This window comes from Thermostichus sp. MS-CIW-37 (genome assembly GCF_054060065.1).
In genome coordinates this window covers 1-55,232 of record NZ_JBSSCV010000022.1, presented here as the reverse complement: position 1 = coordinate 55,232, position 55,232 = coordinate 1, and the positions used below count along the sequence as shown (strand labels likewise).

Annotated in this window: 46 protein-coding genes, 1 tRNA gene and 1 pseudogene; 23 read left to right on the top strand and 25 right to left on the bottom strand. The window is 57.2% G+C overall.

Going from position 1 to position 55,232, the window contains the following annotated elements; translation table 11 throughout:
- Positions 1-75 precede the first annotated feature (75 nt).
- Together miaE and ACVWYZ_RS10585 are read left to right on the top strand one after the other, a co-directional pair.
- Positions 76-606 carry a tRNA isopentenyl-2-thiomethyl-A-37 hydroxylase MiaE gene (gene miaE, locus ACVWYZ_RS10590; RefSeq protein WP_457467021.1) on the top strand — a complete coding sequence of 177 codons (531 nt, stop codon included), beginning with the start codon at positions 76-78 and terminating at the stop codon, positions 604-606.
- Between the two features lie 34 nt (positions 607-640).
- On the top strand, positions 641-1,990 hold the full coding sequence (locus ACVWYZ_RS10585) for a sensor histidine kinase (protein WP_457467020.1): 1,350 nt from the start codon (positions 641-643) through the stop codon (positions 1,988-1,990).
- Between the two features lie 55 nt (positions 1,991-2,045).
- Here the strand turns inward: ACVWYZ_RS10585 and ACVWYZ_RS10580 are convergent.
- From ACVWYZ_RS10580 to ACVWYZ_RS10570, 3 genes are all read right to left on the bottom strand, one after another.
- Positions 2,046-2,788 (bottom strand): IS5 family transposase gene (locus ACVWYZ_RS10580; protein WP_457467019.1). Its coding sequence is split into 2 segments (ribosomal slippage): positions 2,046-2,470 and positions 2,470-2,788, totalling 744 coding nucleotides; the frame shifts between segments, so codons are not numbered across the junction.
- A 182-nt stretch (positions 2,789-2,970) separates the two neighbouring features.
- A tRNA-Thr gene (locus ACVWYZ_RS10575) sits at positions 2,971-3,043 on the bottom strand.
- An 82-nt stretch (positions 3,044-3,125) separates the two neighbouring features.
- The gene (locus tag ACVWYZ_RS10570) at positions 3,126-4,736 is read right to left on the bottom strand and encodes an apolipoprotein N-acyltransferase (RefSeq protein WP_457467018.1); all 1,611 of its coding nucleotides are present in this window, start codon (positions 4,734-4,736) and stop codon (positions 3,126-3,128) included.
- Positions 4,737-4,959: 223 nt separating this feature from the next.
- Between ACVWYZ_RS10570 and ACVWYZ_RS10565 the strand changes: the two genes are divergently transcribed.
- Positions 4,960-5,496: an HNH endonuclease gene (locus tag ACVWYZ_RS10565; protein ID WP_414409530.1), complete on the top strand. Its 537-nt coding sequence runs from the start codon at positions 4,960-4,962 to the stop codon at positions 5,494-5,496.
- Positions 5,497-5,505: 9 nt separating this feature from the next.
- Here the strand turns inward: ACVWYZ_RS10565 and ACVWYZ_RS10560 are convergent, their stop codons facing one another.
- Positions 5,506-6,441: an alpha/beta fold hydrolase gene (locus ACVWYZ_RS10560; protein ID WP_457467017.1), complete on the bottom strand. Its 936-nt coding sequence runs from the start codon at positions 6,439-6,441 to the stop codon at positions 5,506-5,508.
- Between the two features lie 96 nt (positions 6,442-6,537).
- Positions 6,538-7,065: an adenylyl-sulfate kinase gene (gene cysC, locus ACVWYZ_RS10555; RefSeq protein WP_457467016.1), complete on the bottom strand. Its 528-nt coding sequence runs from the start codon at positions 7,063-7,065 to the stop codon at positions 6,538-6,540.
- A 135-nt stretch (positions 7,066-7,200) separates the two neighbouring features.
- Between cysC and ACVWYZ_RS10550 the strand changes: the two genes are divergently transcribed.
- On the top strand, positions 7,201-8,466 hold the full coding sequence (locus ACVWYZ_RS10550; protein WP_457467015.1) for an acetylornithine/succinylornithine family transaminase: 1,266 nt from the start codon (positions 7,201-7,203) through the stop codon (positions 8,464-8,466).
- Here ACVWYZ_RS10550 and ACVWYZ_RS10545 read toward each other — a convergent pair.
- Positions 8,463-8,879, bottom strand: a complete 417-nt coding sequence (locus tag ACVWYZ_RS10545; protein ID WP_457467014.1) for a hypothetical protein — start codon at positions 8,877-8,879, stop codon at positions 8,463-8,465. The two genes, ACVWYZ_RS10550 and ACVWYZ_RS10545, sit on opposite strands and share 4 nt — an antisense overlap.
- Before the next feature lie 174 nt (positions 8,880-9,053).
- On the opposite strand from ACVWYZ_RS10545, the gene ACVWYZ_RS10540 reads away from it, so the two are divergent.
- From ACVWYZ_RS10540 to ACVWYZ_RS10525, 4 genes are all read left to right on the top strand, one after another.
- The gene (locus ACVWYZ_RS10540) at positions 9,054-9,878 is read left to right on the top strand and encodes a creatininase family protein (protein WP_414409532.1); all 825 of its coding nucleotides are present in this window, start codon (positions 9,054-9,056) and stop codon (positions 9,876-9,878) included.
- Between the two features lie 174 nt (positions 9,879-10,052).
- Positions 10,053-10,715, top strand: a complete 663-nt coding sequence (locus tag ACVWYZ_RS10535) for a Uma2 family endonuclease (protein ID WP_457467013.1) — start codon at positions 10,053-10,055, stop codon at positions 10,713-10,715.
- A gap of 14 nt (positions 10,716-10,729) precedes the next feature.
- Positions 10,730-11,395: a Uma2 family endonuclease gene (locus ACVWYZ_RS10530; protein WP_457467012.1), complete on the top strand. Its 666-nt coding sequence runs from the start codon at positions 10,730-10,732 to the stop codon at positions 11,393-11,395.
- A 161-nt stretch (positions 11,396-11,556) separates the two neighbouring features.
- The gene (locus ACVWYZ_RS10525; protein WP_457467011.1) at positions 11,557-12,849 is read left to right on the top strand and encodes an RNA-guided endonuclease InsQ/TnpB family protein; all 1,293 of its coding nucleotides are present in this window, start codon (positions 11,557-11,559) and stop codon (positions 12,847-12,849) included.
- A gap of 401 nt (positions 12,850-13,250) precedes the next feature.
- Here the strand turns inward: ACVWYZ_RS10525 and ACVWYZ_RS10520 are convergent, their stop codons facing one another.
- Positions 13,251-13,889 (bottom strand): Crp/Fnr family transcriptional regulator, encoded by a 639-nt coding sequence (locus tag ACVWYZ_RS10520; RefSeq protein ID WP_414355850.1) that lies wholly within the window; start codon positions 13,887-13,889, stop codon positions 13,251-13,253.
- Between the two features lie 306 nt (positions 13,890-14,195).
- Here ACVWYZ_RS10520 and atpC point away from each other — a divergent pair, with 306 nt between their 5' ends.
- Together atpC and ACVWYZ_RS10510 are read left to right on the top strand one after the other, a co-directional pair.
- A complete protein-coding gene (gene atpC / locus ACVWYZ_RS10515; protein WP_414355851.1) occupies positions 14,196-14,603 on the top strand; it encodes an ATP synthase F1 subunit epsilon in 408 nt (135 codons plus the stop codon).
- Between the two features lie 160 nt (positions 14,604-14,763).
- Positions 14,764-15,270 carry a heavy metal-responsive transcriptional regulator gene (locus tag ACVWYZ_RS10510; RefSeq protein WP_414421864.1) on the top strand — a complete coding sequence of 169 codons (507 nt, stop codon included), beginning with the start codon at positions 14,764-14,766 and terminating at the stop codon, positions 15,268-15,270.
- Here ACVWYZ_RS10510 and glmS read toward each other — a convergent pair.
- From glmS to rplI, 8 genes are all read right to left on the bottom strand, one after another.
- The gene (glmS, locus tag ACVWYZ_RS10505; RefSeq protein ID WP_457467010.1) at positions 15,231-17,078 is read right to left on the bottom strand and encodes a glutamine--fructose-6-phosphate transaminase (isomerizing); all 1,848 of its coding nucleotides are present in this window, start codon (positions 17,076-17,078) and stop codon (positions 15,231-15,233) included. The two genes, ACVWYZ_RS10510 and glmS, sit on opposite strands and share 40 nt — an antisense overlap.
- A gap of 188 nt (positions 17,079-17,266) precedes the next feature.
- The gene (locus tag ACVWYZ_RS10500) at positions 17,267-18,490 is read right to left on the bottom strand and encodes an MlaD family protein (protein WP_457467023.1); all 1,224 of its coding nucleotides are present in this window, start codon (positions 18,488-18,490) and stop codon (positions 17,267-17,269) included.
- A gap of 4 nt (positions 18,491-18,494) precedes the next feature.
- Positions 18,495-19,373 (bottom strand): ABC transporter ATP-binding protein, encoded by an 879-nt coding sequence (locus ACVWYZ_RS10495; protein ID WP_457467009.1) that lies wholly within the window; start codon positions 19,371-19,373, stop codon positions 18,495-18,497.
- Between the two features lie 132 nt (positions 19,374-19,505).
- Positions 19,506-20,393: a TerC family protein gene (locus ACVWYZ_RS10490; protein ID WP_457411245.1), complete on the bottom strand. Its 888-nt coding sequence runs from the start codon at positions 20,391-20,393 to the stop codon at positions 19,506-19,508.
- Between the two features lie 260 nt (positions 20,394-20,653).
- On the bottom strand, positions 20,654-21,487 hold the full coding sequence (larB, locus tag ACVWYZ_RS10485; RefSeq protein ID WP_457467008.1) for a nickel pincer cofactor biosynthesis protein LarB: 834 nt from the start codon (positions 21,485-21,487) through the stop codon (positions 20,654-20,656).
- A gap of 47 nt (positions 21,488-21,534) precedes the next feature.
- Complete coding sequence (locus tag ACVWYZ_RS10480) at positions 21,535-22,431, bottom strand: universal stress protein (protein WP_457467007.1); 897 nt, start codon at positions 22,429-22,431, stop codon at positions 21,535-21,537.
- Positions 22,432-22,562: 131 nt separating this feature from the next.
- Positions 22,563-24,338 (bottom strand): replicative DNA helicase, encoded by a 1,776-nt coding sequence (gene dnaB / locus ACVWYZ_RS10475; protein WP_457467006.1) that lies wholly within the window; start codon positions 24,336-24,338, stop codon positions 22,563-22,565.
- A gap of 179 nt (positions 24,339-24,517) precedes the next feature.
- A complete protein-coding gene (rplI, locus tag ACVWYZ_RS10470) occupies positions 24,518-24,982 on the bottom strand; it encodes a 50S ribosomal protein L9 (protein WP_457467005.1) in 465 nt (154 codons plus the stop codon).
- A gap of 784 nt (positions 24,983-25,766) precedes the next feature.
- Here rplI and pstS point away from each other — a divergent pair.
- From pstS to ACVWYZ_RS10430, 8 genes and pseudogenes are all read left to right on the top strand, one after another.
- Entirely contained in the window at positions 25,767-26,843 is a 1,077-nt protein-coding gene (gene pstS / locus ACVWYZ_RS10465) for a phosphate ABC transporter substrate-binding protein PstS (RefSeq protein ID WP_457467004.1), read from the top strand.
- Between the two features lie 86 nt (positions 26,844-26,929).
- Positions 26,930-27,898, top strand: coding sequence for a phosphate ABC transporter permease subunit PstC (gene pstC / locus ACVWYZ_RS10460; RefSeq protein ID WP_457467003.1), 969 nt, complete (start codon positions 26,930-26,932; stop codon positions 27,896-27,898).
- Between the two features lie 6 nt (positions 27,899-27,904).
- Complete coding sequence (pstA, locus tag ACVWYZ_RS10455) at positions 27,905-28,795, top strand: phosphate ABC transporter permease PstA (RefSeq protein WP_457467002.1); 891 nt, start codon at positions 27,905-27,907, stop codon at positions 28,793-28,795.
- Positions 28,796-28,877: 82 nt separating this feature from the next.
- Positions 28,878-29,705 (top strand): phosphate ABC transporter ATP-binding protein PstB, encoded by an 828-nt coding sequence (gene pstB, locus ACVWYZ_RS10450; protein WP_457467001.1) that lies wholly within the window; start codon positions 28,878-28,880, stop codon positions 29,703-29,705.
- A 95-nt stretch (positions 29,706-29,800) separates the two neighbouring features.
- Positions 29,801-30,628 carry a TlyA family RNA methyltransferase gene (locus tag ACVWYZ_RS10445; RefSeq protein ID WP_457467000.1) on the top strand — a complete coding sequence of 276 codons (828 nt, stop codon included), beginning with the start codon at positions 29,801-29,803 and terminating at the stop codon, positions 30,626-30,628.
- A gap of 43 nt (positions 30,629-30,671) precedes the next feature.
- Entirely contained in the window at positions 30,672-31,097 is a 426-nt protein-coding gene (locus ACVWYZ_RS10440) for a hypothetical protein (protein WP_011432703.1), read from the top strand.
- Between the two features lie 366 nt (positions 31,098-31,463).
- Positions 31,464-31,640 carry a hypothetical protein gene (locus ACVWYZ_RS10435; RefSeq protein WP_414332524.1) on the top strand — a complete coding sequence of 59 codons (177 nt, stop codon included), beginning with the start codon at positions 31,464-31,466 and terminating at the stop codon, positions 31,638-31,640.
- Positions 31,641-31,752: 112 nt separating this feature from the next.
- Positions 31,753-31,854: pseudogene (locus tag ACVWYZ_RS10430) on the top strand (copper amine oxidase); the annotation flags it as partial.
- Positions 31,855-31,872: 18 nt separating this feature from the next.
- Here the strand turns inward: ACVWYZ_RS10430 and ACVWYZ_RS10425 are convergent.
- The 4 genes from ACVWYZ_RS10425 to ACVWYZ_RS10410 all read right to left on the bottom strand — a co-directional run bounded on the left by ACVWYZ_RS10425 (position 31,873) and on the right by ACVWYZ_RS10410 (position 35,903).
- Entirely contained in the window at positions 31,873-33,066 is a 1,194-nt protein-coding gene (locus ACVWYZ_RS10425) for an RNA-guided endonuclease InsQ/TnpB family protein (protein ID WP_457466999.1), read from the bottom strand.
- Positions 33,067-33,258: 192 nt separating this feature from the next.
- Entirely contained in the window at positions 33,259-34,449 is a 1,191-nt protein-coding gene (gene sat / locus ACVWYZ_RS10420) for a sulfate adenylyltransferase (RefSeq protein WP_414423984.1), read from the bottom strand.
- A 165-nt stretch (positions 34,450-34,614) separates the two neighbouring features.
- The gene (locus ACVWYZ_RS10415) at positions 34,615-34,980 is read right to left on the bottom strand and encodes a hypothetical protein (RefSeq protein WP_457384418.1); all 366 of its coding nucleotides are present in this window, start codon (positions 34,978-34,980) and stop codon (positions 34,615-34,617) included.
- A gap of 140 nt (positions 34,981-35,120) precedes the next feature.
- Entirely contained in the window at positions 35,121-35,903 is a 783-nt protein-coding gene (locus ACVWYZ_RS10410; protein ID WP_457466998.1) for a ParA family protein, read from the bottom strand.
- A 131-nt stretch (positions 35,904-36,034) separates the two neighbouring features.
- On the opposite strand from ACVWYZ_RS10410, the gene ACVWYZ_RS10405 reads away from it, so the two are divergent.
- From ACVWYZ_RS10405 to ACVWYZ_RS10385, 5 genes are all read left to right on the top strand, one after another.
- Positions 36,035-37,321 carry a glucose-1-phosphate adenylyltransferase gene (locus ACVWYZ_RS10405; protein ID WP_457466997.1) on the top strand — a complete coding sequence of 429 codons (1,287 nt, stop codon included), beginning with the start codon at positions 36,035-36,037 and terminating at the stop codon, positions 37,319-37,321.
- A 135-nt stretch (positions 37,322-37,456) separates the two neighbouring features.
- A complete protein-coding gene (locus tag ACVWYZ_RS10400) occupies positions 37,457-39,229 on the top strand; it encodes an ABC1 kinase family protein (protein ID WP_457466996.1) in 1,773 nt (590 codons plus the stop codon).
- Positions 39,230-39,277: 48 nt separating this feature from the next.
- A complete protein-coding gene (locus ACVWYZ_RS10395; protein ID WP_414355872.1) occupies positions 39,278-39,646 on the top strand; it encodes a hypothetical protein in 369 nt (122 codons plus the stop codon).
- Between the two features lie 178 nt (positions 39,647-39,824).
- Positions 39,825-40,154, top strand: a complete 330-nt coding sequence (locus ACVWYZ_RS10390) for a YggT family protein (RefSeq protein ID WP_414355873.1) — start codon at positions 39,825-39,827, stop codon at positions 40,152-40,154.
- A gap of 75 nt (positions 40,155-40,229) precedes the next feature.
- Positions 40,230-41,594: a cytosine deaminase gene (locus ACVWYZ_RS10385; RefSeq protein ID WP_457467022.1), complete on the top strand. Its 1,365-nt coding sequence runs from the start codon at positions 40,230-40,232 to the stop codon at positions 41,592-41,594.
- A 422-nt stretch (positions 41,595-42,016) separates the two neighbouring features.
- On the opposite strand, the gene ACVWYZ_RS10380 is transcribed toward ACVWYZ_RS10385, so the two are convergent.
- The 6 genes from ACVWYZ_RS10380 to ACVWYZ_RS10355 form a co-directional block, all read right to left on the bottom strand.
- On the bottom strand, positions 42,017-45,379 hold the full coding sequence (locus ACVWYZ_RS10380; protein WP_457466995.1) for a Swt1 family HEPN domain-containing protein: 3,363 nt from the start codon (positions 45,377-45,379) through the stop codon (positions 42,017-42,019).
- Positions 45,380-45,417: 38 nt separating this feature from the next.
- Positions 45,418-45,990 (bottom strand): Uma2 family endonuclease, encoded by a 573-nt coding sequence (locus ACVWYZ_RS10375; protein WP_414329670.1) that lies wholly within the window; start codon positions 45,988-45,990, stop codon positions 45,418-45,420.
- Positions 45,991-46,027: 37 nt separating this feature from the next.
- Positions 46,028-46,600, bottom strand: a complete 573-nt coding sequence (locus ACVWYZ_RS10370; RefSeq protein ID WP_414329684.1) for a Uma2 family endonuclease — start codon at positions 46,598-46,600, stop codon at positions 46,028-46,030.
- Between the two features lie 47 nt (positions 46,601-46,647).
- On the bottom strand, positions 46,648-47,295 hold the full coding sequence (locus ACVWYZ_RS10365; RefSeq protein ID WP_414329080.1) for a Uma2 family endonuclease: 648 nt from the start codon (positions 47,293-47,295) through the stop codon (positions 46,648-46,650).
- A 302-nt stretch (positions 47,296-47,597) separates the two neighbouring features.
- Entirely contained in the window at positions 47,598-50,672 is a 3,075-nt protein-coding gene (locus ACVWYZ_RS10360) for a DUF1156 domain-containing protein (protein ID WP_457466994.1), read from the bottom strand.
- 698 nt (positions 50,673-51,370) lie between these two features.
- Positions 51,371-54,970 (bottom strand): helicase-related protein, encoded by a 3,600-nt coding sequence (locus ACVWYZ_RS10355; protein WP_414328702.1) that lies wholly within the window; start codon positions 54,968-54,970, stop codon positions 51,371-51,373.
- Between the last annotated feature and the right edge of the window lie 262 nt (positions 54,971-55,232).

Sequence of the window (55,232 nt, the reverse complement as noted above, 5' to 3'; positions counted from 1 at the left end):
ATGTTCTCGTTTTGACAAATTGGCCAGGAACTTCTTGAGTTTTCTCTATCTCGTCAGTGCTCTCTTTTGGCTCAAATGAAAGATCAACACAACCTGGTCTTGCTAGACCACGCCAATTGTGAGAAAAAAGCAGCGGGCAACGCCCTCAGCTTGCTGTTTCGCTACCCGGCTAATGGGCGTTTGGTGGAAACCCTCTCGCCGCTGGCGCGGGAGGAGCTGCAGCATTTTGAGCGGGTGCATCGCCACCTGCAACGGTTGGGGATCCCCATCAAGCCCTTGTCGGCTGCGCCCTATGCCGGTCGTCTGAACCAACACCTGCGCCGCTCCGAGCCGGAGCATCTGTTGGATACCCTGCTGGTGGCAGCCATCATTGAGGCCCGCAGCCACGAGCGCTTGGGCCTGCTCGGGATCCACGCGCCTGACCTGGAGTTGCGGCAGTTTTACCTGTGGCTGGCGGCTGCGGAGGAGCGCCATTGGCAGCTTTATTTGGATTTGGCCTTGGATCAGTTCCCTGCCGATCAGGTGCAGGAGCGTCTCGATACTCTACTCCAGGTGGAAGCCGAGATCTTATCCACCCTTCACCCCGACCCCCGTGTTCACAGCTAGCCCCACTCCGTTCTCCCCCCGCGGTGCAGCTCCCATGTTCCAAGCGACGCGGCAGTGGTTGGCCTTTTGGTATACAGCGGTCACAGCGGTGTTGCTGCTGTTGTTTGCCGGCAGCTTCTATTGGTACGTGCAGTCAACCCTGATCGAGCGGGTGGACGATACCCTTGGCCATGTGGTGGAGATTGTCGAGCGGTCTTTGGTGGTGGATGAGAGCCTCTTGGATCCGCAGCAGGCCCGCCGCAGCTTAGAGGCCAGCTTTCGGGATGATCCCAGCACCCTAGAGGACGATCACATCGACTTGGAGTGGTTCGGCCCTCAGGGAACGCTCATCTGGTCCACGGTACCCGGCGGGATCCCTGCCCCCCTATTGACCGAGGGATCCCTGCACACTGCCCGTATCGCCCCTGGGTATTGGCTGCGCCAGTTCACCGAGCCGATTGTGGCCGGTGGGAAGCTGCTGGGCTATCTGCGGGTCAGCCATCCCTGGTTTGAGGTGAGCAAGCCAACGCGACAGTTGATCCGGGATCTTTCCCTCTGGGTGGTGGCCGGTTTGACGGGTGTGGGGGCCATTGGCTGGATGCTCTCCGGCCTGGCCATGCAGCCCATCCGGCAGTCTTATCAGCAGCTCAAGCAATTTACCGCCGATGCCTCCCACGAGCTGCGCAGCCCCTTGGCCAGCATCCAAACCGCGGTACAGGTGGCTTTGGCAGATTCCCAATTGGATGCCGACACCCGTCAGCGCTGGCAGATGGTGGAGCGGCTGTGTTTGCGGCTGGGTCGCCTGGTGGATGACCTGCTGTTTCTGGCCCGCCACGACAGCGGTATGGTGCCTTTCCAACCCCGTTGCTGTGCGCTGGATGCTCTGCTGCTGCAGGTGGTGGAAGAGCTGCAGGGCCTGGCCAACCAAAAACAGATCCGCTTGAAGCTGGAGATTGCTGCCCCTGAGAGCGGGACGGAACCTTCTCCCGCCCAAGTGGATCCCTTCGGTTTTTGGGGAGATGAAGATCAATTGGCCCGCCTGTTCACCAACCTGATTGAAAACGCCCTTCTCCACACTCCCCCGCAAGGAGAGGTGCAGGTGAGGCTGGAACAACGGCTGCGCTCCGGATCCCCAGAGCTGGTGGTGCGGGTACAAGATACCGGGCCAGGGATCCCCCCCCAGGCTCTGCCCCATGTGTTCGATCGCTTTTATCGGGTAGATCCGGCTCGCAGCGGGGATCCCGGTCGCCTCTCAGGGTCAGGTTTGGGGCTGGCAATTGTCAGAAGCATTGCCCAGCAGCATCAAGGTCAAGTGCAGGTGGAGAGCGAGCTGGGCCAGGGATCCAGCTTTGAGGTCATTTTGCCGCAGCGACAGTTGGAAATCTGTACCCCAGAGAGGGTCTGAAAGTGCTCTGGAAAACAGACAGCCCTCGGTCAATATGCTAGGTTGTGTTGATCTTTCATTTGAGCCAAAAGAGAGCACTGACGAGATAGAGAAAACTCAAGAAGTTCCTGGCCAATTTGTCAAAACGAGAACATAGATGCCGGTACTGCTTTAACTTATGAAAAAAGCATTCGATTAAATGCCTCTCTTGATACAGATGCTTGTCATAATGCCGCTGCGTCTTTCTATTCCTTTTAGGCGGAATAACCGCTTGAGCTTCCCCTATCTTCTCAATCAACTTATCCGCATCATATCCTTTATCCCCAATTACTTTGGTATCCTTTCTCTGCCAGCCCTCTATCAATTCTTCCCCTTGAGTAATATCGCTCTTTTCTCCGCCAGTTATTCTCAATTCCAGCGGATTTCCCAACCCATCTACACTCACATGAATCTTGGTGCTGTATCCGCCTCGGCTTCTCCCCAAAGCTTGCTCCCCTTTTTTCCGACAGCATAGGAGTGCGCTCGAACCATGGTTGAATCAATAATGAGATGCTCTAAATCAGGGTCGTCAATAAAATACTTGAACATCCGTTCCCACACTCCAAAACGACTCCACCGGTGGAATCTTTGATAGATGGTGTACCATTTGCCATATCCTTCTGGGAGGTAGCGCCAAGGAGCACCGGAACGTGCTATCCAAAGAACTGCTTCAATAAACTGTTTGCAGTTTGCTTCTTTCCCAATGTTAACTCTCTCTTCTGTCTGTAAAAAAGCCAATATCTTCTGCCATTTGTTTTCATCTGAAAAAACCAACTTCATCCTCTTTCCTCTATAAATTATTCTCTCTATCCTAACATAAGATCAACACGACCTAGGCTAAAACGGCTATAACTGCTGCTATAGCAATCAAGAGTTAATCAGTGAAAACAAAATCAACAATAGTGGGCGAGCAATGAATTAGAGCAGGAGTGTGAGGGACTCCAAGGTGTTCAATTCCAGAAAGCTGATGATCGGACTCGAACCGACGACCTGCTCATTACGAGTGAGCTGCTCTACCAACTGAGCTACATCAGCAACGGTTGATTCGATAGGGGAACCCGCCGCTCCGGAGCAAGCAATCCCAATCTTGATCCTGGGCAGGTTTACTGATCCTAACTCATCCTTGCCTCACTCGGGATCCCCAACGCCATAGCCCCAAAGACAGCCCCAACGTTAGCCACGCCAGCCAATCCCCTGCGCGATTGTAGAAAGTTGTCTCAGAGCGCCGCCTCACCTCTCCCGTGATCACCCCCCGCTGAAAGATGGGGCCGACCTGCTGGAGCCGACCTGAGGGATCCACCACCAAATTGCCGCCGGTGTTGTTGACAAACACCACGCTACGCCGATTTTCCACAGCCCGAAAAACCGAGAGTTTGCCATGCAGCATCGGCCAGTGGCTATTGCCAAACCAGCTATCATCCGAAATTACGATCAAAGACTCGGCGCCGCGACGGGTTAAAGTTCGGCTGGGCGCAGGCAAGACGCTCTCCAAGCAGATCATCACCCCCAAAGGCCCGAAAAGCTCCCCTCCGGCCAAAGGTCGGTAGCCATCCGGCGAGGGCACATAGCGCCCCGACTCGAAATAGGGAAAGATCCACTGCTTGCCAAACCCATCCAGCAAGTTGCCCTGGGCGTCAAACAACAGGGCCGTATTAAAAAATCGCTGCTCTGGCTCCGGCAAATGGGCTGTGCGGGGATCCGGCTCTGTTGCCCCCGTAATCAAAGCGCCTTCCGGTGGCAGAATCGCTTGCATCGGCTCGATCACGTAAGGCTCTAGGCCGGTATTCAGCAGCCGTGCCCGCAGCGCCCCCTCCGGCCAAATCACCAACTGCGCCCCGGCAGCCACCCCCTGGGCAGAAAGCTGATGCAGCTCCCGGTAGCGCTCCATGCGGTAGTCCCAACTGCGATCGGCTTCCAGCCAAGCCACCTGCTGCACTGCCCCCACCCGAAAGCCGGGATCCCTGTTTTCAACGGCCAAGGCATCGAAGTAAGCCAGGCGCACGCTTCCATAAGCCAAGACCAGCCCTGTCAGCCCCAGGCCCCAGGCAAGCGTACTCCAGAAATCTCTGTTCTTGAGCATCTCACCCAAAGCGTTTCTCAGGGATCCCCTAGCCGTCTGCCACCGGCTGGAAATCTGCCTGGCCATCTGCCAAAGAACCCCATTGACGAACACGGCAAAAAAGGTAACCCCCCAGATCCCGGTGACATCGGCCACCTGGATCCCGAGAGGCCAGTCGAACAGCAAGGATCCCCAGTGGAAAGGGATGGGCCACCAGAGCAAGCCCAACAGCCCATCCAAGCCTGTCCAGACCGTGGCCAAGCCCAGCGGACGTGCCCAAGCCGGCAGGGGGCGGCTCAGTTGCAAACTGAGGAGCGTAGCGGTGGTGAAAAAGAGGGGGATCAGGGGAGCCACCACCACGCCCCCCAGGATCTCCCAGGCGCTCAACACCTTAACCGAGAAGGGATCCACCCAGAAGGCATACAGGCACACCCAAAACCAGAGGCCATAGGCCAAACGCCACCGCGCCCACCCTTGCCGTTGTTCGCACAGGTCAAACAGCGGGGCTAGGCCCAGCAGCGCCCCCGGAAACCAGTGCCACCAGCGGTTGGGGGACCCCAGACAGAGCAGCAGGATGGCTAGACCCATTAGCCAGCGGGATCCCTCGCCTGGGTTTCTCTTTTGGGGCAGATCCTGCCGTTGAGTTGAAGATTTCAGTTCCAGCTTCATCACCTCAATAAAATTCAGCCTCTTCGGGAAACCCCACGGGGATTGAACACGCCCCTGCCGACGGATCCTCTCCAGAGTAGCGCCCTTGCAGCAGCCGCAACTATCTCCTGGAGCACAGGGCTCCTACTGCCCGAATCTGAAGCTGTGTTAACATTTTGCATAACTTCAGGGGGCTGGTGCCTCCCGGCTTGGGTTAGGGATCCCGTCAGCGGTGCGTAGCACTATGGGCAAAGTTTTGGTTTTGAATGCCTCCTACGAGCCGCTCAACATCACCAGTTGGCGCAGGGCGGTCGTTCTTTTGCTCAAGGGCAAGGCCGAGCAAATTGAGCACAATGGCCGAGTGGTGTACGGCAACATTCCTTTGCCCACCGTCATTCGCCTGCGCCACTATGTCCACGTTCCCCATAAGGAGATCCCGCTCACGCGCCGCAACGTCCTCTACCGGGATGGGCACCGTTGTCAGTACTGCGGCTGCTTCGGCGAAGATCTCACCCTGGATCACGTGATCCCTCGCTCCCGTGGCGGCGGAGATACTTGGGAAAATGTGGTCAGTGCCTGTGTGCGCTGCAACGTGAAAAAAGGGAACCGCACCCCCCGCGAAGCCGGTATGCCCCTGTTGCGCCAACCCCGCCGTCCCCACAGCACCCTCTACTTTGAAATCTCCAAAGCCGTCGGCAGTGGTTCCCACCGAGAATGGTCTAAGTACACCATCGGCCTAGAAGGGGATCCCCAGGGGGAATCGTTGGACAACCCAAGCTAGACTGGCCGCCTAAGGATGGAGTTCTGATGCAGGGGCAGCTTTGGAAATGGGGGGAGAAGTGGTGGCCGGGATTCCTGTCTCGATCCACTGGTGGATCAGGGCATTGACCTGTTCTGGACGCTCATCGTGGGGGCAGTGGCCAGCCTCCAGGAAGTATTCCATCGCTTGAGGGTAGTGGGCCCGGTAGAGCTTAGAGCGTTCCCGCGCCCGCATCCAGGGATCCCGCTCTCCCCAGATCAACAACAGCGGGCGCACCAGGCTGCGCAGCAGCTCATCTACATAGCGTCCCTTCTGGCCGCCTCGCATCAAGGCCACAAACACATCGGCAGCACCCGGATCCTGGGTGGGGCGATGAATGTCCTCGACCAGTTGATCGGTCACGGCTGCTGGGTCGTAGTAAACCTGCTTCAGCTTGGCTCGAATCACGTGCGGCTGCCGCAAATACTGAAACAGCAGGTAAGACACCAGGCGCTGGCGCAGGCTCCAGCCCACCAGCCCGCCTATCCATTGCCGCCATCCGGTCGGGGATCCTTTGAGCGTGGAAAACCCACCTGCCCCATTCAAGAGCACCACGCCCCGCACCCACTCCGGCCACTCCGCCGCAAAACTGAGCACCACGTAGCCGCCTAGGGAGTTGCCGATCCCTACTACGGGGCGACGGATCACCTGTTGGCAAAAGTCCCGCAGTTGATCCCGCCAGATTTCGGTGCGGTAGTCCCAGTTGGGCTTGGCAGAGCGACCGAAACCCAGCAAATCAATGGCATACACCTGATAATGTTGAGCCAATTCGGGAATGTTCTTGCGCCAGTGGTCGGTAGAGGCCCCAAAGCCGTGTACCAGAAGCAGAGGCTGCCCCTGCTCACCCTGTTTGACGTAATGAACTGACTGCCCTCGCCAGATCCACCGCGCCGAAATGGGAGTGGCCGATACCGATGTCGAAGCCATAAGAGTTGCTTGTAAGCCTTTCTTAATTCTAGGTTCTTTGCAGCTACTCCGGGGGGAAGCCCACCCTCTACGGGCAACGTAAGAGCAGTGGGCCTGTTAGACATAACCTCTGCTTTTTAGGCTTTGTATCACCAGGTCAATACATTCGGAGATGCTTTGCTCGGCAGTTTTGCACACCACCTCCGGCTGTTCCGGCGGCTCGTAGGGATCGTCAATACCGGTAAAGTGCTGGATTAAGCCTGCCCGCGCCTTTCGATAGAGGCCCTTCACATCCCGACGTTCGCACACCTCCAAAGGGGCATCCACAAAGACCTCGATGAAGCTGCCAATATATCGCCGTACCTCCTGCCGCACCGCCCGATAAGGGGAAATAGCCGACACCAGCACAATCACCCCGTGCCGAGTCAGCATCTCCGCCACAAAGCCGATGCGGCGAATGTTCTCATCCCGATCCGCTTTGCTGAAGCCGAGCCCTTTGGTGAGATGTTGCCGCACCACATCTCCGTCGAGCACCTCCACCGGCAGCCCCCAAGCGCGCAACTGCTGGGCCACGCCGCAGCTTAGGGTGGTTTTGCCCGCCCCGCTCAACCCTGTAAACCAGACCGTTACCCCCCGCCGCGACATCGGTTCGTAGGGATCCCTGAATCTTGGGCCCTGCCAGGATATCATCTCCAAAAGCAGGGTGATACACTCGAAACACGGCTTGCACAGCCCCAAAGTGCTCTGTGCCGCCGACACGACAACAATCCTTCACCGGCCATGTCCCCCCTGACTTCGCCTCTTGCCAGTGCCACTTCGGGATCCCCGACAACTGCCGAGCTGTTTGCCGAGCATGTGATGTCCACCTACGGGCGCTATCCTTTAACCCTGGTGCGCGGGCAGGGGTGTCGAGTTTGGGATGAGCAGGGGCGGGAGTACCTGGATTTTGTGGCCGGCATTGCTACCTGTACTCTGGGGCATGCCCACCCGGTGTGGATTCAGGCGCTCACCGAGCAGGCGCAACAGTTGCATCATGTTTCCAACCTTTACTACAACCAGCCGCAGGCGCAACTGGCCCAATGGCTGACCCAGCACTCCTGTGCCGACAAGGTGTTTTTCTGCAACTCAGGGGCGGAAGCCAATGAAGGAGCCATCAAGCTGGCCCGCAAGTATGCCCACGCGGTGCGCGGGATCTCAGATCCGGTGATCCTCACCGCCCATGCCAGCTTCCATGGCCGCACCCTGGCCACCGTTACCGCCACCGGCCAGCCGAAATACCAGAAAGACTTTGCCCCTCTGGTGCCCGGCTTTGATTACGTTCCCTACAATGACATCGAGGGCACAGCAGCAGTGTTGGATCGCTGGGGCGAGCGGGTGTGTGCCGTGCTGTTGGAGCCGTTGCAGGGGGAAGGGGGGGTTGTCCCGGGGGATCCCGCCTATTTTCAATGGTTGCGCCGGATCTGCAGCGAGCGGGGCGTTCTGCTGATGTTGGATGAGGTGCAGGTGGGCATGGGCCGTACCGGCATGCTGTGGGGCCACTGTAACCTGGGGGTGGAGCCGGATGTGTTCACCTTGGCCAAGGGCCTGGCCGGTGGGATCCCCATCGGGGCCTTGTTGGCGAAAGACTTTTGCGCCGTGTTTCAGCCGGGGGATCACGCCAGCACCTTTGGGGGCAACCCCTTGGCTTGTGCGGTGGGTCTGGCGGTTTGCCGCACGCTGATGTCAGAGAGTTTGGTTTGGAATGCCCAGCAGACGGGGATGTATCTGCGTCAGGGGCTGTCCCGCCTGGCGGAGCAGTTTCCACAGCTCGTTGAGCAAGTGCGGGGCTGGGGCCTGATTCAGGGTTTGGTGGTGCGCATCCCGGCGGCTGAAGCGGTCAAGGCGGCGATGGACTGCGGGCTGTTGTTGGTGCCGGCAGGATCCCAGGTGGTGCGCTTGGTGCCCCCCTTGATCGTCACCCCGGCGGAAATCGACGAGGCTCTGGTGATGTTGGAATCGGCTTTGCAGAGGTTGGCCGCCTCCCTTGGCCATTCCGGGGAAGCCTAGCCTCGCCAAACTTGTCGCAGAAAGGCCTGCAACTGCTGTCGGGCAGAGGGCTCGTGGGGAGCGGGATCCCTTGCCTGCTCCAAAAGGGGCAACACCTCCTCCGCATAGGCCGGGACAAAGCCGTCAGCAGGCCAGAGCAAATCCGAGGTGGCCCGCAGGTTCAAGACTTGGGATCCCTGCCTGAGCAAGAGAGGTCGCACCCAGAGCAATGCTGGGGATCCCGCCGCAAGATTGTGGAGAGAAGCCTGAATCAGCTCCACATAGAGGGTGGCTTGCGGCCCTGGCAGGGCGAGGATGGGACGGGGTGAGGGTGGAGTGCTGCCCACCTCCACCGGGGCAGGCAAAGGGCGGTTTCTGAAAGGGATATTCTCCACAGAGCCACATCGGGCGGGCAAACGAGGCAACAGGGTCATGCAATCGTTAACTGAAGACGATATGGACTGTACTGATCCTAATCGATGGCCTCCTTACTTTTCTTTGGCAGGCGGGTTGGCCGGGGATCCCGTCTTTGCGGACATTTCGTGAACCCGATCTTGTGGCATGGTGCTAGGTAGCTTTCTGATCAGACTTGGACGGATCCCGCCATGATGCACACTTTTGTCCCGCCCCACCGCTTTTTCCCCTACCTGACCTGGACAGAGATCCAGGCCATGCCCGATAAAGAGAACGTGGTGATCATCCAGCCGGTTGCCTCGATTGAGCAACACGGGCCCCACCTGCCCCTGGTGGTGGATGCCTGCATCGGCACGGCGGTCATCGGGCGCGCCATGGAGAAGCTGGAGCCTGAGATCCCGGCCTATGTTTTGCCCACCCAATGCTACGGCAAAGCCAACGAGCACTGGCATTTCCCCGGCACCATTACCCTCTCGGCCCAAACCCTGATGGCGGTGCTGACGGAAGTGGCAGAGAGCATCTACCGAGCTGGGTTTCGCAAGCTGGTATTCCTCAACTCCCACGGCGGCCAGCCACAGGTGCTGGAGATTGTCGCCCGCGATCTTCACCAGAAGTATGAAGATTTCATGCTGTTCCCGGTGTCCGTCTGGCGGGTTCCCCACGAAGGGCGAGAGCTGTTTACCGAGAAAGAGCGGGAATTGGGTATTCACGCCGGCGATGGGGAGACCAGTATGCTGATGCACCTTTTGCCGGATACGGTGCGAACCGACCGATTGGTCTGCGAATATCCCCACGATCTGCCGGAAAACAGCTTGCTCAGCATGGAAGGGCGGATCCCTTTCGCTTGGGCAACTCGCGACCTCACCCAGAGCGGAGTTTTGGGCGATGCCACTGCCGCCACGCCGGAGAAAGGCAAAGTTTTGGTGGAGTCCATGTCCGATGGCTGGGTGCGGCTGATCCGAGATCTGCACAGGTTCCAGCAGCCCAAGGCTTGGCGCAAAGCCCCGCTGCCGGTCTAGGGATTCAGGCAAAGGTCTGTGGTTCATTGCCCTATAGACCTACGGCCTGCTTTGTGAAAGGCTTTCGCCAAAACTGGCTGGCCATTGAAACCATTAGGATTGAAGAGAAGAGATGAACTCCCCCATCTCATTTTTGCTAAGGGGTGATAGAGCTACGCTTCGCCAGTGCGACCAATGACCCTTTCCTTAAAACCGGCCACCCAACCCATCCTTGAGCGCCACAGCGCCACCTGGCAAGACTACGTGGCCATCCGCGACCATCCCGCTGTGGATTGGCAGAAACTTTCCTTTTATCAGGGCTGGTTGTGGGTCAACATGGGCAAAGAAGGGCCAGAGCATGCCTCCGTCAGCGATTTCATCACCATCGTCTTTGGTTTTTGGGCCTTTCTCCACCCCGATGTCCCCTTGCAGTCTTGTGGTCGCTGTCTGATCGAACGCCCCGAGACCTATGCCTGCGCCCCCGATCTGGTGCTCTACAAAGGCGATAACATCCCCAAGTACCAGCCCGGTGAACCGCGGCGGATTGATCTGCGCTACCAACGGGCGCCTGACTTGGTGGGCGAAATTGCCGATACTACCCTCAGCATTGATCTGGATGAGCAAAAGCAACTTTACGCCAGCTTGGGTATTCCCGAGTATTGGGTGATAGATGTCAAAGGGCGCCGCGTCTTTGCCTTTGGGCTAGCTGAGGGGGGCCAGTATCGGGCCATTGCCCAGTCACAGGTGCTCTCAGGTCTGAAGATAGACCTTCTCGAGCAAGCCCTGGAGCGGCTGGCCGAGGAGACCAACACCGCTGCTGCCAACTGGCTCCTCCAACAGTTGCAAAGCCGGGCTTAAGAACCAAGATTGATATGACTGTCATCTCCCTAAAAACCTCAACCCCCCCTATCCTCGAGCGCCACAGCGCCACCTGGCAGGACTACGTGGCTATCCGCGACCATCCCGCTGTGGATTGGCAGAAACTTTCCTTTTATCAGGGCTGGTTGTGGGTCAACATGGGCAAAGAAGGGCCAGAGCATGCCTCCGTCAGCGATTTCATGACGGCAATTTTTTTCGCATGGGCCTTTCTCCACCCCGATGTCCCCTTGCAGTCTTATGGTCGCTGTCTGATCGAACGCCCCGAGACCCATGCTTGTGCCCCCGATCTGGTGCTCTACAAAGGCGATAACATCCCCAAGTACCAGCCCGGTGAACCGCGGCGGATTGATCTGCGCTACCAACGGGCGCCTGACTTGGTGGGCGAAATTGCCGATACTACCCTCAGCATTGATCTGGATGAGCAAAAGCAACTTTACGCCAGCTTGGGTATTCCCGAGTATTGGGTGATAGATGTCAAAGGGCGCCGCGTCTTTGCCTTTGGGCTAGCTGAGGGGGGGCGTTATAGGGCAATCTCCCAGTCACAGGTGCTGACAGGCTTAGAAATAGCTCTTCTTGAACAAGCCCTGGAACGACTTGCCACCCAAACCAATACTGCTGCTGCTAGCTGGTTCATCCAACAGCTACAGGACCATGTTTAACAAAACGCGCGGAATTCCCCACCCTCTGTAGGGTGGGGATGGATAGCGCCACTGGATTTGTGGAGCACTCAGAACTAGGACAGGTGGGGGTAGGATAACGCATATGGCAACCAGAAGGCAGACCTTATCGACTGTATCCCAGCAAAGCTCAGGAAAAAGCTTTGTTCGAGGCTCGTCGCCTGCACTGCTACCTCTACAACGCCTGTGTCAGCCATCGGGAAACCGAGTACAAGCTCCACCGCCGGACGGTGACCTACCTGGAACAGCAGAACCTACTCCCCGAATTCAAGCAGGTGTGGGTGGAGTTTGCCCAACTGAACTCCCAAACTTTGCAAGCTACCGTCAAGCGGGTGGATGATGCTTACCAACGGTTCTTTCAAGGACTGAGTAGGAAGCCAAGATTCAAGTCCATTCGCCGGTATTCAGGCTGGACGTATCCTGCCCGGTCGGGGTGGAAGGTCAACAGCACGGGAAAGCACGGCACGGTCACACTCAATGACTTGGGCATGACCCTGAAAATGCGTGGTCAAGCCAAGCATTGGGGCGTGCCCACTACGCTGACCCTTGTTTACAAGCCGTCCCGGCGGCAGTGGTTTGCCTCGTTCACGGTCGAGGTGGCGATACCTGAACCTAAGTTTGGTTCACAGTCGGATTTGCAGTACGAATCTATAGTTGCCTATGACTTGGGGACGGAGACCGCCCTGACGTTGTTTGACGGGGCGGAGTTTCGGGAGATTACTAATCCCCGCTTTACCCAGAGAAGTGAGGAGAAGATTCGCAGAGTCGCCAGACTGAAGCGCAGAAAGCGTGCCCCTAAAAAGGGCATAAAGGCTTCCAGAAGGTGGAAGAAAATCCACCGGTGGGAAGCGCAACTCAAAGCCAAAGTTGCCCGTCAGCGCAAAGACTGGCAACACAAAGTTACGTCAGAGATAGCTTGTCGTTATGGCGAAGCGCTCCGCGCCGCCATAGGCGAACGGCGTAACGGAGAAGCTGCATGTCAAAGGGATGACCGCAAGGGTGGGAAGCGCAAGGCAGGGCTAAACAAGTCGATTCTGTCGGTGGGGTTTGGTACATTGAACCAGATGATTACCTACAAAATCGAGCAGAAAGGTGGTTTAGTTCTCATGCTTCCTACGCAAGCCCTCAAGCCCTCGCAGCGCTGTCCCCAATGTGGGGCAGTCCACAAGGAGTGGGCAGACTTGAGCAACCGCTATCATGTCTGCTCTGGTTGTGGGTTTGAAATCCCCAGGGATCGGGGCTCGGTGATGGTGATGTACACCGTTGCCACTAATCGGCAACCGGGGTTGGGAACCAGCCTCGTGAGTCTTGGATGCTTCAGCTCTACTTCAAAGTCCTGCGGGGCTATGAAGCACCTGGGGCAGAGGAAGAGACTAAAATCCTGCCGTCAAGCGAATGGGGCATCAGAAACCCCATCCGCCTATGCGGTGGGGTAGTTCATAGCTGCCACTGATGAAGATTCCAGGATAAGTCGAAGCATTAGGCCCGAGATCAACCCTGACTTCAAAGGGGATCCCTGTCGCTTCACTCTATACGTGCGAGGCTAACGCAGCCATTCTCTAACAGTTTATGGCCATTTCGATTCAAACTGAGATACTGCACCCACACCTAAAACATTGGTCACGTCGTCGCGTCAGCGTTGCGGAGCAATAGCGTTGTGGAGCAATAATGCACGGGGCCAGAAGGCTTTTCAAGGACTGCGTCCCGCTGGCGCGATCGATAGCCCAGGCATCTCACTCTAACCTGCAACGACTACAACTCCGAACAAAAAACTGCCAGCTTTTAGCCATGCCCTAGAAGCAGATCTTATTCAGCTTCTACTGGCTTTCTACTAGCTTCACGGAGCGGGGGCGAGTTTGATAACAAGGTGACGGTTTTTGTCCACCGCAATCCAGCCCTGCTGGCGAAAACGGTTCAGGAGACGGGTAATGGTGACCCGGGTGGTGCCGATGGCATTGGCCAAGTCCTGGTGGGTAAGGCGCACCTGAATGCGAACCCCTGTCGCAACTGGGGATCCCAGCTCCCCAGCCAAAAGGGAGAGCAACTGGCGCAGCCGATCCTCCACCCGCCGCCGTCCGGCCAAGGCGAGCAATGCTTCGGTTTGGCGCAGCCGACGCACCACCTGCTTGAGCAGCCCTTGACTCAGGATCTCTGAGGCTTCCACTTCTGCTGCCGGCAGCCGCAGCACATCAACTGCCGTCAAAGCCGTGGCTTGGTAGGGATCCAACATCGTCAGCGGGGATCCCAGGGGCATGGAAGGGCCGGCAAACCCCAACAGCGCCTCACCACCGTTGGGATAGAGGGTGGTCAACTGCACCACCCCCCGACAGACGATCACCCATTCATCAGGAAACAAAGGGATAACCTGGCCGGGAGTGTAGGGGGATAAACTGCGGCTGCGGTAGAGGTCTTCCAGCAGTTGGCGCTCCCGTGTGGACAGGCCGGCAGCAAAATGGCTAGGCATCGCTTCAGGCATAGGCTGGCTCCGCTAGGAAAACTGGGCGCACCAGTCGTTGGGCTCCCCCTTGCAAACCAACAGCAATGGGCTGGCCGTCAATGCTGAGGTTGGGGCATGAGATAAGTGTTCCCGACAACACCTTAGCGCTTGCCTCCCAGTCTGAAGTAAAGGCAAGGTTATGTCCAGGTTAAGTGTGGCTGCCCCGAGAGAATAAAGACAAAAGGGGAACCAGGCAAAGCTGCAGGGATCCTAATCCGCTAGGATCGAAACCAGGGTGCTCCGCACCGTCGACGCGAAAGTGCTCAAGCTTTCAGGAGATCTGTCGTGACGCTGATGGTTCGTGTGATTACCCCCGACCGCACGGTTTGGGATGCCCCCAGCGAGGAAGTGATCCTCCCTGCCACTTCGGGCCAATTGGGCATTCTCACCGGGCACGCCCCCCTCTTAACTGCTATCGGCAATGGCGTTATGCGGGTCAAAGCCGATGGAAAGTGGTCGGCCATTGCGGTCATGGGCGGATTTGCAGAAGTCGAAAACAACGAGGTAACCGTCCTGGTTAACCGAGCCGAGCGGGGCGAAACAGTGGATAAGGCGGCGGCTCAGGCCCTCTTGGATGAAGCCAGCAAAGTTTTGAATACCAGCAGCGACAAGCAAGAGCGCTTGCAGGCCAAGTTGGATCAACAGCGGGCCAGGGCCTTGATCCAAGCTGCCGAGATGGGCAGTAAGACCTGAGGGATCTCTTGAAGCTGACTCTGTCCCGATGCAGGATCTCCAGATATAGCCCAAGCTGCAGGGAAGAGGGGGAGGTGAGGCGCAGCCAGATGGCCATTCTCCATCTTCCGAGATTGGCTTTGTTAGGCTGGAGGAATCCACAAAAGATCCAGTTGAAGGCATGTCGAATCCTGCTGCTGTCCGAGACTTGTCTGCTAGCCTGAAGATCGGCCAGGTGGCTCTAGCAGCCGGCTTGCCTGTACGCACGGTGCGCTACTACGAATCGATAGGCCTGCTGAAGCCAACGGTGGAACGGGCGGAGTCCAGCTATCGGCTGTTCGACCCTTCGGTTTTGGTTCGTCTGGCCTTTATCCGCCGCTGCCAGAGCCTGGGCCTGAGCTTAGAAGAAATCCGCCAAATCCTGGATGTCCACGACCGAGGGGAGCAGCCTTGTCCAGAAATTCGCCAGCATCTGCAAGGCAAGCTGCAGGAGATTGAACAGCGAATTGCCGATCTGCAAGCGCTGAAAAGCCAAATTCAAGGTCTCCTCTCCGATTGGCAGATCCCCCCTGCGGCTGCTGATGAAAAAGAGGTGATCTGCCCGATTTTGCAAAAACCAGGGGCTGGCGGTGGCAAGAGCGACAGCCGTTACTCCACTGTTACCGACTTAGCCAAGTTGCGCGGCTGATCCACATCGGCTCCGCGGCGCAAAGCCATGGCGTAGGCGAACAACTGCAGGGGGATCACGTTCAGAACCGCCGACAACAGGGGTGTCGTGCTGGGCACCTCGATGATGTGGTCGGCTTTCTCCCGCACCTGGGTGTCTTCGGGGTTGATGAGGGCGATCACCCGTCCCCCCCGCGCCCGCACCTGTTCGATGTTGGAGAGCATTTTTTCGTAGACGGGATCCCGGGTGGCAATGCACACCACCGGCACCCGCTCGTCGATGAGGGCGATAGGGCCATGCTTCATCTCCCCTGCCGGGTAGCCTTCGGCGTGGATATAGCTCACCTCTTTCATCTTCAAAGCTCCTTCCAGGGCAATCGGGGCGTTAACCCAGCGGCCCAGATAGAGCATGTTGGCAACATGATGGTACTGCTCCGCCAGTTGGTCGTAGAGGGCGGCGTCCTTCAGCATCAGGCTGATCTTGCCCGGCAGCTCAATCAAGGCTTGCAGGTGGGCTTGGATCTGGGCCGGGCTGAGGATCCCTTTGGCCTGGGCCAGTTGCAAGGCCAGCAAGTACCCTGCCACCAACATGCCGGTAAACACTTTGGTGGAAGCCACGGCAATCTCCGGCCCGGCATGGATGTAGAGGACTCCAGCATCCGCCAGGCGGCTGGCCTGGGATCCGATGGTGTTGACAATCGCCAGAGTCGGGATCCCTTGGCTGCGGGCCTCGCTCATGGCTGCCAGCGTATCGACGGTTTCTCCCGACTGGGTTAGAGCCAGCAACAGGTGGTTGGGGCGCAACACCGGCTGGCGGTAGCGAAACTCAGAGGCATAGTCCACCTCCACGGGGGTACGGGCCAAGCTCTCGATGAAGTACTTGAGCACCCAGCAGGCGTGCCAGGCAGTACCACAGGCTACGGCGTGGATGTGCTCAATGTGGGCCAGTTGTGCTTCAGAAAGCGTTAGCCCCTCCAGTGTCACCCGGCCCTGTTCCAGATCCACCCGCCCCCGCAGCGTATCGGTGGTGGTGCGGGGCTGCTCAAAGATCTCCTTTTGCATGAAGTGCTTGTAGCCTCCCTTGGCGGCTGAGACGGGATCCCAGGCCACGGTGATGCTGGATTTGCGCAGCTCCTCGCCGGTAATGCGCAGGTAGCGCACTTGAGACTCCGTGAGAACCGCCATTTCCCCATCTTCTAAGAACACCACCTTGCGGGTATGGCGGACAATGGCAGGCAGATCGGAGGCCACGAAGTTTTCTCCTTCTCCCTCTCCCACCACCACGGCTCCGGCATTGCCCAAACGGGCTGCGATCAGCCGATCCGGCGCCTCCCGATCCAGAGCCACCACGGCGTTTCCCCCCCGCAGTTGCCCCATGACCTGGCCAAAGGCCGCCTCAAAGGAGCCCAGCTCTTCTGTATAGAGGCCGAGCAGTTGGGCGATCACTTCCGTATCGGTTTGGGAGCGGAATGGGATCCCCCGCTCCAAGAGGCGCTCCTTCAGCTCCAGGTAGTTTTCCACAATGCCGTTTTGGATCACCACAATGCGCCCGCGCTCGTCGCACTGGGGGTGGGCATTTTCTTCGGTCACGCCGCCGTGGGTGGCCCAGCGGGTATGTCCGATCCCTACCTTGGCGGTGGGCATGTTGGCGGTGAGCTTCACCAGCAGGTTGTGCAGCTTGCCGGTGGCGCGGACAACTCTCAATCCTTCTTCGGGATCCACTGTGGCGATGCCGGCAGAATCATAGCCCCGATACTCCAAGGTGCGCAGGCCCTCCAACAGGATGGGGGCAGCCCACTGAAAACCCACGTAGCCGACAATGCCACACATTCCTCACACCTCAACCTCAGTCGCGCCAGCGTTGCGTAGCCATAGGGGGTGCCGTAGGCACAGCACCTTATCCGCAAAGCCTACCCCAGGTTGGGGATCCCTTCAACGGCTTTGGCCGCCGTTGTTACCTCAGCGGGTCATCTCAGGGATCCCAGACTCCCGCTAGAGAGAGGGGAAAGGCAGCCAACTTATGGGGAAGTCTGCGGCTGCCATCCTTGGGATCCAGAGACAATCCCCTGGGCAAAAGAGACGGGCGCAAAACGAAAGTGATACCCTTCGGCCACCGCGGGCTGGATCCCATCTTCTCCGGGCACACTGGAGACCAGTCGGCTCAGCCCCAACACCAACTCTCGAATGCCGCGGCGAAACTGGGGATCCCCGGTCAGCTCGTCGATGTCGGCGGTAATTTTTTGCATATTCTGAAAGGTGATGCGGGCGGAATCGAGGGTTTGGCGCAGAGTAGCTAAAGTGCCCGGATCGTTGAGGCTGGCGGCAATCTGCTGCAGATCTTCGGTAGCTTGGGCCACGTTCTCCGCAGCCGCTCGCACCTCGGCCAGGATCTGGCGCACATCGGCCTGGAGTTGTGGATCGGTAACCAGCGGGCGCACCGCGCTCGACATGGCCTGTAGATCGGCGCTCACCTGCTGAATGTTCTCCAGGGCGGCGTTAAGGGAAGTGCGGTTTTGATCCACCAGGGCGGTGAATTGATCGGCAGCCGCTTGCAAACTGCGGGCAGTTCCCCTCACAGCCCCAGCCGCGTCTTGGATGGCTGTGGCAGCGGTCGTGAATTGCGACAAGTCCAGATCTTCGGTGCGCAGGGCAGCTACTCGCTCTTCCACGGTTTCTGAGAGATCGGCCACGCTATTGGCGACGCGGGTGATCCCTTCTAGGGTGGCGTTAAGGGTGTCGAAGAGCTCATCGTCGTTAATCCGTGTGAGCAACTGATCCAGCCGGATCAATAACTGGCCAAAATCCACTCCAGGTTTGCCCTCCACCACATCCCCATCGCAGATGATTTGACTGCTGTCGCAATCCGCTGCCAGAGGGGATCCCGTTGCCGCCTGACCCCTCCCCTGGGGCAGGATATCCATCACCGTTTCCCCCACCAACCCCGTCTGTTTGGTAAGAAACAGGGCGTTGCGGGGGATGACTAGGGGCTGATCAATGGTCACCTGTACTTCTACTTGGCTGGGTTGAGGCACAATCCGCTCCACCCGACCTATGGTTACCCCCCGCAGCCGCACACTGGATCCCTCGGCCAGCCCGGCCACGTTGGTATAGGTGACGGTAAATTGAAAGCCGCGACTGCCAAAGCGCAGGTTGTAGATCCACAAAAACAGGCCGGCAAAGCCCAGCGCCCCCGCCAGGATCAACAGGCCCACTGCCCCTTCTCGCACTGCTCGCGAACGCATCACCTCACACCTGCCCCGCCACTTGAATTGGCCCTTCTACGCTACCGCTGAAAAACTGCCGCACAAAGGGGTTATCGCACGTTTCGATCTGCTGCACGGATCCCTCCCACTGCACCCGCCCCTGAGCCAACAGGACAATGCGGTCGGTGGCGCGGTAAATGGTGCTGTGCTGGTGGGTCACCACAATGTAGCTCTCACAGGCTTTTTTCACCTGCTGCAGCTCCCGGATGAGATCTTCAATTACCGTGGAGGCAATGGGATCCAAGCCCGCTGTGGGCTCGTCGTACAGCAGCAATTGGGGCTCATCCTGGGGCAGAGAAGGATCCTCCATAATGGCGCGGGCGAAGCTGGCCCGTTTGCGCATCCCCCCCGAGAGTTCTTCTGGCAGGTTGTGCTCTTTGCCCGCCAGTCCCACCGCCTCCAGCTTGGCGGCCACCAATTCCCGAATGCGGGAGCGGGGCAACTGCGAGTGCTCGTAGAGCAAAAACCCTACGTTTTCTTCCACCGTCAGGGAGTCGAAGAGGGCGGCCTGCTGAAACACCATCCCTACCCGCAAAGGGGGAGTTGCGTGTTGGGCTTGGATCTCCGGGAGTGGGATCCCGCACCAGAGCACTTCTCCGGCGTCTGGCTCCGTTAGGCCGGCAATGATGCGTAGCAACGTCGACTTCCCGGTGCCCGAAGGCCCCACCAGACCCAGGGCCTCACCCCGGTACACCTTCAGATCCACGTGGTCAAGCACCACCGTCGAGCCAAAGCGCTTGGAAACTTGGCGCAACTCCACCAAGGGAGTAACACCCTGCACTGCTGGTGTGCTCAGAACCCCCGCCGTAGCCAAAGGTTGGAGCCTATTTTCGGACACCTGCTGCTCCTTTGGGCTATCCATGCTGCTTCTGAAGCACTTGACCAACGATTTCAAGCAAAACTGCGGGGTCAAGATGCTTCCCTCCTCAGGTCAGCTTCACTGCTAGTTTAGGAGTCGGTGGGGGCCAAGGCAATGAAGCAGCCAACAGCCCTATCAAGGCAGATCAGGGATCCCTGGCGATAGGCCCAAGCCGTACCTCTCCTCTCCATTCTCTCTGCTCTGGGGCTCAGGGGCGAGGTCTTCCTCAAGGGCAGTCACCCAACCGGAGGGGACGATTTCCATCTCGTCTGTAACCCCTGCTCTTTTCTCTTCCCTCTTCTCTCCGTCAGCCAGCTCCGGCTGTTCATCCTGCTCCGAATTGAGTTTCACGCGCCGCGAGAAACCCCAGACAAATAGGGGGATCACAGCCACCACCATCCCCCACTCCGGGATCTCGATTTGGGGGAAAAACACCTCCAACAACATGGTGCTCCCCACCAGGGCAATGATGGCAAAAGCGGCATCTTCCAGGTGAGAGAACTCGTCCAACCAACGCAAAAACAGAGAAGCCATGTAGCGCATCAGGGTAATGCCGAGAATGCCGCCGAGGATGATTACCCAAGCCTTGCGGGAGACACCCACCGAAGCAGCGATACTGTCGAAAGAAAAGACCAGATCCGTCAGTTCCACCATCACCAGGGTCTGCCAAAAATTGGCGTGGCGGGTGATGTCCTGTTCTGGGCCTTCTTCCCCGCCCCGAAAATGCTGCCAGGCCAGCCAGAGCAGATAACAGGCCCCGAAAAACTGAGCGGGTGGATACTCCACCAACCAAACTGCCGCGAAGACAATGGCAATGCGAAAGCTGTAAGCGCCGATGATGCCCCAGCGCAAGGCCCGATTCTGCTGCTGGGGGGTGGGCAGATGCTTCACCAGAGCTGCTAGGGCAACGGCGTTGTCCGCAGAGAGGGCGGCCTCCAAAAACACCAAAGCCACTACCAAGAAAATATCTGTCCAGGTGAAGGACTGAGTCATCCCTTGCGCCAGGATCAAGGTCGCTCCCATCGCATCTGTTGCATTTTTGACAAGTGTTGCATCAATTAGCATATTCGCGCGTTTTGTCCGCCCCAGTCAGTCCAACACAGCAGTTAACCAGCGTAGGAACCCTCCCCATCTTCGGATAAAGGTACCCCAGAAAAAGGCATGAACCCAGTTAGGTGACCAGAGGCAACACCCTCAAACTCCCGAAGGATGGGAAAGAGAAAGCCCAAGCCTAAACTATGGCCTGAGTATAGCCTGTTTGGCTCAGGATCTATTTACAATTCTTAACCTTCCGAAATCTGTCGATTCCCTGTTGGATCTCCAGTGGGGCCGCATGAACTCAATCGAGCTGCCAGCCGTTGTCCGCAACGCAGGATCTGGCCTGCCAGAATCGCCGCCCCAAAACCGTTATCAATGTTCAGCACTCCCACCCCCGCTGCGCAGGAGTTGAGCATAGTGAGCAGGGCAGCCAAGCCCTGGAAGCTGGCCCCGTAGCCAATGCTGGTGGGCACAGCGATCACCGGACAATCCGCCAGACCCGCCACCACGCTGGCCAAGGCCCCCTCCATGCCCGCCACCACGATCAGCACGTCTGCTTGCAGGGCCGCCCGGTTGTGCAGCAGCCGATGGATCCCGGCCACCCCCACATCCCAGAGGCGCTTCACCTGAAATCCGGAAAGCTCCAGCGTGAGGGCGGCTTCTTCTGCCACCGGTAAGTCGGCAGTGCCGGCGGAGATCACGCTGACCTGTCCAGGATGGCTGACCACCTGCCGGGACGGGATCCAACACAAGCGGGCCAACTCGGAATACTGGGCCTGGGGCAAGCGGCTGCGGATCTCGGCATACACCTGGGCTTCGATGCGGGTGGCCAAGGCCAGGGATCCCCGCTGGTGGAGTTGCTCCAGGATTTGGGCGATCTGATCTGGGGTTTTGCCCGGCCCCCACACGGCTTCAGGAAAGCCCGTGCGCAAGGGACGGTGGTGATCCACATGGGCGAAGTCTCCCACCGGCTCAAAGGGCAGAAAGCGATAGGCTTGCAGGGCTTGCTCTGGGGTGAGCTCCCCTTGGGCCACCGCCCGAAACAGATCCCACAGCGCTGTCGTAGAAGGGGGGTTCATGGAAGGTGAGTTCAATCTGCAACACTCGGCTTGGATCTTGCCTGGATTTATTGGGCCAAAGACCCGCGCGGGAAAAACAACACCGGATGCCAACTTTGCCGCAAAATCTCGCCGGTGAGGCTGCGAACCGACCACTCCCAAAAGCTGCCCACATGGGGGGAGGCAGTGGCAATGGCCGTCATGTCTTCATCGGCAGCAGTAGCCAGGATCTCTTTGAGAGGGGATCCCACCCGCACCAGGGTGCGCAGCTGTACGGGCTTCACCTGCTCGCTCAGGGGTTCAAGCACCTGGGCCAGGTCAGCCTCGGCTTTGCGTTGGAGCACCTCCACCGGAGTTCCTTGGTTGCGGCGGGCGCTGGGATCCACCACGTAGAGCAGGGTAACCGTCTGACACTGGGAAGTACCGGGCAGCAGATGGCCGAGGTGGTTGAGCAACTGCTGACGCGGCTGTTCAAAGTCAAAAGGCACCAAGAGGCAACGAAACAGGTGGCGACTGCGCAGGCGCAGTTCCTCCAGGGTAAAGGTAGCCAGCAGTTGGGGGCGCATCACCAGCAGGGGGATTTTCAGCTTCGGCAACAGTGCCATGGTGGTGCTGCCGAACAATTTTTCGGCAAGCAGATTGTGGGTACCCATGCCTGTGATGAGCAGATCGGAGCCATAGGCTTGGATGCCTTTTAGGATGAGGTCGGCTGGCCTGCTCACCTGCACCAAAGCCTTGACTTCCAAGCCCGCCGGGATCGGGTTCAGCAGCTTCTGCAACTGGGCCTGCTCCGCTTGGACTTCGGGGGTAATGTCGTCGGGAATGCCGATGTCGTCCTCTTGCCAATCTACGCTGCGGACGAAGGTGACGCGCTCGATGCCATTGCTGTGCAGATCTTCTAGACACTTGCCAAAACGCTGCAGGCCATCTCGGCGGTCGGTGGCAATTAACACGTTTTTAAACATATCGTTTTGAGCATTAGGAGAGAGGGTAGCCGGCTCAAGAGCAACGCTTTGGCCCGCAGCGATCCTAAGCTAACACCTTGCGGGGTTGTTCCCAAGGCAGCAGCTCCGGATCCCTCTTCAGCGTCGATTGCTCAGCGGTTGGGATCCGCCAGGTTGCGAAACTGGGTGTACTGACTTTCAAACAGCAGGCGCACAGTGCCGGTGGGGCCGTTGCGATGTTTGGCAATGATGACCTCGGCAATGCCGCGATCGCTGGTGTTGGGATCGTAGTATTCCGGGCGATAGATCATCATCACCAGATCGGCATCCTGCTCGATGCTGTTGTGTACCAGCAGCCCGTTGGCCACGAAGTTGTGATGGCGGGGCATTTCGATGTCGTAAACCGGCTGAGGCTCCCCCGGCTCGCTGATGAGCACCACCGGATCCCAGATCAGCCCCTCCTGCACCACCACCGCCACCTCTTCTTCCAATTGCAGCTCATCCAGGGTTTTCCAGCCCTGTTGGGTGAAAAAGGGGTGATTGCCGGTGGCGCGAATGGAAAAGTTGAGGCGGGTTTTCAGAAGACAAGTGGGCTGGTGACCGCTGCGAAACACCTTCACCGGCTGCTGGGGCACCAGGCGTCCGCGCCCGTTCAAGCTGAGCAGGCGGGGCAGTTCCGCCGCAGCCGGTAGGGCCGCCAGTTGATCCAACCGCCAGATCTTGCCGCGATCCACATCCATCACCTGCGTATCCCCGGCCAGACAGCCCGATTCCCGCAGATCCGCCAGCTGTGGACGTTTGTCGGAGCGAGACTCGACAGCCCGACTGAGCTGAGACAGCACCAGCACCGGCACCATCAGCTCTTTGGCCATGGCCTTGAGACCACGGGTAATGCGCGACAGCTCCTGCACCCGGTTGTCGACGGCGGATCCCTGCATCAGTTGTAGGTAGTCGATCAACACCATCCCCAACGTTCCCCCCTGTTCCGCCTGCAAACGCCGCGCTTTGGAGCGAATTTCTGTAACGGTACAGTCGGGGGTATCGTCGATGAACAGGGGCAATTGCGATAAAAAACCAATGGCTTGTCCCAGGCGCTGCCACTCGTGTTCGCTGATGCGCCCAGAACGCAGACGGCTGCTGTCGATGCGGGCTTCGCTGGCCAAAAGCCGCTGCACCAGTTGCTCTCGTGACATTTCCAAGCTAAAGATGGCGACCGGCTGCTTGGCATAGGCAGCCACATTTTGGGCAATGTTGAGGGCAAGACTGGTCTTCCCCATCGAGGGACGACCGGCCAGAATCAGCAAATCGGATCGCTGCAAGCCCTGAGTCAGGTTATCCAGGTCGATGAATTTGGTCGGGATCCCCGGAAGCTGTGCCCCGCTTTGGAACTTCTCTTCCAAATCCGAGAAGATATTGACCAAAACCTCAGAGGCCGGGATGAGGCTACGCTGCACCCGCTCTTGGGTGAGTCGAAACACCTCCTGCTCGGCTTGATCCATTACCTGAGATAGGGGTTGGCTGGTATCGTAGGCCAAACGAGCCAAGGTATTGCTCACCTGGATCAACTGGCGGCGCATGTATTTATCCATCACCAGGCGGGCATACTGGTCGATGTTGACGCTGCTGACGGTTTGCTCCAGCAGACGACGGATCGCCCCTGTTCCCCCCACCCGCTCCAGAAGATGATGATCCGCCAACCAAGCAGACACAGTCATCAGGTCGGTGGGCTGCCCTTGGCTGTGCAGTTGGAGAGCAGCCCGGTAAATCTCTTGGTGGGCAGAGATATAGAACATCTCTGGACGCAGGAACTCCGCGACCCGCACCAACGCATCCGGATCGAGGAGAATGCCCCCCAGGATTTCCTCCTCGGCTTCAATGTTTTGAGGAGGAAGCCGATCCCCACCCGTTAAGTCGTAATCGCTGATCACCACAAGCTAGGATAGGAAAATCAACCCAGCCCTAGGGCAACCGGCCTCTCAGCCAAGCAGGCCCACTCAGCAGGTAGGCCAAGCTATAGGCTGAGCATACCCGCTTGTCGTCTAAGGCAGAAACCCTGCCCACCCCAGGATCCCCCCCAGGAACTCGGGGATCCTTAAGAAGTGGGTTCTCATTCAGGAGTAACCTGAATGCGCAGCGTAGCGGTAACTTCGGGGTGTAGCTTCACCTGCACGGGATAAACCCCGGTTTTCTTGATCTCCTCGTTGAGCAGAATGTTGCGGCGGTCGATATCCAGGCCGCTGGTAGCCAGCACCACCTCGGCAATATCGCTGGTGGTCACCTGCCCAAATAAGAGATCGTGTTCTCCGACCTTCTTGCGGACGACAAAACGACCGATAGTCTCCAGTGCGGTTTTGTAGTTTTCTGCCTGCTGTTTTTCTGCCAGTTTACGAGCCGCTTCTTGCTCCAAGCGCATTTGCTGCTCCTTCAGTATGCCAGGGGTAACCCGCACCGCCATCTGCCGTGGGAAGAGGTAGTTGCGAGCATATCCGGGCTTGACGTTGACAATCTCTCCGGGCTTGCCCAGCCCTGGGATCGCCTGGCGCAGCACAACCTGCATGTTGCGTTTTGACATTGGGAAGACACTTCTTTTCTCGACAGCCCTCCATTCTAGAGGCTCAGCAGAGCCATTGTCAGCTTATGGTCATTTCGATTCAAACCAGGACACTGCACCCCCACCTAGAACGTTGGTCGCGCCGTCGCGTCAGCGTTACGGAGCAATAATGTACGGGGGAAGAAGGCTTTTCTCAATAGCCCAGGCGTCTCACCCTAGCCTGAAACGACTATAAACTCCAAAGCAAGCTGCCCCCTACGCCTCAGCCCTTTGGCATGAGGGATCCCTTCTCAGAGCTTATTCCCGATTGGCAGGTCTCTAGAGTCCTCTTCCAGCTCTGAACCTTGGCGGGAAGATGAAGAAGCCACCTTTCCAAACTCAAAAGGCGGAAGTTCTCTGTTTTGGGAGATACCCAATCCAGGATAGGGAGTGGCTGACACCAAAGGGGATCCCTTGAGGGGTTTGCAACATTTGGCGGATATCCCCAGAGATAACCTGGGCTTAACCTCGTTTTAACTAAAAACAACTGGCCTTTACGTTATAGTAGCTGCGCGGACTGGCGAAGTCTTCAATGGAGCGTTCCCGAGGGAACCCTGCGTGCTCAAAGGGATCCCTGGGATGTTGCGATCGGTTGAAGGCTTGTTGAGGATCGCAGGGTTAGCTTGAGGGTTGCCTCCAAGCTTCCAGGCGGTAGTGGCATACCCAGCCCGACGAGTTTTGATTGGGTTGGGTAAGGTTCTCGAGTGAAGTAGCCTTTTTTAGATCTGGGCTAGGATTTTATCTTCATCTGGGAGAGGAGATCTGTATGGTGACGTTGCACCCCTTGGAGCGTCGTTCTTTCCTGAAGTTTCTATCTGCCACTGTTGCCGGCTTTGCGGCCAGTCAGACGAATTGGCAGCGGGTGTTTGCTCAGCAGACCATCACCATCAATGGCGCTGGGGCGACCTTCCCGGCCCCCATCTATCAAACTTGGGCCCAAGAGTTTGGCAAGAAAAACCCTAACATCCAGGTCAACTATCAGTCTGTAGGAAGCGGTGCGGGTCGTCGGCAGTTTGTAGCCCGCACGGTCGATTTCGGTGCCAGTGACAGCGTGCCCCGTCCTGAAGAGATCAACCAAATTGAGAATGAGGCTAACCCTCCCAAAGGGATGGTTTCTGTACCCATGGTGGGCGGAGCGTTAGTTGCAGCGTACAACATTCCTGGGGTGGGCCCCGAAATCCGCCTTTCCCGCCTGGCACTGGCGAATATCTTCCTGGGCAAGATCAAGAACTGGAACGATCCCCTGCTGGCTGGCCTTAACCCACAGGTGACTTTCCCGGATTTGCCGATTACCGTCGTGCATCGCTCTGATGGAAGTGGTACCACCGATATCTTCACCACTCACCTCAACGCTATTAGCCCAGAGTGGAAGCAAAAGGTGGGTCGCGGCTCTTCGGTAAACTGGCCAACCGGCGTAGGGGCGCGTGGGAACGAAGGGGTTTCCGAGCAGATCAAGCAAATTCCTGGCTCGATTGGCTACGTGGAATTCGGCTTTGCCAAGCTCAACAACCTGAACATTGCCCGTCTGGAAAACCGGGCAGGCAAGTTTGTAACTCCCAACGTCGAGACGGAGAAAGCGGCGCTGGCCAGAATTCAGCTCGACGAGCGTTTGCTGGGGGTCGATCCGGATCCTAGTGGGGAAGACTCTTACCCTATTGCGGGCTACACCTGGATCCTTGCATACAAGGTTTACCCCAAAGCCGAGACTTCCAAGGCCGTTAGAGAGTTTCTCCGCTACGGCCTCACTGAGGGGCAGGCTTTCGCTGAGCAGTTGGGATATGTCCCTCTGCCGGAAGAAACGCGGCAAAAAGCTCTGGCTGCGCTAGAAAATATCACTCCGTAAGAACTTTTACTAAGTAGAACCAGGAACAAGAATCCCCGTTCTTTAGGACGGGGGGCGTGTCAACAACTATCCCTAGCTCCAGGCGTATGAGCTCCCTTTCTTCTGACAGCAACCTTCTGTTTCGGCCTCGGCCGGTTTTCCAGCGCCGGCGCGACCAGGTTTTTATCTGGGCTACGCGGATTGCCGTGTTTTTCTCGGCCTTCCTGCTGCTCTGGATTGCTCTGGAGATCGGCATTCAGTCTTTACCTGCTATAGACAGGTTTGGACTAAGCTTTTTCTGGAACACCACCTGGGATCCGGTCGAGGATATCTATGGGGCCTGGCCACAGATCTACGGCACGCTAGTGACTTCTCTCATCGCTCTGATTGTGGGGGTTCCTTTTAGCTTTGGCATCTCTATTTTTCTGAGCGAGGATTTTCTTCCGAAGTCCTTGCGTCTGGCTCTGATCATTGTGGTTGAGCTGTTGGCGGCTATTCCCAGTGTGGTGTTCGGCATTTGGGGATTGTTTGTCTTCATCCCCTTCTTCCGCCCCGTTCAGATGTTCCTGTACGAGAACTTCAATTGGCTTCCCATTTTCAGCACACCACCGATTGGGCCGGGGATGCTGACGGCAGGGGTTGTTTTGGGGATCATGATCATCCCCATCATCACGGCCATCGCCAGAGAGGTTTTGGTGGCTGTTCCTCCTGAGCTGCGCGCGGCTGCCTATGCGATGGGGGCTACGCGATGGGAAGCTATTTTTGGAGTGGTACTACCGGCTGCGATTGGGGGTATGTTGGGGGCTGTGGTGCTGGGTTTGGGACGCGCCCTGGGCGAGACCATGGCGGTGGCAATGCTGATTGGCAATGCGCGGGGGATTAGAGTCTCGCTTTTGGCCCCTGCCAGCAACATCCCTGCATTGCTGGCCAGCGAGTTTGCAGAAGCAGCCGACGAGCAGATCTCGGCTCTGATGTATGCGGCTTTGATCTTGCTGGTCATTACGCTGGTGGTCAACATCATCGCTGAGCTGATGGTTCGTCGGGTCAAGTTTGCTTTGACGGCTTCTCGGGAGTAGAGGAACATGGCGACACAAGTGGCAGCACAGGCCAATTTGTTCAAACGCAAAGTCAGATCCAAGCGCGTCGTGCTGGACTGGGTGATGACAGGCCTGATCTTTGCTTCCAGCATTTTTGCGATTGTTGTGCTCGCTTCCATCCTTTACTATGTTTTCGTCAATGGCATTGAGCGCTTCAATTGGCAGACCTTAACCCAGCTTCCTCCTCCTCCTGGCGATCAGGTAGGTGGCTTTGGCAACGCAGTGCTGGGGACGATCATTGTGGTATCGATTGCCATCTTGATCTCCTTCCCAACTGGCTTGTTTGCTGCGATTTACCTTTCGGAGTTTGGACAGAACAGCTCAACAGCCTCGGCTTTGCGCTTCGTCATCAAGGTTCTGACCGGGGTTCCCTCCATCATTTCCGGGGTGTTTGCCTATGGGGTGCTTGTGCTCTCCACTAAGACCTTTTCTGCCCTGGCGGGTGGGGTAGCTCTATCGGTGCTGACTTTGCCGATCATCATCCTCTCCTGCGAGGAGGCTCTGCGCTTGGTGCCGGCGGATACTCGGGCTGCTGCCTATGCTCTGGGCGCTTCCCGGGTGCAGACCGTGTTTCGAGTTGTCTTGCCGGCTGCCTTGCCGGTGATCCTAACGGGGGTGACTTTGGCCATTGCCCGAGCAGCAGGGGAAACAGCGCCTCTAATCTTCACCGCTCTGTTCAGTTTCCTATGGCCCGATGGTTTGCTGAAGCCAGTAGCTTCGCTGGCGGTGCTGATCTACAACTTTGCCATTGTTCCCTTCGAGAACCAGCAGAAAATTGCTTGGGGAGGAGCCTTGGCTTTGGTGATTCTGGTTTTGATCACCACGATCAGTTTCCGGCTGCTGCTGAGTCGTCGTCAGGAAACCATTACTATCTGATCTGGTTCTTCTGAGATTTTTGCCTCACTATTCTTCGATTTTGAGTTTGGGTTCTGAAGCAACGTCTACCTCTGGTATTCCTATGCGCCCTCCATTTCCCGGCACTCCTGATTCCTCTAAGAAGTCTGCCAAGTTAACTGTTGAGCTGGAAACGCAAGCAGTCAGTGTTTACTACGGCTCTCATTTGGCGGTGAAGCAGGTTTCTCTGAAGATTCCCAAGAATCACATCACTGCTTTTATTGGCCCTTCGGGCTGCGGCAAGAGTACTTTGCTGCGCTGCTTTAACCGCATGAACGATCTGATCCCGGGAGCGAGAGTAGAGGGATCCGTAATTTTTCACGGGAAAAACATCTACGATCCCGATGTAGATCCTGCTGAAGTGCGGCGGCGAGTTGGCCTGGTGTTCCAAAAGCCCAACCCCTTCCCGAAGTCCATCTACGACAACATTGCCTTTGGGCCACGGATCAACGGCTACCAAGGAGACTTGGATGAGCTGGTAGAGCGCGCATTGCGTCAGGCCGTCCTCTGGGACGAGGTGAAAGACAAGTTGAAGACGAGCGGCCTCTCCCTTTCGGGGGGACAGCAGCAGCGCCTCTGCATTGCCCGCACCTTGGCCATCCAACCAGAGGTGATCCTGATGGACGAGCCCTGTGCCTCGTTGGATCCAATCTCCACGTTGCGCATTGAGGAGTTGCTCAAGGAACTGGGCCGTCGCTACACGATCATTATCGTTACCCACAACATGCAGCAGGCAGCGCGGGTCTCCGACTTTACCGCCTTCTTCAACACTGAAGTCGACGAAGAGGGGGTTCGCTACGGACGGTTGGTGGAGTTTAACCGCACTGAGAAAATCTTCAACGCTCCCGCCCATCGGGAAACGGAAGAGTACGTGAGCGGACGGTTCGGCTAATCTGCTGTTGGCGATCCCTCAATTCTGGTCAGTTGGGATCCCGCTCGCCTATTCTAATGGGCGGGAAGATCTATGCAAGGTGAGGCACCGGCGAGATGGCCAAGCGGGTGCGTCTGGATAGCTGGTTGGTGGAGCGCGGATATTTTTCCTCACGCCAGCAAGCGCAACGCTCCATTTTGGCAGGAGAAGTCTTTCTAAATGGGGTGCGGGCGGAAAAGCCTGGAACCTGGGTGAGCGGGGATCCAGCGGTGCAAGTCCAGTCTGGGCCTGCTTTTGTCTCACGGGGGGGAGAAAAGCTACAGGGGGCGCTGCAAACTTTTCCTGTTCAGGTGCAGGGTCGTATTTGTTTGGATGCGGGCATTTCCACAGGAGGTTTTACAGACTGCTTGTTGAAACGGGGAGCCCAGCGGGTCTACGGAGTGGATGTGGGCTATGGGCAACTGGCCTGGTCTCTGCGAACCGACCCACGGGTCATCCTCAAGGAACGAACCAATCTGCGCTACCTGCAGCCTGTCGATCTCTACGGAACGGAGGTGCCTACTCCAAGCTGGCCAGATCTAGCAGTGGTGGATCTCTCTTTTATTTCCCTAACCAAGGTGTTGGATCCTCTCTGGAACCTGTTGCGCCCGCCGCGGGAAGCTTTGTTGCTGGTAAAGCCTCAGTTTGAGGCGGGCCGGGATCAGGTGGGCAAAAAGGGGGTGGTACGGGATCCGGTTGTCCATGCCCGCGTGCTGGAGACGGTGATGCGCTCGGCCGTGGCCCAGGGTTGGCAGGTGCAAGGCTACACGTGGTCGCCCATTACCGGCTCTGCCGGCAATATCGAGTACTGGCTCTGGCTGGCCGAAGGAGAAGGGATCCCTCTCCCCAGCGGCAGTGCGCTACAACAGATGAGCGAGCAGGCAAGAGCGACCCTACACGGGTAGCTTGTCGATTTTGTCAATAGGTTGATGTGCTGGGTTGGGGGAGATGAGCCAAAAAATTGAAGAATTGTTTCAGGAAGGGATTCGGCGCTATGAATCCGGGGAAGCGGCCAAGACGTTAATTCCCTCTTTTGAGTCGATCTGTAAGGGATCCCCAAAGGCGGCGGCGGCTTGGACGTGCTTGTCCTGGCTCTACCTTCTGGAGGGGCAGGCGGAAAAAGCTCTGAAGGCCGCCCAGACTGCTGTGAAGTTGGATCCGGTGGATGCCCAGCCCCGTGTGAATCTGACCCTAGCCATGCTGGAGCTGAAAAAAACCGGGGTACGCCAGCAGGTGGAGGCCATTAAGCAAATCTTGGCACGGGATCCCGAGCAGATTGAGGGTGTCAAATCCAACCTGCAAGAGGGAGGGAACCGCCGTCCTGCTTGGCCCCACTTGAGCAAGATTTACAACTGGCTCTTTGAAGAAGATTAAGTGACCCTATTCCTTGTTTTGCAACAAGACTTTAGGAAAATCTAGAGCTTTTTATTTTAATCTACAACTCTTAGCGATGTTCTCATGGAGTTGGTGCTAAACTTCTTGTACCCAATAGCAATATGGGATCCATTTATCGATAGGGGTTAGCTCTCGTCGCTTCTCTTCCCCGGCCTCAGTTGATTGATGAGATTGAACTCCGGGCTGGCGCGAGATGCTTAGCTCGGCGGTGGCTGCACTTCATTATATTGCAGTGGATATTGCAGTGGTGTTGCACTGCCGCCGCTTCCATAGCCACTGAATCGAGTCCCGTTTTCCAACCTCACTTTTTTGACCCCTTTGACTGCAGATGGGAGGAACTTTAAGATGAACCGTCAGACCGTTTGGGTTAAGAGCGATACCCGAAACCACCAAGGCTATTTCATTCCCCAGTGTGAGTATACTTTGGTCGAGGCCGACCAAAACGGCTGGGCGCTGATCTGTGCGGACAATGCCCGCTGCTATTATGTGGATCCCGAACAACTCTGGTTTGAGGCGGGATGAGAACTGTTGCTGCCTATTCAGGGCTGCTTGACTTCGAGGGAGTTCTGTAGAAACGCGGGCTCCCCATCATACATCCTCCTCATGCCGTTGGGCAGGGGTTTTTTCATGGGATGAGGATTGGCCCGTCATGCCTGTACACAGAACGGGCTTTAGGCTGGTACCTTGGGGCTTCTTCGACCGCAACCCGACAATCAATCTAGCGGAGCCGGCGTAAACTACCCGGCTCCGACCGCTAAGCGGTACGGAGCGGGCTTTCAGTAGCCCTGAGCCTGCTCTGCTCTACCAGAGAACAAAACAAGCCCGAACCTCTAGGCTGGTTTACGACAGCCCCCAAGAGCGCAATTACGTTTGCACCATTCAAGTCCGCATCTCCTTCCCATCCACAGTGCCCACACTTGAACGACTTACCACTGCGATAGGATTGCGCAGGATCGGGATGGATGTGTAAACACTTGTGACAGGTCTGCGACGTGTAGGCAGGCGGAACAAGAATCAGAGAAACCCCTGCAACTCTCGCCTTGTATTCCAGAAATTGACGTAGTTGGTAGAACGCCCAACTGTTGGCCCTGCGTCGCTCGGCTTTGCTGCGCGGCTGTTGATTGACTCTTTTCCGGATCCCTGTCAGGTCTTCCAGGGCGATAGCGCTGTTGGTAGCCTTTGCCCTGGAGACAATAGCTTTGGAGATGCGATGATTGACCCACGCCTGAAAACGTCTCTCCTTGCCAGACAGCCGTTGCAGCAGTTGACGGCATCTGCGCCGCGAACTGCGTGTGCCCTTACTGGCTTTGCGTTGGAGTACCGCCCTCAACCGGGAGTAGCGCTCTCGGACTCTGCTCAACTGCTGTCCATTCCAGTTGTCCCCCTCTGACGTATGGGCAATATCTGTCCTCCCCAAGTCCACCCCGATCACCTTGTCGGTATCTTGTTGCTTGGGTGGCTTTTTCTCTACGCAAATCTGGATGTAGTAGGAGCCATCTTTGCGCTTGACCAGGGTGGCAGATTTGGGGTTGGAACCAGCCAGCATCCCACGCTGGTAGTTGCCAATGGCCAGTTCAAAGCGTTCTCTCCCTTCCACCGTGGTCAGCGACACCGTCCAGTCTTTTTGACGGAACGAAAAGATACGGGCGTCGTAGGTAACAAAGCCGCTCTTAAACTCCTTGACGGGACGCTTTTTCTGCTTAGCCACTTTGCGGGAACCCGCTACCCGTCTGCACACCTGTTGAGCCAAGTTACTGGACAAGCCAAACCGGGCTCGAATCTCGTAGTAGCAAAGGGATTGCAGTTTGACCGCGTTGACGATCTTCTCCGGCGTGTTCTGGTTGACCCAGTTCAAGGCTTGGCCAAAAGCCTCCATCGTCGCGTCCAATTTGGCGGCTTGCGACTGGGACGCCTTGAGCTTACAGGAGACGGTCAGGACTTGGCTCATGAGTTCATTGTACTTCATCAAAGCGCATTCCTCCCGGCAGTGACCCTACGGGTACAGTGCGGGGCTCCTGCGATTTCTAGCTGATACTCGACTGGAATCTGGTTCAAGTTCAACTTTCAATACAACTTTCAATACAGAGGGTCTGGTCTGTCCCAGGCCCTTTTTGACTGCCACTTAGGGAGATTCCCAGGGTTAACCCCGCTCTCGCATGGCTTCGGCCAGCAGCCGGGCCACTTCTGGTCGAGAAAACTCCGGCGGGGGCACTTCACCGCGGCGCAGCATTTCCCGCACCTTGGTACCTGAGAGGTGAATGCGCTGGTGAGGCTGGCTGGGGCTGGTCTTGGCCGTGGCCATGGTGCCGGTGACGGTGCAATAGAAAGCATGTTCAAACTTCAAGGGAATGATGCCCAGCTCCCCCGGCTGGAACTCATCGAAAATGTGTTGGGCATCGTAGGTACCGTAGTAGTTCCCCACCCCGGCGTGATCCCGCCCCACAATGAAATGGGTACAGCCATAGTTTTTGCGAATGAGAGCATGGAAAATAGCCTCGCGGGGGCCGGCGTAGCGCATCGACGCAGGGTTGATGGCCAAGATCACCCGCTCCTTGGGGTAGTACTTTTCGATCAACACCTCGTAGCAGCGCATACGCACATCGGCGGGAATGTCGTCGCTTTTGGTAGCCCCCACCAGCGGGTGCAAAAATAGCCCGTCCACAATCTCCAAGGCACATTTTTGGATGTATTCATGGGCGCGGTGGATGGGGTTGCGGGTTTGGAAGCCTACAATGGTTCTCCAGCCTCTTTCCCGAAACAGTTGCCGCGATTGGGCCGGGTCAATCTGGTAGGCCGGAAAAAGAGGGTGGGGATCCCGCTGCAGGAGGGTGACGGGGCCGGCCAAATAGACGGATCCCTGCTCGTAGAGCACCTTTACCCCTGGATGTTGCTCATCGGTGGTGCGATAAACTTGCCGGGCTTCGCGGGTTTTGTCGTAGGTGAATTTCTCCGTCAGCTCCAGTAGGCCCAGGATCTTGCCCTCGGCACTGGCCAAGGCAATCATTTGCCCCTCTTTCAGACCCGCTGCCACTTCTGAGGAGACCGGCAGGGTGACCGGCAGCGACCAAGCCAAGCCATTGGCCAGGTGCATCGTTTCCAGGACGGCCTGGTAATCTTCCCGCCCCATAAACCCCGTCAGTGGGCTGAAGCCCCCGATAGCGATCATCTCCAGATCCGATTGGGCCCGCTCGTCGAGATAGAGGATGGGGCAATGTTCGGCTTTGGAACGCAGCTCCTGCGCCTGCTCAGGCGGGGCAATGCGGTTGATCAGGGTGCCCCCGTGGGGCGGAATGGCATCACCAGAAGGGAGAGTCGATGGAGATTGGCTCATGAGAAGGGCACTGAGAACAAAGGTTATCCAATCCAATATCCAACTATCGGATCCCGGATCTCCAGGAAGCAGGGAAAAAAGCACAGGTCGGGCTGAAAACAGGAGGGAGCAGAACAGATGGAGACCCCATCCAAATCACGCCCTTAGGGATCCCTTCCATCCCGGTCAATCCAACAAATAGGGGGGCATGCTTTCATCGGTGGCCGATACGTTGTCGAAGATGGGCCGATTCATGATCTTCTTTTGCGCGTGCAGAGGTGAGGATTGGGGTTTGGGCTGAATGGGGGCTTGTCCTCTGGGGTTCTGTAACTCCTGGATGGTTTTAGCCCGCTCGTCTGCGACCGCTTGCAACTGCGCCAGCGCCTTTTGCAATTCGTCCCGATGGGCAGTGACTTGCTGCAATTGAGCTTGCAGGGTAGAGACTTTGTTTTGGTAGTCCTGCAAGAGTTGTTGAGCTTCGGCCAGTTGGCTTTTGAGGGCTGCAATTTCCGGCAATTCTGGGGTTGGTTCTGGGGGAGACTGAGAAGACATCGTTGTCGGCTCCTCACCTGTGGGAGTAGACTCTGCGGAGGTGGGCTCTGAACTGGTTTTAGCACTGGCCTTGCGCCGAATTCCGCCGGAGCGGCGGGAAGTTTCCCCCGACGAAGGAAAGAGGCTACGGTCAGATCCGGTCACAAGAGCACCTCGTGTTCAACCAACTGTAGCAGCCGCTGACACACCGCCGACCCAGGCCGATAGTCCATCACCGTCAAGCCGTAGTCAAAGGCGATGCGCAAATCGCTGCTATCTGGAATGGTAACGGGTGAAAGCACATCCGCAAAAATCTGTTGCGCTTGCACGTACAATTGCCCGGTATGGGATCCCGACCAAATGCCCCCCGGCAGATAGCGGTCATCCAGCATTGTCAAAATGGCGCGGGCTTGGCTTAGCTGGCCTTTCAGGGCCTCAATGTAGCGCAAGGTTACTTCCGTGCAGGAGAAATCGGCGCGGTTGAGCCGTGTCGGGATCAACACCCGCTGGGCCACCCGCAGGGCATTGGCGGTGAGGGCATTCAGTTCTCCCGGCGTATCGAGAAAGATGAAGTCGTAGTCCGGCAGCAAGGGATCCAGTTGGCGCTGCAACAGATCCTGACCCGTCTCTCCGGCAGCAGCCAGTTGGGCCGCCACTTCCGCCATGGTGCTGTGGGAGGGCGCCACATCCACTCCCTTGTCCGTGCAGTAGATCACCTCTTCCAGAGGACGTTGGTGCTGCGGGTGTAAGCTGGCCCAAGCCGTTTCCAGTGCCGCCAGGGATCCGGCCCCTTCCAGGTAAAGGTTGCTGGCGGTGGCCTGGGACGTGAGATCGATGAGCAAAACTCGGTATCCCCGCTGGGCCGTCAACTGAGCCGCGTGGACGCAGAGGGTGGACTTGCCGGTGCCCCCTTTGTTGTTGGTAAAGGCCAGGATGCGCGCCATCAGCTCTCCCTGCATTCTGTCTTGCCAACTTGTTCCCCTTCCCGAGCAGCTTGGCCAGATCCGACAGGACAGCCGTTGAGGTGGCCCCGCAGCAGTCTATGCTATTGGGTGTAGCCTGGTGGAGGACAACCATGCGCGATGTACTGGCGATCATCTTGGGAGGTGGGCGTGGCACCCGACTTTATCCCCTGACCAAGCGCCGCGCTAAACCTGCTGTGCCCCTGGCCGGCAAATACCGCCTCATCGACATCCCGGTCAGCAACTGCATCAACTCCGACATCGAAAAAATCTACGTCCTCACCCAGTTCAACTCTGCCTCTCTGAACCGCCACATCGTCAACACCTACCGCTTGTCCCCCTTCACAGGCGGCTTTGTGGACGTTTTGGCGGCCCAACAAACCCCTGACAATCCCGATTGGTTCCAAGGCACCGCCGATGCTGTCCGCCAATACCTCTGGCTGATGGACTCCTGGAAGCCGCGGGACTTCCTCATCCTATCTGGGGATCACCTCTACCGCATGGACTACCGCCCCTTCATCCACCATCACCGGCAGGTGGGAGCCGATGTGACGCTGGCGGTGCTCCCCTGTGAAGAAAAAGTGGCCTCGGGTTTTGGCTTGCTCAAGCTTGGCGAGAACGGTTGCATCGTCGATTTCAAGGAAAAGCCAACAGGAGATCTGCTGAAAGCCTGTCAGGTGGACACCCAAGCCCTCGGCCTCAGCCCGGAAGAAGCCAAAGCCAAGCCCTACATCGCCTCCATGGGCATCTATGTATTCAAGCGAGAAGCTCTGATCGAGATGCTCAAAGTCAAGGAGCACACCGACTTTGGCAAAGAGGTGCTGCCGGCAGCCATCGGCAAGTACCATCTGCAAGCCTACCTCTTCAAGGGTTACTGGGAAGACATCGGCACCATCGAGGCTTTTTACCGGGCCAACCTGGCACTGGTGCAGCAGCCCAACCCGCCCTTCAGCTTCTTCGACAGCGAAATGCCCATCTACACCCGCCCGCGCTTTTTGCCCCCCAACAAAATCCTCGACTCCCAGATTGTCAACTCCATGATCGCCGATGGTTGCATCATCAAAAACGCCCAAATTCGCAACTCCATCATCGGCATTCGCAGCCGCTTGGAGGCCAACACCATCATCGAAAACACCCTGGTGATGGGAGCCGATTACTACGAGTCGGTAGAAGAGCGGCAGGCCAGGCTAGAGGAAGGGATCCCACCGGTGGGCATTGGGGCCAACTCCCACATTGTCAACGCCATCGTGGATAAGAATGCCCGCATTGGGCGCAATGTCCGCATCCTCAACAAGGATCACGTCACCGAAGCGCAGCGGGAAGAGGAAGGGATCTGGATCAGCAATGGCATCGTCACCATCATCAAAGACTCGGTGATCCCGGACAACACCATCATTTGAGGGGGAAACAGGCCGGCCCTGGCCGAGAAGGGGGCAGGATGGGGCTGACAGGCCCTTGCGCAGAAACGGCGAGGCTTTTTCTGTTAAGATGGATACCGAGAGCTTTAAAACAAAAGACTGTGAGATCGCTGGAGTGTGTTTAGTAGAACTTCATCCGTTGCCGCTTTGGAAGTTTACGATCCGCAATTGATCTGCCGTTATTACCGCTGGCGCCTGCCCCAAGTGATTGGTCGGGCGCTGGCCATTCTCTGGCCTTTCTTGTGGTTTGTCCTCTGTTTGCGCTGGGATCAACTGTGGGGACACACTGATCGCAATGTGGGACGGCGCTCAGTGCAGTTGCGACAGCTGCTCACCGACCTGGGGCCAACGTTCATCAAGGTGGGTCAGGCCCTCTCCACCCGCCCCGATCTGGTGCGCAAAGACTACCTAGAAGAACTCACCCAACTGCAAGATCAACTGCCGCCATTTCCTTCCGAGCAAGCATTTGCCCGCATCGAATCCGAGTTGGGCCGTCCGATTGCCGAGATCTTTGCCCAGATCTCTCCAGAGCCGGTGGCCGCCGCCAGCCTGGGCCAGGTTTACAAAGCGCAGTTGCACAGCGGCGAATGGGTGGCGGTGAAGGTGCAGCGACCCCATCTGCGAGAGCAGTTGAGCCTGGATCTGTACCTGATTCGCTGGGCCTCGACATGGCTGGGCCCCTGGCTGCCCTTAAACCTGGGCAGTACTTTGACGGCGGTGGTCGATGAGTTTGGCCGCAAGCTTTTTGAAGAGATCGACTACCTGCACGAAGGGCGAAACTGCGAGCGCTTCGCCGAATACTTCCGCGACGATCCGGATGTGTACGTGCCGCGCATCTTCTGGGCTTACAGCACCCGCCGGGTTCTGACCCTCGAGTGGATCGACGGCATCAAGCTGACGGATGTGGAGCGCATTCGAGCAGCCAACCTGGAGGTGAAACAATTGGTGCGTATCGGGGTGGTTGCTGCCCTCAAGCAATTGCTGGAATACGGCTTTTTCCACGCGGATCCCCACCCAGGTAACTTGTTCGCCCTCACCGATGGCCGTATGGCCTACATCGATTTCGGCATGATGGATCAGCTTACCGAGGAAATGAAGGAGTACTTGGTGGATGCTCTGGTTCACCTGGTGGATCGCGACTACAACGCCCTGATCGATGACTTTATTCATCTGGGCTTTTTGCAGTCAGATGTCGGCCGCCAAGAGCTGATCCCCGCCTTGGAAAAGGTGCTGGCAGACGTGCTGACCCAAGAGGTGGTCAACTTTAACTTCAAAACGGCCACGGATCAGTTCTCCGACTTGATGTACCGCTACCCCTTTCAGGTGCCCTCCCACTTTGCTCTGGTGATCCGCTCTTTGGTGACCCAAGAGGGAGTAGCCCTCAGCCTCTATCCCCAGTTCCGCATCGTCGGTGTGGCCTATCCCTATGTGGCCAAGCGCCTGCTGACGGATGAATCGCCGCGTATTCGCCAACGGCTGCTGCAAGTGTTGATCAAGGATGGTAAGTTCCGCTGGAACCGCCTGGAGAACCTGATTCAAATTGCCCGCAGCGATGGGGGATTGGATTGGTTACCCACCGCCCAAACGGGTTTGCGCTACCTGATGTCGGAAGAGGCCCGCGATCTGCGCCGCCAGTTGGTGCTTTCCCTCACAGAAGATGATCGCCTTCACTTTGAGGAGCTGCAGCGTTTGTGGCAGTTGCTCAGCCCTGAACTTTCCCCAGCTTACCTCTGGCAGGCAACGCTGAGATCCCTACCCTCGACCGGCGATCTGCAACACACGCTTGCCGAGTTGAGGGAGCAGGTGCAAGCCCATCTGGAACATCTTAGCCGCTGGCGGCCACCTCAACCCTGGTCGGATTTGCTGGCAGGAGTGGGACAGGAAAGATAGAACGGAAGAAGATGACTCAAGTTTATTGTTATTGAGCTGGACAGAAGCGTGGCAGATCAGAAAGGTGATTTCATTGCGGGTGTAGTGACCGGCGCCGTGTTGGGAGGGATCATCGGCGGGGTGATCGGGTTTGTGCTTGCCCCTCGACTCAGCAAGGGATCCGCCGAAGGCCAACGCCGGGATCCAGATCGCCTCAACGGCACCTCCGCAACCCCTGAACGACCGCGCCTCAGTGCTTCAGGTGAGCCCGCCATGTCCAGCGACTGGAAGAAGTGGGAAAATGAGGCAGAACGAATTGCCCAAGCCCGCCGCACTCTAGAGGCCAAGATTGCCGAGTTAAACGAGGCGATCCAGGCCACCCGGGCTCAGTTGCTTGTCAAGGAAGTGCCTGCCCCTGCTGCTGAGGAAAACTCTTGAGCTTGAGCGGGAAGAAGGAACCTCAGGGGTCTCCCGCCCATGTCAAACTAGAGGCGGCAATGGCTTTCTGCCTTGCATCTTTGGATGGGTTGCCATCGGATGTGAGGTTTGCCTCTGCTGACGGCGTTTGGTCTGTCTGACTGATCTGTGTTTTGTTCATTCCCTTCTCTGAACCGCTATGATGCTTAGCCACTTGTTGTCTCCTCTCGCCTGGATGGACGGCCTCTCTCTGGGGTTGGTCTACGGCACTGCCGGGTCGTTGCTGTTCCGCTCCCTTTACCAGTTCATTGTCATTTACAATGCTCTGCTGATCGTGCGGATCTTGCTGAGCTGGTTCCCGCAACTGAACTGGTCTAACCCCATCCTGTCGGTGCTCAGCCAACTCACCGATCCCTATCTCAACCTGTTCCGCGGCATCATTCCCCCCATTGGTGGCTTGGACTTTTCCCCCTGGTTGGCCTTCATTTTGCTCAGCTTTGCCATGCAGGTGGTGGGCCAGTTTGCCTAGCTGCTGTAGCACTGGATTCATCTGGATAGGCCGGGATCCCTTTACGATGGAGAGCTGCTTTTTTCGTTGCCCGCCATGCAGATCCCCGGCGTTGCCCACTACTGGCTGCTGAATGCTCAGGTTCCCCTGTCGGTACTGAAGGAGGCGGTGCCAGGAGCTGTCCCCAACCGCGATAACCTGGTGTTGCTGGATCTGGAAATCGAAGGGGGGCAGATCCGCCAAATCCAGGCGGCAACAGGGATCCCGCCCCAGGGGATCCCCAGCGTGGATCTAAGGCGGGGCCAAGTGTGGCCGTGTTTTGTGGACATCCATACCCACCTGGACAAGGGACATGTATGGCCGCGCACCCCCAATCCCGATGGTACCTTTGCCGGGGCGAGGCAGGCCGGCCAGGAAGATTGGGTGAAGATGAAGCAAGCCTATGACGGGGATCCGGAGCAGTTTCGGGAGGATCTCTACCGTCGCTTCAGCTTTGGTTTGCGCTGCAGCTATGCCCATGGATCCCAGGCAGTGCGCACCCATCTGGTCTGTGAGAATCCTCAGGTTATGGGGGCCAACTGGGAGGTGTTTGTCCAGTTGCGCCGAGAGTGGGCGGGCAAGCTGGAACTCCAGGCGGTCACGCTTCTGAGCTTGGATACCTTTCTCACCCCTGCAGGGGAAAAGCTGGCGGACAAGGTGGCGGAAGTGGGCGGGATCCTGGGTGGGGTGGCGGCGATGGGGCCGGAACTGGATCGGCAATTGGATCGGGTGTTTGCCCTGGCCAAGGAGCGGGGCTTGGCTCTGGACTTTCATACGGATGAGACGGATGATCCGGGATCCCTCACATTGAGACACGTAGCAGCGGCGGCCTTGCGCAACGATTTTCCCCATCAGGTGGTGTGTGGCCATTGCTGTAGCCTGGCCGTGCAACCGCCGGAGGTGGCCCACAAGACTATGGCCTTGGTCAGAGAGGCGGGAATTGCCGTGGTCAGCCTGCCCATGTGTAACCTGTACTTGCAAGCCCGTAACCCCGGCCATACCCCCCGCTGGCGGGGAGTGACGCTGTTGCATGAGCTGAAAGCCTTGGGCGTGCCGGTGATGATAGCCAGCGATAATTGCCGGGATCCCTTCTATGGCTTTGGGGATCACGACGGCTTGGAGGTGTTCCGGGAGGCCACCCGCATTTTGCACCTGGATACCCCCTATGGGGATTGGCCCCAGGCCATCACCACCACCCCTGCCCGCATCATGGGCTTGACCGAGCGAGGGCAAATTGGGGTGGGGCTGCCGGCAGATCTGGTGCTGTTCAAAGGACGTGGCTTTGACGAGCTGCTCTCGCGACCCCAACATGACCGGGTGGTGTTGCGTCAGGGGCAGGCCATCGACACGACTCTGCCGGACTACAGCGAACTGGACGACTTGATGGAGAAGGTGGGGACAGCGCTCAGCTCCGAGAAGTAGAGCGGGGTCACAGTCGTTTCAAGTTAGATTAAGACACTTCCCAATTGCTCCTCTCTCCCTTTGCCTGGAGGTGGTGGTTGTGGCAGCGGCGCGGAACGCTGGGGCGGCACCGTGGAGCATGCCTCTAACCCCCAAAACCCTGAACTTTGCTGAATTTACTGAGCTTTAGGCGGTTTGGCAAAAGTCATTGAGAGGGATATAGTAGACCAAGTTTCCCCCTGATCCTTGAGTCCACCGCAACGGTTGCCGGGAAGTGAAGGGGGAAAGCGCTCGGGGGGTATTCCTCAGGGCTTTGCGGGATACCGCCTTCCTGCTCAGAGATAGGCAGGATGCGATTGCTTCTTTCCTGAACCATGTTCAGGAGAGTTCAGCGTGAATGTATCAGCTAGTGCACAATGCTAAGGAAAAAGTTTCATTCCCGCTTAAAAATGACTATGCGGATTGTCCTCGAACTCCAGGGTGCAGAACTTTAAGGTTCGGCAGTTTTCCGCTACCGTGCGCCTCACGCTCTCCGGTAAGCCTTCCGGTATTTCCGCGTCGATTTCCAGGGTAATTTTGACAGTGGCTCCTGGCAGATTGGTCAGGTGCCGGATGACCTCGTCGGCAAGGGTTGCAACATCTCTGTTGACCCGCAGGGGATCCATTTCCACCCTGCCGTAAAATCGCCTCGGCAACGCCGGCTGGGAAACTTGATTTCCTTGATTCGTAACTGGGGAATCCTCCTCGCCGGGGCCAGGAAGAGGCGGAGTGCTGTCTGGGAAGATGCAGGGCGCCTTTGGGGAAGGAACTTGAAGGGCTTCCAATTGACGGCGGGCAACCTCTGGCTTGACCAGCAGGCTGTTGGAACCGATGCTGGGCTTGACTATGGCTGCCACTTGCAAGCCGAGGTATTTGCCTTTGGACTCATCGAAGGCCTCTGCGTAGGCAAAGCTATCCTCCCAAGCAGTTGAGGCTACCCCGTCTTCTACAGCTCTTAGAAGAACGGATGGGTCTTTCAAGCGGGGTAGGTAGAGGTACTGGGCCAGGCATTCCCACAGTCGTTTGAGATCGATGTGATCAGCCTCGCGCCAGAGGAATCTATCCAGCGTATCCAGGCGGAGGGTGATGGCAGAGTAAGCGGTAACCAGATCCCCCTCGTGGACAGCTTTGCGGCTGGCTTGCAAAATGGGGGAATCTTGCCCCTGCAGTCGGCATTCTTTCCACTCTAGACTGCCTTGGGGATCAGGCTGGGCTGGGATCAGCAGCCATTGATAGGTTTCCCGCAGAGCAGCCTCAACAGCAGCCTCGGATTGGTGCAGCTTGGTATCGGCTTGGGCGGTTTGGAAGGCATCTAGGTTGAGGAGATCTTTGTCTTCCAGGATCCCTTTCCAAGCTAGGTATTGGGCGGTATTGCGTTCTAGGCTTTCCAGGCGGGTTTTGTCGGGCGCCAAAAACAGCAGCATGTTCCTGTAGTAGCGGGGGCCGCTGCCGCGACGCTGGAGGGCCTGCTCAGCCCAGACTCGCCCAGGGCTATCCTGGCTACCCCGGCTATGGGAATACTGAGGATGCAGGATCACCAGCCGCACGCCTAAAGTGGGATCGTCGGGAATATCGGCAGTGGAGTCGGGGGCAACGTGAACGGCGCTGAACTCACCGCGATTTCTGTCGGCTTTGAGGCGCCGGATGATCTCTTGGCAGAGGGTGTGGGGCTCGTCCCTCAACAGTTGCTCGGCTCGCTCCTGAGCAGTGCGGTTGACGTTGGGCTGGGTGGAAATCCAGTAGCGACTGCCATCTCCGTATAGGTAAGTTGCCTGGTCGGATAGCCGCCGCAGGGCATCGCCGAAGGTGATGGGGTGTTCTCCCGGTTGCACGCAGCCCAGCTTGATGCGGCGCTCCTCAATGCCGCGGTTGGCGGCCCGCAGGGTGGGGGCGGATCCCATGTAGATGGTGCGGGCAACCCGGCGACAGGCGGAATACCGGCCCAGGTTGGGGTGATCTCGGTCGAGAGTCAGGGGCAGGGAAGTGGGGCCATCCACGTCTTTGTCGATTACCGGCAGCCAGTTGTCGTCTAGGTAGCGGGTCAGCTCTGCTTGTACCTGTTGATCGTCCATGGGGATGTGGGCGGGCAGGATCATCAGGCTGCGGTCATTTCGCTCCCAGAGGGTGTGGATGACCCTGGCCATCAGCCGTAGCACACCGCGGGTGCGTTGAAACTTGTCGAGAGTAGACCAGTCGGAGTAAAGGCGGTCAAACAGCTCTGGGTGAATGGGATAAGCAGCCTTGAGGCGGCGTTCGTAGTCACTTTCTTTGCACTCGCTGGGAAATTCCTGGCTTTGGCTGCGATAGAGATCCATGAACGCTTTCACCACGGCATCCCGCTGCACAAATAGCTCGGGATTGGTGAGGGGCTGAAACAGGCGGCGGCGGACAATTTCAAAGCTTTCTTCAGCGCTCGCGGGCCGCCAAGGGGATTCCACCCGGCCAATGGCATTTCTCAGGCGAACCAGAGCTTCTTTGCCCCGCTCCCCGCCAATTTCGATATCCGAAGAAGGAAGGCTCACCACCAGCAGTGTATCTTTTGCGTTCTTGGCCGATTCGCTCAGGGTTTGGGCAAAGGTAAACTGGGTGTCGAAACTGCCGCCGGCTAGGTCAGGGCTGTCGTGGAGTTGGCGAGCATAGGCCACCCACTCATCGATTAGGATCAGGCAAGGGGCATAGCGGTTGAACAAGACTTTAAGCGCATCGCCGGGGTTGGTGGAAGTTGCGTCGGCCTGCTGCACCCGCGCATAGCCTTCGGCACCTCCCAGTTGCCAGGCCAACTCCCCCCAAAGGGTGCGGATCAGGGGGCGGTTTTGCTGGGCGTGCTCAGGCTTGTAGGAGGGAATGCCGCTGGGCTGGAGCTTGTTCCCCACCAGGACGGCTATCCTGACGTTTTGAGGTGGTCTCTGCAGGCCGACGGCTTGGAGAAGAGACTCTGTGCCGGGTAGGGGGCCCTCACCCCTAGCCCCTCTTCCAAAGAGGTGGTAGAGGGCAAGCATGGCGTGGGTTTTGCCGCCGCCAAAGTTGGTCTGCAACTCTATCACGGGATCCCCCCCTTGGCCGCTGAGGCGCTTCAGGGCATTGGTGAGCAGTTGTTGCAATCCCTCGGTAAGGTAGGTGCGGCGGTAGAACTCGACGGGATCCCGGTACTCATCCGAACCTTCGCCCAGGTAGACTTCCCAAAGATCGGCGGCAAATTCGGCTTGTTGGAAGCGACCTGAAGCCACATCGGGGTGGGGAGTGGCAACCTCGCGCCAGGGCTTGAGGCCAGCCTGGGGCTGACCTTCTGTAGGGGATCCCATAGCGCGACGGCTTTCCCGCTTGGCCTGTTCTTCGAAGCGCAGTCGCAGTAGCTCTTGTTTTTGTTTTTCAACTTCGGCAGCTTGGGGGGCAGCAATGGCGCTCAGCAGTCGGGCAACGCTATCGAGGGCGCGATAGGCATCGTCAAAACCAAAAGTGCAGGTGTGGGCCCAGGTGTTGCGGGTATTGCGCAGCTCGCTGACTAGGGTGCGCTCCGCTTGTCCCAGAGTTTGCCTGAAGACGGTGTTCCACTGCTCCCACATGAGAGTCAGCAGCGCCAAAACATCTTCCTCCAGGATCTGCTCAGGACTTTTGAATTTGGGAGAGCGCTCGGGCAGGTTGTCGGCGACAACTGTCAGCCACTTCTCTCCATGGAAGGCTTGCATCTCCCGCACGACAAAAGGATAAAGCCCCTGCCGCAGAAGGTTGAGGGCGCGTCCAACTCGTTCGTGGTTGCTGATAGCCATAAGTGATTGAATGAAATTGAAGTTAGGGGGTGGGTCGATTATTTCCAGATTAAAGTGAGATCCACAACAAAGCCAGGGAGAACCGGATCCCCAGACAAGCTAGTAGGCCGCTCCAAAACTTGCACCAGCTGACCTGGGCGGTAGACGTAAACCCGCTGGCTTTCTGGATCGATCAGCCAGCCCAGTTGGGATCCGTTGTCTAGGTACTCCTGCAGCTTGGCCTGAAGGATAGCCAGCTCGTCAGTGGGGGACTTCAGTTCCAGCACAAAGTCGGGGCAAAGAGGAGCAAAGCGACGACGCTGCTCCGGGGTAAGCTGCTGCCAGCGCTCTTTGGCAATCCAAGCGGCATCGGGAGAGCGGATGGCCCCATTGGGCAGGGCAAAGCCCGCGGAAGAGTCAAAGACAAAACCTAAGTTCTTGCCTCGATTCCACTGCCACAGTTGGCCCAGCAGGTCGGCATTGCGGAATCCAGTTTCGCTGCCTGCAGGGGCCATGGCAATCAGTTCTCCTTGGGCAGTGCGCTCTAGGCGCAGCTCAGGATTTTGCCGGCAAAGCTGTTCGAAAACTTCATCGGTTAAATTCAAAGCCGGTTGCAGGTTGAGGGCAATCATAAGCTTTGCCTGCAGAGCAACTCAGGGCCCGGGGGCGCTACTCCCAGATTAAAGTGAGATCCACAACAAAGCCAGGGAGAACCGGATCCCCAGACAAACTAGCAGGTCGCTCCAAAACCTGTACCGGCTGACCTGGGCGATAGACGTAAACTTGGCCCTTTTCTGGGTCAATTAACCAGCCCAGTTGGGATCCGTTGTCCAGGTACTCCTGCAGCTTGGCCTGAAGGATAGCCAGCTCGTCAGTAGGAGACTTTAGTTCCAGCACAAAGTCAGGGCAAAGAGGAGCAAAGCGACGGCGCTGCTCTGGGGTAAGCTGCTGCCAGCGCTCTTTGGCAATCCAAGCGGCATCGGGAGAGCGGATGGCCCCATTCGGCAGGGCAAAACCTGCAGAGGAGTCAAAGGCTACACCAAGCTGGGTTTGCCGGTTCCACTGCCAGAGCTGGGCGCTGAGGCTCAAGTTTTGACGGCTGCTTTCGCTGCCTGCAGGGGCCGTGGCGATCAGTTCTCCTTGGGCAGTGCGCTCTAGGCGCAGCTCAGGATTTTGCCGGCAAAGCTGTTCGAAAACTTCATCGGTTAAATTCAAAGCCGGTTGCAGGTTGAGGGCAAGCATCATCTTCTTTGGGCAAAACTCTCAGAGTACGTGGCCTATGGCTCGTATTAATTCCCTAAGATGGAGCGTATTTTTTGGCGAAGGGCACGAAGGGCTGGACTTCTACCCAGATCTCGACTTTGGGCCAAGACTTCTGGCACCCACTCTAAAATCGGTAGCTGAGGAAAGGTTGGGCTGGTGGCAGAAGCCTGATATTGGCCGGATTGCAGGATGTAGATGGTTAGCTGGTTGCCTTGATAAACCCAAAGTTCGGGCACTCCTAGGCGGGTGTAAGCCTCAATCTGGGTTTTGGAAGTAACATCCACTTCGATGGCCAGATCCGGAGGCGGGTCAACAGATAGATCCAGCCGATCTTTGCCAATCACGGCCTGGTGATTTTGGATATAGAAGCATTCATCAGGTTCGATCCCGTAGTTCATTGCTTGCTGTTTGAAGGTAGCTGACCCAAAACATTCGCAGTCAACTTCCAGTTCCTCTAGCAAGATTTTGACAATGTCTCCAATGATGGATTTTTCTCGCTCATGCTTGGGTGAGGGCATTCTGATTTCCAATATCCCATCGCTGTAGGCAATGCGGCTGGCTCGCTTTTCGCCCAGCTCATCTAGGATGGCTTCAAAGTCTAACCAATTCAGATTGTGAATCAGCAGGCGCTGGCCGGGTGGGATGGTGAGTTGTCGAAGCTGGAGGGTGACCATCGTCTGGTTGGGTGTAAGGATAGAAATCTCTGAGGTCTTTTAGCTTATGGGGGTGTGGGGGTAGCTAAGCCCCGCACTGTACCCGTAGGGTCGGTGTCGGGATACAGATACCCCCACTATGCTAGAAGTAGTTGCACAAAACGGCTTTTGCCGGAATCTGGTGCAACTACGCGGTAGGGCATTCCGTGTCTGCTCGTGGAGGGTTCTTGCGTAGGCTCCCCGATGAAGCGAGAAGCCCGCACTGTACCCGTAGGGTCAGCGATGGGAGTATGTCACGCTTTGCTTCCCCCAGAGGTAGGGAACTAAAGCAAGCTGGGCTGGAAAGGATCATGCTGCTTTTTCTTCATTTCGGATGCTAGCCGGTTAATTTCCGGCCAGGCAATGACGAGAGTGTTATAGGCTAGGGCTTCTTGAGTCCAGCCTTTCTTTTCGCAGAGGGTATAGAGCCGATAGGCCAGATCGCGGGCAACCGCACCTCTATCTCCCAAGGCAGCCAGGAGAGCGGCGGCTTCCATTTCTCCTTTCCGATCGAGGGTGTGGATGAGGGTCTGGGTGATGAGCCAGGCGGAGGAAGCAAGGAGCAAGGAGAGGGAATCTGCTCCCTTTTCTTTTCTCTGGGCTATTTCCTCTCTTCTCAACAACCGCACCTTGCCGGCCTTGGCTTCTAGGATCCCAAGTTCCTCAAGGGACTCAATGCTGACGTTTCTGGCCTTGCTGAGGACTTCTGCTTCCCCGTAGGGGCCTGGCTCAAATTGATATTGGGCAAACCAAGTGGTGGCCCAGCGGCTGCCCTCATCGAGTTCCCCTTCTTGTTCGCTGAGATATTCATCTAGGTACTGGTTGATCAGTTGCAGGGCAGTGCGGACGGTCAGGGGCGAGCCATCGCTTTCCAAAACTGCAGCGTAGCGGGAATAGATGGCCATGCCGGGGCCGATGCTGGCTTGGGCCAAGTCCACAGGAGCAATGCTGCCCTGCTGCAGAAGTTTAAGCGCCTTGGGCAGCTCGCGCTTCAGCTCGGCAAGGAATTGGCGACGGGTAGCCTTGGGCGCATCCGCCGGGCGGGGACGACAGACCAGGACGATCGAGGAAGCGAGAGCATTGGAGGCTTGAGCCCGCATTCGGTTAGCGAGTTCGGTTCGCAGGGGCCAAGTGCCGTCAATGCTGAAGTTGGATTGAATCAGTCCTTCCAGAATCGTTTCCCAACCGGTAGAGACTCTGCCCATGGGTTCTGTGCCGCTAACGCGAACACCCCTAGCCCTTCTCCCAGAGGGGGAGAGGGGAACTGGATCGTCTATATCCTCATCTTCTTCCCCTTGCTCCACTTGGGAGAGAGAATCGGGGGATGAGGAGTCTTCTTCCGTTTGCTTGAGAGCGTAGTAAACTGTAACGGGATAATCGGGATGATTCAGACGGTTAACACGCTGGAAAACTTTGATTAGGCTGGCTTCAAAAAATTCTTTGGCTTTATCCTTACTGCCATGCCGAAACTGGTCTGCCACCATTTCTTGCGCTTTGGGGACTAAAACGGTATTGAAAATGGTGGGGTAGACAGAACCCATGGATCGTCTGAGCCAAACGTAAAAGAAATCCGAGAGATCGGCATAGGGCACGGCGTCGTAGTAGGGTGGATCCGTGGAGATGAGTTTAGGGGTATTGTCGTCGGAATGAGGTGCTGTTGCATCGTGTTGGGTGACTTGAGCATTCGTGAAGTTAGAGGATTTTTCCACTACTTTCCAAACCCAATCTACACAAGCTATCCAATTTCCAGTTGATTCACTGAAGGGGCAGCATTCTGCATAGTCCCAAACCATTGGAATAGCTTGTCTTCCAAATGTATTCCGAACTTTTGCATATCCAACATCCCAGCTACAAATTGCTGAGCATCTATCTGCTAATCGATCGACAGCAAACGCCAAATAAACGCTAATCGCCTCTCCATATGCCCTTGCACCTGTGCCCCCCTCAGCTAGGGGTACGTTGTCGTTGGGAAGGCCGGCGGCAATGGCATCGGAAATGGCCTTTTCCCGTGCTTCCGCCACCAAGTCGCTGAAGGTGGTGAGAGCCACCAGTTGCCGAGGGGTGAAGAGGTCGGCGTGTTTAGTCATGCCGTAATTTTGGACGCCAAGCCCTAATGCTTTCTTGGGTAACTCGGTATCCGGTTTCCATGTGGGTTGGGCGGCATGAGCAATGGCTTCCTGCTCTGCCGTGGGATCCAGGTACACTCTGCCGTTTGGCCCCTCTGCCACTATGGCCATCATCTGGGATCCCATGCGTCCGGCCTGACCCTCTTTGCGGATGTACTTCAACGGTACAGGTGTTCCGCAGGCAATGCAGCGTGCTCCTTTGCGGCCTACGGTTCCTTCTGGCGCTTGACCCTTACCTGACTTGACCACAAACCGGATCGAGGGAGCAGAAGCGCTCTCTCCCCCATTCACCACCACCACCGGCTCTACCCAAGCCTCTTTCCCCTTCTTCGTCGAAAGCTGAAACGATCGCACCAAGGGCATCTGACAGCGGCAGGCTGGATTTGGACAGGTCACCGTCCGCGCCCACAACCAGGCAATCACCGTCAACTTCTTTGTGCCTAAGGACTCCGTCCCGCTGACGCGAAAGTGCTCCGCACCGCTAGCGCGATTGGGGCTTGAATAGGGAGGATAGAGATGTCCAATGCGTTCAAAGGCTTGTTTCCGCATCCAAGCCCCGTAATACCGGACATCTGCTGCCAATCCTTGGGCACCCCGCCAGGCTGAGATATGCTTCTTAGCCCGATCTTCAGGGTTGATGGGGGCTTTGTCCTTAAACTTCGGTGGAATCTCGATCAATGCCTTGTTGATCAGCACCGCCACCGGGTTGAGATCGCTGGCATGGGCCTCTAACCCCAAGCGCTGCGCTTCCAACGGGATGGATCCGCCACCGGCAAAGGGATCGTAAACGGGCGGCGCGTACTTGGCGATGTATTCTCTAACTGCTGCCGGATCCGTAGGGGGCTCTTCTCCTCGATCCCAGGCCAGACATCGGGCAATCTCTCGCTGCGCTGCCTCCAGCACGCCGGAGTTTGGATCGTTCACGTCATCCCAGGACACCAGACCCCGCACGACCCGCTTCCCCTGTTCGATCTCTATGCGGCCCAGGATGTTGAACAGCCGCTGCCGCTCTCGCTCTTGGTCGGCCTCGGTGGGGAACTTGTCCGGCCAACTGGAAGGGTCATCGACCAGGGAAGCCCAGAGCACTGCCCGACAGGCTGCTAGGGGTCGCCGCGCCCACCAGAGATGTAGGGTGCTGGGGTGACCATGGCGGATGGATTTCTCGCGAGCCGATTCCAGATTGATGGCTTCGAGGGGCAGGGCAACTTCAATCAGCTTCTTGCGGCGGCTCATTAGACAAAGGTCAGCTAGAAATTGCAGGAGCCCCGCACTGTACCCGTAGGGTCGGTGTCGGGAGGAATGCTATAATAATACTGCGGACACCAGAAACGGTTGTTTAAGGCACTGGTAACGGTCGATTGGGGGTGCTGTAAACCACCCCAGAGGTCAAGCCTACGGCTCGCTTCGCGAACGTGGTTGGCTTGCTAACTGCAGGGCTACTAAAAGCCCGCTTCGTACCGCCTAGCGGTTGGTGTCGGGTAGTTTACTCGGGTTAAACAGGCTGCAGTTTAGAGTTTAGTCTGAGGGGAAGGCGGGCTCAACGAAAAGATGGCTCCAGCCTGTTCAAGAACAAGTGACATACTCCCATCACTGACCCTACAGGTACAGCGTGGGCTTCGCGCTTCATCGGGGAGCCTTCGCAAGAACCCTCCACGCGCAGACACGGAATGCCCTACCGCGTAGTTGTACCAGATTCCGGCAACGCCGTTTTATACAACTACTCCCATCATACATCATGTGGGGGTATCTGTATCCCGACACTGACACTACGGGTACAGTGCGGGGCTTAGCTACCCCACGCCCCCACAAGCTAAGGCATCTTGATTTTGGACAAGCCATGTTGGGCTGCAAGACAACTCGCTGACCTGCTGGAACATGGATTTGCCGCAATTCCAGTAGCATGAATTCATCCTACCAATGAAAGTTAGTATCTATTTGGGATCCCTTCCTCGATTCCACAATTCTTTCCAATCATAGTTGACGCTACTGGCCCCAAAATCCGGCTCCCGTTGAAAAGGCCGCCGCACATACCGCACCTGGCAGCCTTCGCCCGGCACGGTGTAGGTGCCTGCAGGGGTCTTTACCCTGAAGGCATCCCCTTCTGGAAAGGCGGGATCGGCTGGCACTTCTACCAAAGCCAGGATGAAATGGTCGGGTTTGTTGAGAGCTGTCAAGATTTCATTTTTGGTAACGGTTACCGTCTTTGCTCCCTCAACTCTGCCTTTGACTTCAATGAAGCGAAGGCCTTCCCTTCCAGCGGATTCGATATCATAGCCCAGGTTTTCAGCGCTGACATCACGAGGTTCGTAGCCCAACGCCCGCTCTATGGCCATAACGGCAGCCATTGCTGCTTGTTCTACTCGCCGGGTTTCGCGGGCAAAGGTGGTAGGGGTTGACCCTCGCTTGCCCTGTAGCCGCTGCAGCAGTCCGATGGGGATCACCAAGGCTTTCCCGGTTACCACCGGCGGCAAGGAGGATAGCTGGCGCTCCTGCTCCAACTCCGATAGGCGCTTCTGAAGGCGATCCGCCAACTCATCCGCCCGCTGCTGAGCCTTGGCAGAGTTGAGCTTGGCGTTGGGCCTGCCGGCTTGCTCTTGCAGCCGCAACTGTGCAGCTTGATGATCCCAGTAGTTAATTTCTCGGGTGAGGCGATCTTTAACAGCCAGCTCCGTCTTGTTGATCAATTCTTCCCGCTGAGCTTTGATTTCCTGGAAATGCTGGGGAACTAAACGCTCAATGGCGTAAGCGATGGCTTGGCTTTCTACCTCTGAAGCCGAGAGCTGGGGGATGTGGGATCCAGCTTTCGCTTTCACAAGGTCGCGCTCTGCGGGAGTTAGGGGCCGGTAGTCCAAGTAGGGAGCATAGCCGGCGCTTCTTACCCTGACGCTCTCTCCTCCTCCTAGCCCTTGGGGAGCGGGGAGAAAGATCTCCACATATTGCATCCGTCGGGAGATAACCCGTCGCTGGCCATTTCGGTCTAGGCGCCCATCCTGAAGGGCATGCTCTAGGTACACCAGTATCCGTGGTGTTTCGCCGGGATCGTTTTCATCGACGAGGATGGATCCCTGTCTGAGCAAATCTCGGTGTTGCTCCAAAACCAAGTCCAGAGTGGCATCCAGCAGGGGATGGCCTGGGCAGATGAACTCTGCCGGGGGCTTGTTGGGGACGCTGATGAGGTTTTTGTTAAAGGTAATCCGCTCGTATTTTTTTAAGATGGGTGCGCCCAACCCAATCTGGCGGTCGCGATTGCGAATTGCTGCCGGCACATGGGTAATTTCATAGCGTTTGGGTTCCCGCTCTCGAATGGTGCCACCCAAGCGTTGAAAAGCTTCTAGGAAGAAGGAGGCAATGAAATGAGGCTGGAGCTTGCGGGCCTCGGCTCGCTCCATTTCCGCCCGGATTTGCTGCACTTTGGTCGTATCCATCGAGTCGTGGGCCAGGGCGCGTTCTGCCAGGAGTTCCCTGAGCCGCTCGTGGTCTAGGCGATCTGCAATCACTTGATTGAGTCGGGCCTTGACCTCTGGACGATCCCCGTAGCGAATGGCCTCGATCAGCAGCTCTCGCAGTTCTTGACCGGCAATCGCTTTGCCCAGGACATCGAAGACCTTGCCCCCCAAGGCCCTTTGCTCGATTTCTATTTTTTTCAGCAAAGCCAAGTAGACATCTCCTTCCCGCGTTTCCTCGGCCACTAGGTTCCACAGGTGGCAGACCTCGGTTTGACCAATGCGGTGAATTCTCCCAAAGCGCTGCTCCAGGCGGTTGGGGTTCCAAGGCAGGTCGTAGTTCACCATCAGGTGGGCCCGTTGAAGGTTGATCCCTTCTCCCGCAGCATCGGTAGCAATGAGTACTTGAACGGCGGGATCCTGTTTAAAGGCTTCCTCGGCTTTTTTGCGCTCTTCTCGACCCATGCTGCCGTGAATGGTGATCACCGCTTCCGGTTGGCCCAGCAAGTTCCCCACTCGGTCAGCCAGATAGTTGAGGGTATCTCGATGTTCGGTGAAGATAACCAACTTGCGCCGATGTCCGCCGGCATCAAACATCTCCCCCTGATTTTGCAAGAGTTTCGATAGCTCCTCCCACTTGCGGTCTTTGCCGCTACGTCTCACTTGCAAGGCTAATTTTTCCAGCTCCTGCAGCCGCTGAATTTCTGCCTGCAGCTCGACAATTGTGCGGGCGGCAGTTGCCTGATCTACCAGCTCTTCTTCTCGCGGTTCCCGCTCTTCAGCAGGGCAGTCTTCAAAATCCTCATCCCAGCCTTCTTCGTCTAGCAGGGAAGTGGTAAAAGCAAGGTTGTCTCCCCGGCTGCGCAATTGTTCTTCCTTTAGCTTCCGCTGCAGTCTCTCTCGTCTTCGCAGCAAGGATTGGTAGATCGCTTCTGGAGAAGAGGCTAGCCGACGTTGTAGGATGGTTAAAGCAAAACCGACCGTCCTTTTGCGGCTACCTTGCTCTAAAGCTTCCGCGCGGTTAAACTCTTCGCGCACGTAATCGGTCACTTCCTTATAGAGCCTGGCTTCCAGGTCAGACAAGACGTACTGGACGGTGTAAGCTCGCCGTTCGGGAAAGAGAGGCTTGCCATCGAACTTGAGCAGGTCTTCTTTCACCAGCCGCCGCATCAAATCCGAGGCATCACAGGTATGAACTCCATCTCGGAATCTCCCCTCAAAGCGATCCCCATCCAGCAAAGCCAAAAAAAGCTGAAAGTCTTCTTCTCTACCGTTGTGGGGAGTGGCTGTCATCAGTAAAAAGTGGCGTGTTAGCTGCGAGAGCAACTTGCCCAGCTTGTAACGCTTGGTTTCTTTGATTTCTCCCCCAAAGAAGGATGCGGAGAGTTTGTGGGCCTCATCAACAATAACCAGATCCCAATCAGTTTGCCTCAGTTTCTCCTGCAGGGCCTCATCTCGGCTGAGCTTATCGAGGCGGGCAATGAGAAGAGGTATCTCCAGGAAAGGGTTGCCAGTTCGGGCGGCTTGAATGCGATCGTTGGTCAAGATCTCAAAGGGCAAATGAAACTTTTGCACCATCTCATCTTGCCACTGCAGCGTTAGACTCCCCGGGCAAACGATGAGACAGCGGTGCAAGTCACCTCGAATCAATAGCTCTCTAACCAAAAGCCCTGCCATGATGGTTTTGCCGGCACCTGGGTCATCGGCCAGCAAAAACCGCAGCGGCTGCCGCGTGAGCATTTCCCCATAGACGGCGCTGATCTGGTGGGGCAGGGGTTCTACCAGAGAGGTGTGAACGGCCAGCAAGGGATCAAACAGGTGCGCCAGCCGAATCCGATAGGCCTCTGAAGCTAGGCGAAATAAGGCGCCGTCTCCCTCGAAGTTGCCAAGGGATCCCTCGGCTACCACCTCTAGGGTTGGCTCTTTATCCCGAAACAGAAGCTCTGAATGGAGACGCCCCTGAGTGTCTTTGTAGATGGCCTCGATGGTGCTGCTGCCGTACCACCTCACACTCACGATGGCAACGGTTTGATTGGGCAGGATCCCTTTGACCTTGGCGCCAGGGGTGAGATCTTCCAGTCGAGCCATAAACTGCGGGTTTCCAGAGCTGCGAGCGGAGCCTGTTCCAGCTCCCCATTGCTATGTTGCGCTCACTTCCAGCTCTTTTCCCACAGCAAAAGTCCCCTTCTTCCATAAAAGGAGACAGCAGTTTGAAGTTGGCAAGCGGCTTCACGACGGTTTTAAGCCGGTTTTAAGTCCTGATACATTCACGCTGAACTCTCCTGAACATGGTTCAGGAAAGAAGCGATCGCATCCTGCCTATCTCTGTTCGCGTCAGCGGGACGGAGTC

Bases quoted from the DNA above. Each gene is read 5' to 3' on its own strand.
- miaE (WP_457467021.1), top strand. From the start codon at position 76: ATGAAAGATCAACACAACCTGGTCTTGCTAGACCACGCCAATTGTGAG.
- ACVWYZ_RS10585 (WP_457467020.1), top strand. From the start codon at position 641: ATGTTCCAAGCGACGCGGCAGTGGTTGGCCTTTTGGTATACAGCGGTC.
- ACVWYZ_RS10570 (WP_457467018.1), bottom strand. From the start codon at position 4,736: ATGAAGCTGGAACTGAAATCTTCAACTCAACGGCAGGATCTGCCCCAA.
- ACVWYZ_RS10565 (WP_414409530.1), top strand. From the start codon at position 4,960: ATGGGCAAAGTTTTGGTTTTGAATGCCTCCTACGAGCCGCTCAACATC.
- ACVWYZ_RS10560 (WP_457467017.1), bottom strand. From the start codon at position 6,441: ATGGCTTCGACATCGGTATCGGCCACTCCCATTTCGGCGCGGTGGATC.
- cysC (WP_457467016.1), bottom strand. From the start codon at position 7,065: ATGTCGCGGCGGGGGGTAACGGTCTGGTTTACAGGGTTGAGCGGGGCG.
- ACVWYZ_RS10550 (WP_457467015.1), top strand. From the start codon at position 7,201: ATGTCCCCCCTGACTTCGCCTCTTGCCAGTGCCACTTCGGGATCCCCG.
- ACVWYZ_RS10545 (WP_457467014.1), bottom strand. From the start codon at position 8,879: ATGACCCTGTTGCCTCGTTTGCCCGCCCGATGTGGCTCTGTGGAGAAT.
- ACVWYZ_RS10540 (WP_414409532.1), top strand. From the start codon at position 9,054: ATGCACACTTTTGTCCCGCCCCACCGCTTTTTCCCCTACCTGACCTGG.
- ACVWYZ_RS10535 (WP_457467013.1), top strand. From the start codon at position 10,053: ATGACCCTTTCCTTAAAACCGGCCACCCAACCCATCCTTGAGCGCCAC.
- ACVWYZ_RS10530 (WP_457467012.1), top strand. From the start codon at position 10,730: ATGACTGTCATCTCCCTAAAAACCTCAACCCCCCCTATCCTCGAGCGC.
- ACVWYZ_RS10520 (WP_414355850.1), bottom strand. From the start codon at position 13,889: ATGCCTGAAGCGATGCCTAGCCATTTTGCTGCCGGCCTGTCCACACGG.
- ACVWYZ_RS10510 (WP_414421864.1), top strand. From the start codon at position 14,764: ATGTCGAATCCTGCTGCTGTCCGAGACTTGTCTGCTAGCCTGAAGATC.
- glmS (WP_457467010.1), bottom strand. From the start codon at position 17,078: ATGTGTGGCATTGTCGGCTACGTGGGTTTTCAGTGGGCTGCCCCCATC.
- ACVWYZ_RS10500 (WP_457467023.1), bottom strand. From the start codon at position 18,490: ATGCGTTCGCGAGCAGTGCGAGAAGGGGCAGTGGGCCTGTTGATCCTG.
- ACVWYZ_RS10495 (WP_457467009.1), bottom strand. From the start codon at position 19,373: ATGGATAGCCCAAAGGAGCAGCAGGTGTCCGAAAATAGGCTCCAACCT.
- ACVWYZ_RS10490 (WP_457411245.1), bottom strand. From the start codon at position 20,393: ATGGGAGCGACCTTGATCCTGGCGCAAGGGATGACTCAGTCCTTCACC.
- larB (WP_457467008.1), bottom strand. From the start codon at position 21,487: ATGAACCCCCCTTCTACGACAGCGCTGTGGGATCTGTTTCGGGCGGTG.
- ACVWYZ_RS10480 (WP_457467007.1), bottom strand. From the start codon at position 22,431: ATGTTTAAAAACGTGTTAATTGCCACCGACCGCCGAGATGGCCTGCAG.
- rplI (WP_457467005.1), bottom strand. From the start codon at position 24,982: ATGTCAAAACGCAACATGCAGGTTGTGCTGCGCCAGGCGATCCCAGGG.
- pstS (WP_457467004.1), top strand. From the start codon at position 25,767: ATGGTGACGTTGCACCCCTTGGAGCGTCGTTCTTTCCTGAAGTTTCTA.
- pstC (WP_457467003.1), top strand. From the start codon at position 26,930: ATGAGCTCCCTTTCTTCTGACAGCAACCTTCTGTTTCGGCCTCGGCCG.
- pstA (WP_457467002.1), top strand. From the start codon at position 27,905: ATGGCGACACAAGTGGCAGCACAGGCCAATTTGTTCAAACGCAAAGTC.
- pstB (WP_457467001.1), top strand. From the start codon at position 28,878: ATGCGCCCTCCATTTCCCGGCACTCCTGATTCCTCTAAGAAGTCTGCC.
- ACVWYZ_RS10445 (WP_457467000.1), top strand. From the start codon at position 29,801: ATGGCCAAGCGGGTGCGTCTGGATAGCTGGTTGGTGGAGCGCGGATAT.
- ACVWYZ_RS10440 (WP_011432703.1), top strand. From the start codon at position 30,672: ATGAGCCAAAAAATTGAAGAATTGTTTCAGGAAGGGATTCGGCGCTAT.
- ACVWYZ_RS10435 (WP_414332524.1), top strand. From the start codon at position 31,464: ATGAACCGTCAGACCGTTTGGGTTAAGAGCGATACCCGAAACCACCAA.
- ACVWYZ_RS10425 (WP_457466999.1), bottom strand. From the start codon at position 33,066: ATGAGCCAAGTCCTGACCGTCTCCTGTAAGCTCAAGGCGTCCCAGTCG.
- sat (WP_414423984.1), bottom strand. From the start codon at position 34,449: ATGAGCCAATCTCCATCGACTCTCCCTTCTGGTGATGCCATTCCGCCC.
- ACVWYZ_RS10415 (WP_457384418.1), bottom strand. From the start codon at position 34,980: ATGTCTTCTCAGTCTCCCCCAGAACCAACCCCAGAATTGCCGGAAATT.
- ACVWYZ_RS10410 (WP_457466998.1), bottom strand. From the start codon at position 35,903: ATGGCGCGCATCCTGGCCTTTACCAACAACAAAGGGGGCACCGGCAAG.
- ACVWYZ_RS10405 (WP_457466997.1), top strand. From the start codon at position 36,035: ATGCGCGATGTACTGGCGATCATCTTGGGAGGTGGGCGTGGCACCCGA.
- ACVWYZ_RS10390 (WP_414355873.1), top strand. From the start codon at position 39,825: ATGATGCTTAGCCACTTGTTGTCTCCTCTCGCCTGGATGGACGGCCTC.
- ACVWYZ_RS10385 (WP_457467022.1), top strand. From the start codon at position 40,230: ATGCAGATCCCCGGCGTTGCCCACTACTGGCTGCTGAATGCTCAGGTT.
- ACVWYZ_RS10380 (WP_457466995.1), bottom strand. From the start codon at position 45,379: ATGGCTATCAGCAACCACGAACGAGTTGGACGCGCCCTCAACCTTCTG.
- ACVWYZ_RS10375 (WP_414329670.1), bottom strand. From the start codon at position 45,990: ATGATTGCCCTCAACCTGCAACCGGCTTTGAATTTAACCGATGAAGTT.
- ACVWYZ_RS10370 (WP_414329684.1), bottom strand. From the start codon at position 46,600: ATGCTTGCCCTCAACCTGCAACCGGCTTTGAATTTAACCGATGAAGTT.
- ACVWYZ_RS10365 (WP_414329080.1), bottom strand. From the start codon at position 47,295: ATGGTCACCCTCCAGCTTCGACAACTCACCATCCCACCCGGCCAGCGC.
- ACVWYZ_RS10360 (WP_457466994.1), bottom strand. From the start codon at position 50,672: ATGAGCCGCCGCAAGAAGCTGATTGAAGTTGCCCTGCCCCTCGAAGCC.
- ACVWYZ_RS10355 (WP_414328702.1), bottom strand. From the start codon at position 54,970: ATGGCTCGACTGGAAGATCTCACCCCTGGCGCCAAGGTCAAAGGGATC.